General features: G+C 70.9%; 23 protein-coding genes and 1 pseudogene (2 of these 24 cut by a window edge). 2 read left to right on the top strand and 22 right to left on the bottom strand.

Going from position 1 to position 57671, the window contains the following annotated elements; genetic code table 11:
• From ACIRB1_RS26260 to ACIRB1_RS26180, 17 genes are all read right to left on the bottom strand, one after another.
• Positions 1-749 carry the 5' portion of an AAA family ATPase gene (locus ACIRB1_RS26260; protein ID WP_403467205.1) on the bottom strand. 1966 nt of this gene lie to the left of the window's left edge, so 749 of the gene's 2715 nt are visible here — the first part of the coding sequence; the start codon lies at positions 747-749; the stop codon falls past the left edge of the window.
• 276 nt (positions 750-1025) lie between these two features.
• Positions 1026-2027: a streptomycin biosynthesis protein gene (locus tag ACIRB1_RS26255; protein ID WP_403467204.1), complete on the bottom strand. Its 1002-nt coding sequence runs from the start codon at positions 2025-2027 to the stop codon at positions 1026-1028.
• 310 nt (positions 2028-2337) lie between these two features.
• Positions 2338-3354, bottom strand: a complete 1017-nt coding sequence (locus ACIRB1_RS26250) for a streptomycin biosynthesis protein (RefSeq protein ID WP_403467203.1) — start codon at positions 3352-3354, stop codon at positions 2338-2340.
• A gap of 356 nt (positions 3355-3710) precedes the next feature.
• The gene (locus ACIRB1_RS26245; RefSeq protein WP_403467202.1) at positions 3711-5822 is read right to left on the bottom strand and encodes an ABC transporter ATP-binding protein; all 2112 of its coding nucleotides are present in this window, start codon (positions 5820-5822) and stop codon (positions 3711-3713) included.
• A gap of 70 nt (positions 5823-5892) precedes the next feature.
• Entirely contained in the window at positions 5893-6117 is a 225-nt protein-coding gene (locus tag ACIRB1_RS26240; RefSeq protein ID WP_033280615.1) for an MbtH family protein, read from the bottom strand.
• 310 nt (positions 6118-6427) lie between these two features.
• Entirely contained in the window at positions 6428-7684 is a 1257-nt protein-coding gene (locus ACIRB1_RS26235) for an ABC transporter permease (RefSeq protein WP_352179376.1), read from the bottom strand.
• Positions 7681-8403, bottom strand: coding sequence for an ABC transporter ATP-binding protein (locus ACIRB1_RS26230; RefSeq protein WP_352179377.1), 723 nt, complete (start codon positions 8401-8403; stop codon positions 7681-7683). The genes ACIRB1_RS26235 and ACIRB1_RS26230 overlap by 4 nt, the downstream gene beginning before the upstream one ends.
• Positions 8400-9707, bottom strand: coding sequence for a peptidoglycan-binding protein (locus ACIRB1_RS26225; protein ID WP_403467201.1), 1308 nt, complete (start codon positions 9705-9707; stop codon positions 8400-8402). The genes ACIRB1_RS26230 and ACIRB1_RS26225 overlap by 4 nt, the downstream gene beginning before the upstream one ends.
• Positions 9704-10258: a hypothetical protein gene (locus ACIRB1_RS26220; RefSeq protein WP_033280613.1), complete on the bottom strand. Its 555-nt coding sequence runs from the start codon at positions 10256-10258 to the stop codon at positions 9704-9706. The genes ACIRB1_RS26225 and ACIRB1_RS26220 overlap by 4 nt, the downstream gene beginning before the upstream one ends.
• Before the next feature lie 86 nt (positions 10259-10344).
• Positions 10345-10587 carry a ferredoxin gene (locus ACIRB1_RS26215; protein ID WP_352179380.1) on the bottom strand — a complete coding sequence of 81 codons (243 nt, stop codon included), beginning with the start codon at positions 10585-10587 and terminating at the stop codon, positions 10345-10347.
• A gap of 26 nt (positions 10588-10613) precedes the next feature.
• Positions 10614-11780: a cytochrome P450 gene (locus ACIRB1_RS26210; RefSeq protein ID WP_403467200.1), complete on the bottom strand. Its 1167-nt coding sequence runs from the start codon at positions 11778-11780 to the stop codon at positions 10614-10616.
• Between the two features lie 7 nt (positions 11781-11787).
• The gene (locus ACIRB1_RS26205; protein WP_403467199.1) at positions 11788-21279 is read right to left on the bottom strand and encodes an amino acid adenylation domain-containing protein; all 9492 of its coding nucleotides are present in this window, start codon (positions 21277-21279) and stop codon (positions 11788-11790) included.
• Positions 21280-21417: 138 nt separating this feature from the next.
• Positions 21418-26037 (bottom strand): amino acid adenylation domain-containing protein, encoded by a 4620-nt coding sequence (locus ACIRB1_RS26200; protein ID WP_403467198.1) that lies wholly within the window; start codon positions 26035-26037, stop codon positions 21418-21420.
• Entirely contained in the window at positions 26034-48665 is a 22632-nt protein-coding gene (locus ACIRB1_RS26195) for a non-ribosomal peptide synthase/polyketide synthase (RefSeq protein WP_403467197.1), read from the bottom strand. Before ACIRB1_RS26195 ends, ACIRB1_RS26200 begins: the two co-directional genes overlap by 4 nt.
• A 220-nt stretch (positions 48666-48885) precedes the next feature.
• Positions 48886-50214 carry a HAMP domain-containing sensor histidine kinase gene (locus ACIRB1_RS26190; RefSeq protein WP_352179385.1) on the bottom strand — a complete coding sequence of 443 codons (1329 nt, stop codon included), beginning with the start codon at positions 50212-50214 and terminating at the stop codon, positions 48886-48888.
• 1 nt (position 50215) lies between these two features.
• Complete coding sequence (locus tag ACIRB1_RS26185; RefSeq protein WP_403467196.1) at positions 50216-50869, bottom strand: response regulator transcription factor; 654 nt, start codon at positions 50867-50869, stop codon at positions 50216-50218.
• Between the two features lie 132 nt (positions 50870-51001).
• Positions 51002-51655, bottom strand: coding sequence for a response regulator transcription factor (locus tag ACIRB1_RS26180; RefSeq protein ID WP_352179387.1), 654 nt, complete (start codon positions 51653-51655; stop codon positions 51002-51004).
• A 129-nt stretch (positions 51656-51784) separates the two neighbouring features.
• Here ACIRB1_RS26180 and ACIRB1_RS26175 point away from each other — a divergent pair.
• Positions 51785-52086: pseudogene (locus ACIRB1_RS26175) on the top strand (SMI1/KNR4 family protein); the annotation flags it as partial.
• A 389-nt stretch (positions 52087-52475) separates the two neighbouring features.
• Here ACIRB1_RS26175 and ACIRB1_RS26170 read toward each other — a convergent pair.
• Positions 52476-53372 (bottom strand): NAD-dependent protein deacetylase, encoded by an 897-nt coding sequence (locus ACIRB1_RS26170; RefSeq protein WP_403467195.1) that lies wholly within the window; start codon positions 53370-53372, stop codon positions 52476-52478.
• A gap of 191 nt (positions 53373-53563) precedes the next feature.
• On the opposite strand from ACIRB1_RS26170, the gene ACIRB1_RS26165 reads away from it, so the two are divergent.
• A complete protein-coding gene (locus ACIRB1_RS26165; RefSeq protein WP_352179389.1) occupies positions 53564-54154 on the top strand; it encodes an EF-hand domain-containing protein in 591 nt (196 codons plus the stop codon).
• A 229-nt stretch (positions 54155-54383) separates the two neighbouring features.
• On the opposite strand, the gene ACIRB1_RS26160 is transcribed toward ACIRB1_RS26165, so the two are convergent.
• The 4 genes in view from ACIRB1_RS26160 to ACIRB1_RS26145 are tightly spaced (at most 2 nt apart) and all read right to left on the bottom strand, a layout consistent with a single transcriptional unit that may run on beyond the window.
• Positions 54384-55655, bottom strand: coding sequence for a sulfate adenylyltransferase subunit 1 (locus tag ACIRB1_RS26160; protein ID WP_403467194.1), 1272 nt, complete (start codon positions 55653-55655; stop codon positions 54384-54386).
• A gap of 2 nt (positions 55656-55657) precedes the next feature.
• Positions 55658-56593 carry a sulfate adenylyltransferase subunit CysD gene (gene cysD / locus ACIRB1_RS26155; protein WP_352179391.1) on the bottom strand — a complete coding sequence of 312 codons (936 nt, stop codon included), beginning with the start codon at positions 56591-56593 and terminating at the stop codon, positions 55658-55660.
• Positions 56590-57171: an adenylyl-sulfate kinase gene (gene cysC, locus ACIRB1_RS26150; protein WP_403467193.1), complete on the bottom strand. Its 582-nt coding sequence runs from the start codon at positions 57169-57171 to the stop codon at positions 56590-56592. Before cysC ends, cysD begins: the two co-directional genes overlap by 4 nt.
• Positions 57168-57671, bottom strand: partial view of a M20/M25/M40 family metallo-hydrolase gene (locus ACIRB1_RS26145; protein WP_403467192.1) — the 3' end only. It continues 669 nt past the right edge of the window; the window shows 504 of its 1173 coding nt (coding positions 670-1173); its start codon lies off the right edge, out of view; it ends in the stop codon at positions 57168-57170. The genes cysC and ACIRB1_RS26145 overlap by 4 nt, the downstream gene beginning before the upstream one ends.

The raw sequence follows: 57671 nt of genomic DNA, 5'->3' as shown, positions 1-57671 counted from the left end.
TTCCCGAACGACTCGCACGGCGCCGGGGCACCCCGCCCCGCGGTCTGCGCCGTCCCCTGTCCGGCGAAGTCCTCGATCAGGGCGTCCAGCAGCAGCGGGTTCCCCCCGCTGGTCCGCGCCCACAGCTCGACGGTCTCGGGCTCCACCGAACGCGTCGCCGGATGATCCGTCAGGTATCGGGCGACCCCCTCGGCCGAGAGCGGACCGAGCCGGATCCGATGGCAGTGGGGCAGGTGGAGCGTCTCCGCGTGGAGCGTGGCGAGTGCCTGTTCATGGCTGGAACTCTCGGTCAGGACGACCAGGACGGCCAGCGAGTCGATGCGCCGTACGAGATACCTCAGGCACTGCAGCGATGCCTCGTCGGCGAAGTGCACGTCGTCGACATGGAGGACGAGCGGCTGTTTCCCGGCGAGTTCGGCGACGGCCCGGTAGACGCGCCGCATCAGCGCGCGCGGCACCCGTCCGCTCGCCTCCGCCGCTGTCGCGACCTCGGCGAGGTCCGCCGCACCCATCGCGGTGACCAGCTGGTCGATGAGTCCGAGTCTGTCGAGGCTCTCACTCGCGGAACCGGACACCGACAGGACGGCGCCCCCCTGCTCCGTCACCTGCCCGACGAATGTCTGGATCAACGCGGTCTTGCCGCACCCCACAGGTCCATTGGCAATGACCAAGGAACCCTTTCCGGCCACACAACCACTGTAGAGACGTCGTAACAGACCGAGTTCTCCGTCCCTTTCACTGAGCTTCACAGGCACCCCCGTACCTTCGCCGATCAGTCAGCGCAACTCAGGATAGCGTCTCATTCACGCCGACACGGGCTGACTTTCGGTCACTCGGCCAGGGAATTGGGGGTTATTTTCAGACATTGAACGCTCGGGAATTCATGGAAAATTAAAAAAGAAATGCGCAACCCCTCCCGGTGAGGAACGGAATGATTCATGCCACTTTCTACGGCCCCGCACATGGCCGGGGGCCGTCGCGAAAGCGGCACCTTTCGCGACGGCCCCCTCTGTCCGGGCGCGGGCTCAGCCGATCTGCGCGACGTCCTCCCCGACCCGCTCGGCGAACTCCGACCACAGGTCGGCGAACTGCCGGGCGAGGTCGGCCACGATGTCGCTGCAGTGCGGCGGCACGTTGCTGATGATCGCCTCCCACTCCTCCTTGCGCAGGGTGTGCAGGGCGAGCAGGCGCAGCAGATTGCGGCCGGTCTCGCTGAAGCGCAGTGCCGGGTCGGCCATGAGCCGCTTGATCAGCACGGCGTGGTCCGAGGCCGGCGCCACGACCTGCCGGGGCCGCTGCCCCGGCCGGGCCAGTCTCAGCGCCCCGAACTCCCCTTCCACGGCCTGCTCCTCGTCCGGTGCGGTCTCCCGTCTGCGGTGCCGGGGCAGCGGGCCCTCGCCGTTGCCCAGCCGGTTGCGGACGTCCCGGGCGGTCTCCGGGGAGATGCCCGCCGCCCGGGCTACCTGCCGCAGCGAGAGGTCCGGGTTCTCGGCGAGCAGCTCACCGGCGAGGATGCGGCCGTTGCTGCCGTCGACCGGCCGCATCCTGCCGTCCCTGCCGAGCCGGCGCCCCTCCGGACCCGGCGCCCGGACGACCCGCTTGCGGATGTCGCCGACGGTCCCCGGGGCGATGCCGGTGACCGAGGCCACCCTGCGGTCCGACCACTGGGGATGGGCGACGATGATGCGCTCGGCGGCACGCTTGCGGTCGGCGAGCGCCAGCGGCAGGCCGTGCGTGACGTTGAGCCGCACCGACAGGACGAAGGCCGCCGTTTCGTCCCCGTCGAAGAACCGGGCCGCGATCCTGCTCTCGCCGCGCAGCCGGACGGCTTTCAACCGGTGGTAGCCGTCGATGACCCGCATCGTCGGCCGGTGCACCGTGATCGGTGGCAGCGGGTTCCGCGCCGCCACGAGTACTTGTATGTGCTCCAGACTCTCTCCGGCCAGCCGCGGTGATCCGGACAGGCTCAACGAGCCGATCTCGACCTCCACGACGGGCTGTTCCCCTATGGCCCCCTCGGACTCCACCCCAGCTCCTCACATACCCCCGCCGCTGCGAGAGCGTCGCCGTCCACGAAGAAGAATTTCTCGTGCAAGCACGCTTTCTGCAGAAAATCCGCCGTCTGCCGCCGCAAGGAATGCGGGAGGTGGCGATTTCGACCCCCTCGACTCGCCCTGCCACCCCTGGACAGAGCATCCGTGCGCGGCATTCACATGCTTCGGATGTGACCGAAATTAACAGCCTGACATCCAGGCCGAAACCCCTGTGGACATTGGGGAGTACGGCCCCCTAGGCCCTAGGGGGAGCCTGAATGCGGGATTCCGCACAGTACGGCGGTCAGCCGGCCGAGGCCGTGACGTCACTCCGCACCCGGGTCGCGAAGTCGGCCCACATGTCGGCCAGTTGGACGGCGAGGTCGGCGACGACACCGCTGCAGTGCGGCGGGACGTTGCCGATGATCGCCTCCCACTCCTCCTCGCGGACCGCGTGGATCGCGAGGAGCCGCAGCAGACTGCGGCCGGTCTCGGAGAAACGCAGCGCCGGATCGGCGATCAGCCGCTTGACCAGGACGACACGGTCGGGCCCCGCGTCCGCGCGGACCTGCGCGACGGAGTGGACCGGCCGCCCGGCGGCGGGCCGACTGCGCGCCACCGGGACCGGCGCGGATCCGGGCCGGGTGTCCGTGCCGGTTCCGGTCTCGGGCGCGGGTGTGTGGCGTGGTTCGGCGTCGCTGTCGCGGCGGCGCGAGCGGGGCAGCAGGTCCTCCCCGTTCCGCAGCCGGTTGCGCACGTCGCGCACGGTCTCCGGGGAGATGCCGGCCGCGCGGGCGACCTGACGCAGCGACAGACCGGGTTCCTCGGTGAGCAGTTCACCGGCGCGGAGGCGGCCGGCGGTGCCGTCGAGCGGGCGCATCCGGCCGTCCTGGCCGAGCCGGCGCGCCTGCGGGTCGGCGGCGGAGCCCAGCCTGCGGCGGATCTCGCCGACGGTTCCGGGGGCGATGCCGGCGACCGTGGCCACTCTGCGGTCGGACCAGTGGGGGTGGGAGGCGATGATCCGTTCCGCGGCGCTCTGCCGGTCGGACAGGGCGAGCGGCAGCCCGTGGGTGACGTTCAGCTGTACCGCGAGGACGAAGGCGTCCGACTCGTCGCCGTCGAAGAAGCGGGCGACGATGGTGGTGTCCCCGCGCAGCCGGGCCGCGTGCAGCCGGTGGAAGCCGTCGATGACCCGCATCGTGGGACGGTGGACGATGATCGGCGGCAGTGGGGTCGGCACCGCTGCCAGCAGCTCGATGTGTTCTTGCCGTTCGCCGGCCAGCCGTGGTGATCCGGTCAGCCGTAAAGCGTCGATTTCCACTTCAACTATGGATTGTTGATCGATGACTCCCCCGGTTTCCACCCCTGCTCCTCACCGGTCCTCGCCGCCATCACGACGAGCGGCCGTTCTCGTTCTCGAAGAGGAATTCCCTTCCGTACCGTCCGCCGCGGGATCACTGCCGTGCGGTGCGGGCCACACCGACATGTTCCTTATTTAGGCGCCTAGCGCCATAAAAACCAACCGCATCGGACAAGATAGAACGTAACAGCCCCTCAATGCGTTCGAAACCCCTGTCGGCGGTGGGACGACGGCTGGGCATAGGGGGTTGACGACATGTCAAAAGCGGTGCCCGCGGCCGCCTTGGAGGCGTCGCGGGCACCGCTCGGTGGAGGGAGTCAGCGGGTTCGGGGGCCTCCCGGACCGCCCGGGCCCTCGGGGCCACCGGGACCGAACACGACCGGCTGGGGACCGGGCCCGCCCATCCCCGGTCCGCCGACCATCCCGGGACCGCCGACCACCCGCGGGCCGCCGGGACCGCCAGGGCCTCCAGGACCGCCGGGGCCGAAGACGACCGGTCCGCCGCCGGGGCCCACCGGTTCCGGGACCCGCTGCTCCGGCAGGCCCTCGACATCGCTCTCGTCCTCGAGCGCGGGCCGGGCGAACTGCGTGCGGTAGAGCTCGGCGTAGAGCCCGCCGAGGGCGAGCAGTTCGTCATGGGTGCCGCGCTCCACGATCCGCCCCTCGTCCAGGACGATGATCTGGTCGGCGTCCCGGACGGTGGACAGGCGGTGCGCGATGACCAGCGAGGTCCGGCCCGCGAGCGCGGTCTTGAGCGCCTGCTGGAGGGCGGCCTCGGACTCGGAGTCGAGATGCGCGGTCGCCTCGTCGAGCACGACCACCGGCGGGGCCTTGAGCAGCAGCCGGGCCATGGCGACGCGCTGCTTCTCGCCCCCGGAGAGCCGGTAGCCGCGGTCGCCGACCATGGTGTCCAGACCGTCGGGCAGCGAGGCGACGAGCCGCCAGATCTGCGCGGCCCGGCAGGCCGCGACCAGTTCCTCCTCGGTGGCGTCCGGGCGGGCGTAGAGCAGGTTCTCCCGGATGGTGGTGTGCAGCAGGTGCCCGTCCTGGGTGACCATCCCGACCGTGTCGCCGAGCGACTCCAGCGTCAGGTCGCGGACGTCGCGGCCGTCGATGAGGACCGTCCCCTCCTCCGGGTCGTACAGCCGCGGGACCAGGTGGGTGATGGTGGTCTTGCCCGCCCCGGACGGGCCGACCAGTGCGGTGAGTTTGCCGGCCGGGACGGTGAAGCTGAGGTCGCGCAGCGCCCAACTGTCGCCGTCGCGCTCGGCCACCGGCGTGGCGAAGTCCTCCAGGGAGGCCAACGAGACATCGGCGGGTTTCGGGTGGCGGAACGACACCCCGCGGAACTCGACGCCGGGGGCCGTGTCGCGGGTCGCGGCGGGCGGCAGCGCCACCGCGTCGGGCTTCTCCGTGACCAGCGGCTTCAGGTCGAGGATCTCGAAGAGCCGGTCGAAGCTGACGAGCGCCGTCATCGCGTCGGCCTGGGCGTTCGACAGCTGGCCCACCGGGGCCATCAGCCGGGTGAGCAGCGTGGTGAGGGCCACCAGGGTGCCGATCCGGAAGGCGCCGTGCACGGAGAGCACCCCGCCGACGCCGTAGACCACGGCGGTGGCGACCGAGCCGATGAACATGGTCGACAGGAAGAGCATCTTCATGGAGACCGAGTTGCGGACGCCGATGTCACGGCCGCGGGCGGCGAGCCGCGCGTAGCGGGCGGTCTCCCGGTCCGGGCGGCTGTAGAGCTTGGCGAGGAGCGCGCCGGCGACGTTGAACCGCTCGTGCATGAGCGAGCCCATCTCGGCGTTGACCTGCATGTGCCGGCGGGCCAGCCCTTGCAGGCGGCGGCCGATGAGGCGGCCGGGAAGGATGAAGAACGGGACCAGCACCAGGGAGATCAGGGTGATCTTCCAGGACAGGTAGAACATCGTGGCCAGCACGAAGACGACCGTCAGCCCGGACGACACCACGGTGGAGAGCATCTGGGTGACCGCCTGCTGGGCGCCGATCACGTCGGTGTTCAGCCGGCTCACCAGGGCGCCGGTCTGTGCCCGGGTGAAGAAGGCGAGCGACTGGCGCTGCACATGGTCGAAGACCTTCACCCGCAGGTCGTAGACCAGGCCCTCGCTGACCTGGGCGGAGAACCAGGTTTCTCCGAACCCCACCAGCGCGGCCAGTACGGAGACCGCGGCGACCGCGGCCGCGAGCCAGACCACGGTCCCGGTGTCCCGGGCCATGATGCCGTCGTCGATCAAGTATTTGAGGAGCAGGGGCGGGGCCACCGCGCAGAGGGCGTTCAGCGTGGTGCAGACCACGAGGAAGCCGATGGAGCGGCGGTGCCCGCGGGTGTACGGGATGATCCTTTTCGTCGTTCCGGGCTTCGCCCGCTGTCTGTCGTTCGAGGAATCCGGCCCGTCGGATCGGACCATGACCGGTCCGGGCCCGCCCATCATGGCCACAGGTACTCCCTGGGTCGCGTCGCCGCGGTCTGGCCGGCCATCAGTGGGCCGCCTCGGTCTTCCTCATCGCGTCGATGAGGCTCTGGGGACGGAGGTCCGTCCAGTTCTCCTCCACATAGGCGAGGCATTCCTTGCGCGTGGCCTCCCCGAAAGCGAGTCGCCAGCCATTCGGAATCTCCGCGAACGCAGGCCACAACGAGTGTTGATTCTCCCTGTTCACGAGCACCAGAAAGGTCCCGTTTTCGTCGTCGAACGGGTTCGCCATAATCTCCCCCACGAATCGTATTCCTCGATGGATGAGAAAACCTTAGCCGCCGCTAATGGGACGAACAAGGCTCACCAATTCGAGGAGCATTCCGAAGGGCGATCCGTGGATATAGGTATTGTTTAAATTGGGACGAGTGCAGTCGGGTCACCAGTGTCACGTGCCGGACGCCCGCGCGACAGGGGCGTCCAACCGACCGACCCGAGCACTTGGACACCGGACCCCGGGTGCGACGCCCCCGCCGCACGGGGGTGGACGGCAGGGGGCGCCGCGGTCCGGATGTCAACTGTCAAGGCACGGTCGCCGCCGGCTAGTTGGTCGCGAGGGCCTCCGTCGGGGGCAGCCGGGCCGCCCGGACCGCGGGGTAGAAGCCGGCCAGTCCGCCGATGGCGAGGGTGGCGGCCAGACCGCCGGCCATCGCCCACAGCGGCACCAGAGCGGCCCACCCCTGGTAGGCGGCGTAGCCGTCGGTCACACCGATGCCCAGCAGCACACCCCCCAGGCCGCCGAGCCCGGACAGCAGCAGCGCCTCGGCGAGGAACTGGATCCTGATCTGGCCCCGGGTGGCGCCCAGCGAGCGGCGCAGCCCGATCTCCGAGCGCCGCTCCAGCACCGAGATGACCATGGTGTTGGCCACCCCGACACCGCCGACCAGCAGGGCGACCCCGCCCAGGCCGAGCAGCAGCCCGCTCAGCGTCTTGTCCGTGGCGTTCTTGGCGGCCAGCGCGTCGGAGGGGCGGGAGACGTTGACCTCGTTGGGGTCCTCCGGGGACACCGTGGCGCCCAGGACGCCGTGCACCTTCTCGACGTCGGCGTCCTTCGCCCGTGTGTAGATCGTCGTCGGATGGCCGTCGAAGGCCAGTTCCTTCTCCGCCACCGGCCAGCCCACGAAGGCCTGGTTGTCAAGGACCGGCAGCAGCTCGTTGTGCGCCAGCAGACCCACCACGGTGAACCAGTGGTTGCCGAGCCACACCTGCACGTCGGGGCCGGCCCGGTGGATCCCGAGGCTGCGCGCCGTCTCCGAGCCCAGTACCACGGCCGGGTAGCGGCTGCTGGCGGCGTTGAGCCAGCGGCCGTCCACGATCTGCCCGCCGATGGACCGGAGCAGGTCGGTCCGCGCCGCGCTGACCGAGAGGCCGCCGGACTCCACCGACGGAATGCGGTCGTTGCGGTAGATCTTCGCGTCCGTGGTCCCCGCGGCGGAGGCCGAGATCACCTCCGGCCGGTTCGCGACCATCGCGACGGCGTCGTCGGACAGATGGGCGTTCGCGCCGGTCATGGTGGTGCCCGGGGAGACCGTGAGCAGATTGGTGCCGAGCGCGGCGAGCTGCTTGTTCAGGTCGTTCGTCGACGAGGTGGAGATGCCCACCACGCCGATCATCGCGGCGATGCCGATCGCGATGCCCAGGGCGGAGAGGAAGACCCGCATGGGCCGCGAGCGCAGCCCCCAGCCGCCCACCCGGGCCACGTCGGACAGACTCAGCCGGGCCGCCCGGGGCCGCGGCGGCGGGGGCAGTTCGGCCCAGGGCCGCTCCCGGCCGGCCGGCGGCGACTGCGTCGTACTCATCGCTCCACCCCCGTGTACGCCAGGGCCCGGGGCCCCGGTGCCCCCGAATCGTGCTCGATCCGGCCGTCCCGGACCCTGACCTCGCGCGGCAGGGACGCCGAGATGTCCCGGTCGTGGGTGATGACGACCACTGTCGTCCCGGCCTCGTGCAGCTCGTGGAGCAGTTCCATCACCACCGTCCCCGAGCGGGAGTCCAGCGCGCCGGTCGGCTCGTCGGCCAGTAGCAGCGGCGGATCGCCGACCACCGCGCGGGCGATCGCCACCCGCTGCTTCTCGCCGCCGGACAGCTGCTGCGGCTCGTGCAGGAGCCGGTGCCCCAGACCCACCCGGCGCAGGGCCGCCTCGGCGAGCCGGCGCCGCTCACGGCGCGGCCGTCCGCCGTACAGCAGACCGTCCGCCACGCTGTCGAGCGCGGGGACTCCGGCGGCGAGGTGGAACTGCTGGAAGACGAAGCCGATGGTGCCGGCCCGCAGTGCCGACAGCTCGCGGTCGTTGAGGGAGTCCACGGCGTGGCCGGCGATCGCCACCGTCCCCGAGGAGGGGCGGTCCAGCGTGCCCATGATGTTGAGCATGGTGGACTTGCCCGAACCGGACGGGCCGACGACCGCGAGCATCTCGCCGCGGTGGACCACCAGGTCCGTCTCGACCAGGGCGGCCACGTCGCCGTACGACTTGCTGACCCCGGCCAGCTCGATCACCGGGTGGGCTGCGACGGTCACTTCGGGACCCCCACGACCGTGCCCGCGGTGATGCCGGTGCCGGAGATCTCCACCATGCCGTTGCCGAACGTCCCGAGCTTCACATCGCGGTACTCCGTCTTCGCCCCGGTCACCACCTCGACGGCGTAGCCGCCGCCCGGTAGCGCGAACAGGGCGCTGATCGGCACGGCCAGCACGTTCGCACGTGTCTCGGACGCGAACTCGACACTGACGGAGGCGGCCTGGTAGGCGCCGATCTTCGCGGCGTCATTGACCTTCAGCTCCACCGGGACGGTGGCGTTCGCGGAGCCCGAGCCCGAGGAGCCTCCCGAACCGCCGGAGGGCGCGGAGCCCGAGGAGTTGTCGGAGGTGGTCGGTGTGCCGATGTCCGTCACCACGGCGGTCACCGTGGTGTTGTCCGGCAGCGTGACCGTCGTGGCGCCGCCCTTCTTCGCCAGGTCCGCGTACTGCACGGGCAGGTCGACGGAGATCACCCGGTCGGTGCCCGTCCAAGTGAGCACGTCCCCGGCGAGGGTGTCACCGACGGCGAGCTCCGCCTTGGCGACCCGCCGCGCGCCGGAGGCCACCAGCGCGTCACCGACCCGCACCTCCCCGGTCTGCGAACGGCCGAGCTTGTCCTGCCACTTCTCGACAGCGGCGGCCGTGGAGTAGTCGTAGGTGGTGTCCACCGTGAAGCCCCGGTAGCCGAGCGCCCGGAGGTTCTTCTCCAGCATCTTGACGTCGCTGCCGCTGCTGCCCGGCTTCAGCGTCCGGTACAGCGGCACCGAGCCGTAGAGCAGCGGCACCGACTGCTGGTCGACCTTGTAGACCGGCTCGCCGCGGGTGACGGTGTCGCCGTCCGAGGGCATCCAGGTGACGATCCCGGAGCCGGCCCCGCCACCGCCCTGCGCCGACCCGCCGGACTGCGCCGAGCCGGCCGACCCGGGGGCCTTGACCGCCGCGGTGTCGCCGTACCCGAGCTGTCCGTCCACGGTCTGGGAGCTGGTCAGCGTGGTGCGCTTCACCTGCGTCGTGGCGGGCGGGCCGGAGGGCGCCGTCGCCTCGGTCTTGTCGTCCCCGCCGCCGAACACACCCGAGGCGGCGCCGGCCGCGGCCACGGCGACGACCACGGCGCACGCGACGATCAGGGCGATGCGCATCCCGCGGCGGCGCGGGCGGCCGCCCTCGGGCGGCGGCTGCTCCACGGCGCCGCCGTTCCCGTCGAAGGAGGCGAGGGCCGCGGCCCGGGGCTCCAGTTCACCGCCCGGGACGTCCGCCGCACCCTCGGGGGCCGTCTCCACGGTCCCCTCCTCGCGACCGCTCACTGCCCCCCTCCTGTGACCATCAGGCTGCCGCCGGGCCGGATGCTGTAGCAAGCGGCCGTGGCCTTGGCGAAGTTGGGGTCGTCCTGCCCGGAGATACCGGCCGCGTCGGCGTCGATGATGATCGTGCTGCCGTCGACCTTGGGGTCCTGGAAGTTGGGCATGCCGTTCTTGCGGATGCACTTCGCCCACGCGGCGACCTTCGTCGCGTCGAAGGACCGGCTGTTGGCGGCGGCGCCGGTGTCGCCCTGCACCAGCTTGGACTGGCAGGCCGACTGGGCCGACTTGAAGGTCGGGGAGTTCTGGTCGATGTCCGCGGGGACCGTCAGCTGCACCCGGCCCTGACTGTCCTCCTTCGGGTCGGGATAATTCGAGACGCCGTTGTCGCGCATGCACTGCGAATAGGCCACGGCCGAATTGGAGGAGTCGCCCGAAGAATTCGACGAGCTCTGGCTGCCGTCGGACGCGTCGGTCGATTTCGAGTCCGACGAACAGCCCGCGAGCATTGTTCCGGCCGTCAGCACGGAAAGGACCGCCAGGACCGGTCCGGTCATACGCTTCTGAAATGTGTTCGGCATACCACCAGTTCTACGGGGCACCCGGTCACACGGAGGTTGCAACGGGCGCCCCACGCGACCGTTCAGTCAGCCCGGTCCCCGGCAGCGCTCTCCCGCGCGTCGGGCGCCACCAGCGTGATGGCGCCGGCAGGGCAGCGGGCCGCGGCCGCGCGCAGCCTCGGCAGCGCTTCAGGTGCCGCCTCGGGGACGCGCGGCAGCGCCAGGCCGTCCTCCTCGGACTGGTCGAAGTACCGGGGCTCGAACAGGGCGCACACCCCCGAGCCCGCGCAGCTGTCGCGGTCCACCCGGATCCCGACGCGCGTCACGCCCGCGCCTTCGCCGGCCCCCGGCGTCACCAGGCGACCGGAAGCGTCTCGACGCCGAACTGCGGGGCCAGCAGCCGGAACCGCAGCTCCTCCACCCCGGCGCCCAGGCGCAGGCCGGGGAACCGCTCCAGCAGCCCGGCGAAGGCGATCCGCATCTGCACACGCGCCAGCCCGGCGCCGAGGCAGAAGTGGTTGCCGTGGCCCAGGGCCAGGTGGTTGGCGGGCTCCTCCCGCGCGATGTCCAGCCCGTCCGCGACGCCGCCGCCGTGCGGGCAGCGGTTCGCGGCGAGCACCGAACACGACACCACCTCACCGGCCTTGATCACCTCGCCGGCGATCGCCACGTCCACCAGCGCCGTGCGCGGCGAGACGACGGCCACCACCGAGACGTACCGCAGCAGTTCCTCGACGGCCCGGTCCATCAACTCGGGCCGTTCCCGCAACAGGGCCAACTGCTCGGGATGGAGCAGCAGAGCCAGGGTGCCCAGGGCGATGGCCTCCGCGGTGTTCTCGATCGAGCCGTTGGCGATGCCCTCGCAGAGTCCGGCCAACTCCTCGTCCGTCACCCCGTCCCCGTGCTCCCGGATCAGCGAGCCGACCAGACCCTCGCCCGGGTTACGGCGCTGCTCGGCGACGAGTTGCTCGAAGTGCCTGAAGTACGTCGTCGCCGCCGGCTTCCGGCGGGCGCTGTGCCCGGCGGCCCGGTAGTCGCTCAGCCGGGACAGCTCGGGCAGGTCGTCGCGGGGCAGCCCGAGTATCTCGGCGAGGACCAGGCCGGACACGGGCCGGGCGAAGTGCCGCATCAGGTCGGCCGGTTGGCCCGCCCGCTCCAGTACGTCCAGGTGGTCCGCGACGATCCGCTCCATCATCGGCTCCAGCCGCCGCATCTGCCGCACCGTGAACAGCGGCGCCACCAGCCGCCGCAGCCGGCTGTGCTCCGGCGGGTCGATGTGCAGCAGACTGCCCTCGTGCTGGTCGAGTGTGCGGCCGCCGGGCTCCGGCGGCGGCACATTGGAGAACCGCTCGGAGTCACCGAGGATCTGCCGCACCACCTCACGTCCGGTCGCGATCCAGCCGGGCATTCCCCCGGGCGCCTTGGACAGCGGCGCCCGCGCACTGATCTCCAGGAGTTCCGGCACCGGGTCCAGCAGGCTCCGGCGCTTGTCGACCTGTAGCTCGAACGACTGCGTCATGCGCGTTCTACCTCTCTGACGTGTCCGATGTATCCGATGCATCCCATATGTCCGACGTGGACTGCTGCTCTACGAGCCGTTCCGTGACCGCGCGCCCTATGACCCCGGCGCTCTCGGCCCACAGCAGCCCTATGTGGTCGGCGGGGACCTCGATGCCGTCGACCCGGCCGGCGATGTACCGCGCCCAGGTCGTGCGCTTCTCGTCGAGGGACATCTGGGCCAGACCGCCCTCGGTGGCCAGGAACAGCAGCGCGTCACCGCCGAAGCGCCGGGGTGTGTGCCGCCGTTCCAGCCCGATCATGTGCTGCTTGGTCCTCTCCATGTCGCGGGTGAAGGCGTCGGCCAGTGGCGCCCCCACCTCCGGGCCGCTGAGCACGACGCGTCCCTCGCGGTCCACCCCGTCGCCGTCCTCCGCGTGCGTGGTCTCCGCCTCCCGGTGTCCGCCGGGGAAGCCGTCCAGCAGCGCCAGCAGCGAGACCCGTTGGCCCTGCTCCTCCAGCGCGGTGGCGACGGCCTGGGCGAGCACCGCGCCGAAGGACCAGCCGAGCAGTTGGTACGGCCCCTCGGGCTGCACCGCGCGGATGCGTTCGACGTGTCCGGCCACCATCGCGTCCATGCTGTCCGGCATCGCCCCGCGGCCGGCGAAGGCTGGTGTCTGGAGGCCGTAGACCGGAAGGTCCTCGGGAAGGTGCTGGAGGATGCCGGAGTAGCACCAGGCCAGGCCCGTGCTGTGGTGCAGGCAGAACAGCGGCGGTCGGGAAGTCCCGGACCGCAGTGCCAGCAGTACGTCGAGGTCGTCGCGTCGGCGTCCGGCGCGCCGAGGTGCCGACAGGTCGGCGCCGCCGTCGTCCGCGGCGCGCGGCTCCACCAGTCCGTCGGAGGTCCACGCGGCGCGCCGGCCGGTGCGCAGCATCAGATCGCCACCGCGTCCGAAGGGGTCGGGCACGAAACTGCCCGCGGTACGGGCGGGCGCGCCGGCGTAGGCGCGGGCCAGGGACGGACCCGCCACGTAGAGGTCGCCTGCGACCCCGGCCGGGACCGGCCGGAGCCAGGCGTCGAGGACGTAGGCGCGCGCGGTGCGGGGCAGCGGGACGGCGGCCCGCGCGGGCGCGCGTCCCGGCCGCTCCGCCGTGGGTACGACCTCGACAGTGCCGTTCCCACGCAGCGCGGCCAGTACCCCGACGAGCAGTTCGGCGACGGGCGCGCCCGCGTCCACACGGACCGCGCCGTCGGCCGGTCGCGCCGCCGGGGACGCGGCCTGACGGTCGATCACCCGGCCGAGCAGGGACCGGTGATCCAGCATCTCGCCCACGAGGGTGCCGTCCGGTGCCTCCACGGGGAGTACCACCGCCGGCTGGGACGGCGACGGCTCCCGGACCGCGGCGGTGCGGCGCAGCCGGCTGTTCCCGGCCCGGATCGCGTCCTCCACCCGCAGCACCGGCACCGTCCCCGGTACGGCGGTGTCGCCGGACCGGACGAACGCGGCCGGGCGTTCGCAGCCCAGCGCGGCGGCGGCCGCCAGCGGGCCCCCGGGGTCGTCCGGATCCGCGATCAGGCACGCGGCACCGGACCTGAGCACCCCGAGCACGGCGACCACCCAGCCGGTACCGGGCCGGGCCGCCACCACGACGACACCGCCCGCGCCCGCCCCGAGCCGGTCCAGCCGCGCGGCGAGCCAACCCGCCGCCCGGTCCAGGGAGTGCCGGGTGAGGTGGCCGTCCCGGTCGCGGACGGCCACGGCACGCGGGTCACGGAGCGCGGACTCGGTGAACGCCGGGAGCACGGTGCCGTCCGGGACGTGAGCCGCGCCGAGGTTCCACTCCTCGGTCAGCCGCCGGAACTCCGCCGTGCCGAGCAGGATGTCGATCCGGCTCAGGGTCAGTTCGGAATCGGCCGCCACCTGCTGGAGCACATGGACGAGCCGCTTCGCGAGGCGGGCCGCGGTGGCCCGGTCGAACAGTTCCTCGGCGTAGTCCAGCGTGCCGTCGAGGCCGCCCGGTCCGCCGTCGTCCCGGTAGCGGTCGGTCAGCCGGAGCGACAGATCGAACCCGGACGCCTGGGCGCCGAGGTCGACCGTCGAGGCGTTCAGCCCCGGGAACGCCGGGATGTCCCACTTCTCCGCGGTGTCCTCCCGCACGTCCAGGACGGTCTGGAAGAGCGGATGCGGGTCCCCGGGCGCCTCGCCCGCGACGCCCAGGATCTCGGCGATGCGCGCGAACGGGACGTCCCCGCGTACGTCGGCCTCCCCCGCGATCTCCCACACGCGGCCGAGCAGTTCCCGGAACGTCGGGTCGCCCGAGACGTCGGTGCGCAGCGGCAGCAATCCGGCGAACGGGCCCATGGCGGCCTCGAGTTCACCGCCGGCAGCCGGCCGCTGCGTCACGGCGCCGACCGTCAGATCGGTGCCCGCGCCCATCCGGGCGAGGAGCATCGCGAGACCCGCGTGGACGACGGCCGCCGAGGTCGCGCCGAGCGGCCGGGCCACGTCCATCAGGCGGGCGTGCGTCGCGGCCGGGACCCGCAGCGGCACCGAGCGGGCCCGGTGGTTGGGCCGTGCGGGCCGCGGCCGGTCCGTGGGGAGGACGGTGACGGTCGGCGCGTCCGCCAGCATCTCCTTCCAGTACGCGATCTGGTCGCCGGCCCCGCCCTCCTTCTCGCCCGCCTCCGCCTCCGTCTCCATGAGTTGCCTGTTCTGCCACACAGCGTAGTCCGCGAACTGCAGGGGCAGGGGCGCGCGTTCGGTGGCACGCCCCTCGCGGCGCGCGCCGTACGCCACGGCGACGTCGCGTACGAGAGTGTCCCTGGACACGTCGTCGGCACCGATCCGATGGAGGACGAGCAGGAGGACATGGTCGGTGTCGGAGAGCGCGAACAGGGTTGACGCCCAAGGCGTTTCGCCGCCGAGGTCGAACCGTCGGCCGGCACGGTCGTCGAGGACGGCGGGAAGCTCCTCCTCGGTCACCGCGACGAGCGGCAGGGCGGGAACGGCGGCGGGGTCGTCGGCGCCCAGGATCCGCTGGACCAGTCCGCCGTCCGGGGTCTCGGCGAAGACCGTCCGCAGGATGTCGTGCCGTGCCGCCACGTCCGCCAGCGCCGCCCGCAGCGCCTCGCGGTCGAGTTCTCCGCGCAGGCGCAGGGCGACGGACGACTGAAGGGCCCGCGTCCGGGGGTTGGCCGCGGCGCGCCGCCAGTCGAGCCGCTGCCCGGCCGTCGCCGGCGCAACACCGCCCTCGTGCTCGACCGCGACCACCGGGGGCCGTTCCTTGAGGGCCAGGATGCGCGCCGCGCCCATCGGCGTCGGCATGCTGAAGAACTGCTTCATGTCCAGGTCGACGCCGGCCTCCGACCGGATTCGGCCCGCGAGGTGCATCGCCAGCGCGGAGTTGCCGCCCAGGTCGAAGAAGTTGCCGTCGGCGGCCACCCGGTCGATGCCCAGCACCTCGGCGAACAGCGCACAGAGCAGCGCCTCCGTCTCGGTCCGGGGCCGGAGACCCGAGGCGCCGTCGTCCAACTCCGGGACGGGCAGCGCGGCATGGTCGACCTTGCCGTTGACGGTGAGGGGCAGGGCGTCGAGGACCACGAAGACGGAGGGGACCATGTAGTCCGGGAGGCGGGTCGCGGCGTACTCGCGCACGCTCCCGGTCGCCACACCCCGCCCGCCCTCCGGGTCGGCCGGCAGGACGTAGCCGACGAGGCGCGGGTTGCCCGGCCGGTCCTCACGCACCGTCGCGATGGCGGTCCTGACGTCCGGGTGAGCGGCCAACACGGCCTCGACCTCGCCGAGTTCCACCCGGAACCCGCGGATCTTCACCTGCGTGTCCGCCCGCCCCACGAACGCCAGATTGCCGTCGCCGTCGGGCAGCCACCGCACCAGGTCACCCGTGCGGTACATCCGCTCACCGATACCGAACGGACAGGCCACGAACCGCTCCGCGGTCAGCTCGGCCCGGTTGACATAGCCCCGGGCCAGACCCGAACCGGCGATGTACAACTCCCCGGTGACACCCGCGGGCACGGGCCGCAGATACGCGTCCAGCACATAGGTACGGACGTTGGGCAACGGCCGACCGACGGCCGGGGGCGCGTCCTCGCCGGTAATGCCCTCTTCCAGCAGGACGGCGGTGGTGATGACGGTCGCCTCGGTGGGCCCGTACGTGTTCCACACCCGGGCACCCGCACGCCACCGGGCCGCGAGCCCGGCCTCCAGCCGCTCCGCGCCCAACACCCAATTCCCCACCCCTGCCACCGACTTGGGCTCCAGGGCACGCAACAGGGAGGGCACCACGCTCGCCACCTCGACCCCGACCGCCTCGACCATGCGCGCGAGCGCCGCACCGTCCAGCCGCTCGTCGGGCGAGGCGATCGCCAGCGCGCCCCCGGCAGCGAGGGTCACGGCCACGTCCAGCACCGCCGCGTCGAAACTGAACGACGCGAACTGCAACGCGGTCAGGCCGGGTTCAACCCCGAGTACGGGACGCATGACCGACGCCAGGTGCGCCACGGAGGCGTGCGCGACCGCCACACCCTTCGGACGCCCGGTCGACCCCGACGTATAGATGACGTATGCCAGTTGATCCGAGGTGACGTCCGGCAGCTCACCGGAGTCGGTCCCCAACTCGCCCACCAGGACCGTCTCCACGTCAGCCGACAACCGGCCTACGGTCTCCTCCGCGACCAGCACCAACTCAGCGCCGCTGTCGGCCACCATGAACAACAGCCGGTCGGACGGATACTCCGGATCCAGCGGAACATACGCACCGCCCGCCTTCCACACCGCCAACATGGCCACGACCATCTCGGCCCCACGCGGCAGACACAGCCCCACCCGGGATTCCCGACCCACACCCCGCGCAATCAGCCCACGAGCCAACGCATCCGACCGCGCGTCCAACTCGCCGTAAGACAAGGCCTGTTGACGGAACCACAACGCGGGCGCATCCGGCGTCCGAGCCGCCCACCCACGGAACCGCTCCACCACCGTCGACGCGTCCACATCCCGCGCCGTGCCGTTCCACTCCTCGACGACCGCGGACCGCTCCGCCGCGTCCAGCAACTCCAGTTCGCCCAGCCGGACTTGGGGGTCGGCCGCGGCCTGCTCCAGCACCCGGGCCAGGCGTTCGGCGAGGCGACGTACGGTCCGCTCGTCGAAGAGATCCGCGGAGTAGAGGATCCCGCCGCCGAGTCCGGCCGGGGCTCCGCCGGCGGAGCGGCGCTCGTTCAGCGACAGGGAGAGATCGAAGCGGGCCGCGGGGGCCTGTGCCGGCGGAACCGCCTCGACGGTCAGGCCGTCGAGGTCCCATTGCGCCTCGGGGAGATTTTGCAGCGCCAACATCACCTGGAACAGCGGGTTTCGGGCCGCGGAGCGCGCCGGGTTCAGCTCGTCGACCAGGCGCTCGAACGGCACGTCCTGGTGCGCGTACGCCGACAGGTCCGACTCGCACACCCGCCGCAGGATCTCGGCGAACGATGGATCCCCCGCCAAGTCCGTGCGCAGCACGAGTGTGTTGACGAAGAACCCTGCCAGCTCCTCCAGTTGGGCGTCGGAGCGCCCGGCCACGGGTGTGCCGATGCAGACGTCCTCCCCGGCGCCCATCCGCGCCAGCAGGACCACCAGCGCGGCATGCACCACCATGAACATGGTCGCCCCGCTCCGGGCGGCCAGCTCCGCCAACCGGGCATGCGTCGCCGCGTCCACCCCGACCGGCACCGAACCGCTGCGGAACGACGGCGTCGCCGGGCGCGGGCGGTCGAAGGGCAGCGCCGTCTCCTGCGGCGCCCCGGCCAACGCCTGCCTCCAGTACGCGATCTGACCGGCCCCCGCGCTGTCCGGGTCGTCCAGTTCACCGAGCACCTCCCGCTGCCACAGCGCGTAGTCCGCGTACTGGACCGGCAGGGGCTCCCACTCCGGCGGGCGACCACCGTGCCGGGACCGGTACGCCGTCCTGAGGTCCCGCGCCAGGACGCCCATCGACCAGCCGTCGGAGGCGATGTGATGGGACACCAGCAGCAGCACCCACTCCTCCTCCGCGACCCTCAACAAGCTGGTCCGCCAGGGCAGTTCGACCCCGACGTCGAAGCCGCGCCCGGTCTCCTCCGCCATCACCTCCCGCCAGTGCTCGCCGGCCTCGATGACCCGAAGCCGGGGCCGGCCCTCGACCCCCTCGCGGATCTCCTGGTACGGCACGCCCTCCACATCCGGGAAGACCGTACGGAGGCTCTCGTGCCGGTCCGCCACATCACCGAGCGCCGCCTCCAGCGCCGCCACGTCCGGCCGGCCCGAGAGCCGCAGGGCGAATGGCTGGTTGTAGGCGGCGGCCCCCTCACCGTCGCCGTCGGCGCCTTCGATCCGGTTGAGGAACCACATCCGCTGCTGCGCGTACGACAGGGGCACCCGCTCCGGACGTTCCCGGCGGCGCAGCGGCGCGCCGTCGGATGCCCCGGCCCCGTCGACCAGGCGTGCCACCCCGGCCACCGTCGGAGCCGCGAACACCTCGCGGACCCCCACCGTCACGTCCAGCTCCGCCCGCATCCGCGCGATCAACCGCATCACCAGCAGCGAGTCGCCGCCCAGCGCGAAGAAGCTCTCCTCCGCCCCGACCTCCGCCAGCCCGAGCAACTCCGCGAACAAGGCGCACAGCGCCTCTTCCGTGGGCGTCTCCGGGCCCCGGGAACCGCCCGCTCCGCGTTCGGGGGCGGGCAGGGCGGAGCGGTCGATCTTGCCGTTGACGGTGAGTGGGAACGCGTCGAGCACGACGACCGCCGACGGGACCATGTACTCGGGGAGGCGGGTGGCGGCGAAGGCGCGTACGTCCTCGGCGTCCGCATCACCGACGACGTATCCGATCAGCCGTCCATCCCGCGCCAGCACCGCGGCCCGCTGCACCCGAGCGTGAGCGGCCAACACCGCCTCCACCTCGCCGAGTTCGACCCGGAACCCACGAATCTTCACCTGCGCATCCGCACGCCCCACGAACTCCAACTGCCCGTCCGACGTCCAACGGACCAGGTCACCGGTGCGATACATCCGCCCCGTGCCGTCACCGAAGGGACAAGCCACGAACCGTTCCGCCGTCAGATCGGAGCGGCCGATGTAGCCACGGGCCAACCCCTCCCCCGCGATGTACAACTCCCCCGCCACACCCACCGGAACAGGCCGCAGAAACGCATCCAACACGTAGGTACGGACATTGGGCAGCGGGCTGCCGATCGCAGGCGGCGCATCCTCACCCGTGATGCCTTCGTCCAAGAGAACGGCGGTGGTGATGACGGTGGCCTCGGTGGGCCCGTACGTGTTCCACACCCGGGCACCCGCACGCCACTTCGCCGCCAGACCGGCCTCCAACCTCTCCGCGCCCAGCACCCAATTCCGCACCCCGGCAACCGACTTGGGCTCCAAGGCTCCCAGCAATGACGGCACCACGCTCGCCGTGACCACACGGGCAGCCTCGACCATCGCGGCGAGAGCAGCACCGTCCTGCCGCTCCTCCGTCGTGGCGATCGCCAGCGTGCCTCCGGCAGCGAGGGTCACGGCCACGTCCAGCACCGCCGCGTCGAAGCTGAACGACGCGAACTGGAGAGTCGCGACACCGGACTTCACACCGAGTACGGGCCCCATCGACGAGGCAAGGTTCGCCACGGAGGCATGCGCCACCGCCACACCCTTCGGGCGACCGGTGGACCCTGATGTGTAGATGACGTAGGCCAGTTGGCCACCGACGACCTCCGGCAGCTCACCGGAATCGGTCCCCAACTCGCCCAGCAGCAACGTCTCGACGTCAGCCGACAACCGGTCTACGGTCTCCTCCGCCACCAGGACCAACTCGGCACCGCTGTCGGCCACCATGAACAACAGCCGGTCGGACGGATACTCCGGATCCAGCGGAACGTACGCACCACCGGCCTTCCACACCGCCAACATCGCGGTCACCATCTCGACCCCACGCGGCAAGCACAGCCCCACCCGGGATTCCCGACCCACCCCACGGGCAATCAGCCCACGGGCCAACGCATCCGACCGCGCATCCAACTCGCCGTAGGACAAGGCGTGTTGCCGAGACCGCAGCGCAGTGACGTCCGGCGTCCGGACCGCCCACCCACGGAACCGCTCCACCACCGTCGACGCGTCCACATCCCGTGCGGTGGCGTTCCACTCCTCGACGACTACGGCCCGTTCCGCCTCGTCCAGCAGATCGATGTCGCTCAGTCGAAGACTCGGGTCCGCCGCGAACCGCTCCAACACCCTTACCAGCGAGGCCAGCACGCTTTCGGCACGGGTCCGGTCGAACAGGTCGGGGCGGTAGTCGAGGTGGAGTTCCATCCGCTCGCCCGGGATGACGATCAGCCCCAACGGATAGTGACTGGCGTCCTGCGGTGCGCCGCCCGGCCCGATGACAAGGGTGTCCGGGTCATACGGTGCCGGAGCGGCGGAGTGCGGGTAGTTCTCGTAGACGACGAGCGTGTCGAACTCCGCTCCCGGTCCGGCGAGTTGCCTGATCTCGGCCAACCCGAGGTACTGATGGCCCATCAAGCCCACCTGCCGGGCCTGGAGTTCGGACAGCAGGCCGGCCACCGACAGATCACCGGCCAACTCAGCCCGCACCGGCAGGGTGTTGATGAACAACCCGATCAACGACTCCGCACCCGGCAGATCCGCCGGCCGACCGGCAACCGTCGTCCCGAACACCACATCCCGCCGCCCCGACAGACGCGCCAGCACGAGAGCCCACGCACCCTGCACCACCGTCGCCATCGTCACGCCGCCCTGACGGGCCAGGTCGTTCAGCGCCAGCGTCAACTCCGCGTCGCACTCGCCGAGTACGGTCTCGGGCCGCAGTGGCAGCCGGGCCGGGTTCGCGGGCACGACCAGGGTCGGTTCCTCCGCACCCGCCAACGCCTCCCGCCACGCAGCCCGCGCCGCCTCCCGGTCCTGACGACCCAGCCAGGCGAGGTAGTCGCGGTACGACCTGATCGCCGGGAGCGCCCGGGCATCCCCGCCCGCCCGGTAGACCACTTCCAGCTCGTTCACCAGGATCGGCAACGACCAGCCGTCCAGCACGATGTGATGAGTCGTCAGCACCAACCGGTGACGCCGTTCGCCCAGGCGGAGCAGCAGCAGCCTCAGCAACGGACCCCGCGCGACATCGAAGCCGACGGACAGTTCCGCCCCGGACAACCGGGCCGCCTCGGCCTCCGCATCGGCCTCGGGCAGGCCGCTCAGATCGACCTCACGCCACGGCAGTTCCACCTCCCGCGCGATGACCTGCACCGCCTCACCCGACTTGCGCCGGCGGAAGCTGGCCCGCAGGGTCCCGTGGCGGGCGATCAGGCCCTCCCAGGAACGGCGGAGACGGTCCACGTCGAGCGGTCCGTCGAGGGCCAGGGCCCGTTGGCCCGCGTACACGTCGGAGGCCTCGTCCCCGAGGGACGCGTGGAACAGCAGCCCCTCCTGAAGCGGCGACAGCGGCCATATGTCTTCGATGGCGGTCCGGGTCCGGGTCATCACGTACGTCTCCTCACAGCGGTTCGCAACTTCGGTTCGGCGGCGGGGACAGAGCGGTGCGGGCAGAGCTGTGGGGGGTCGGCAGTGAGCGGTGGTCACAGGTCGGGGGGACGAAGGCCGAGGGGCAGTGGCCCGGAATCAGAGCTGGTCGTCGGCGAACTCGGCCTCCAGATCGTCGACTTCGTCCTGGTCGAGATCGAGGAGGGAGAAGTCGGAGGGGGTGTGCCCACCGGCCGACGGGTCGGCGGTGTGTGCGGCGAGACCGTTCAGCAGCCCGAGCCAGGCCAGCCCCAACTCCTGTACGTCGGCCTCGTCCAGCAGCGCCTCGGGCCAGCTCAGGGTGAGCGTCAGCTCCGGGCCGCTCGCGGTGTCCGCCACCACGGCGCCCACATCGAGCACGTGCGGCACCGGCATGCCCGGATCGGCGGCACCACCGACGGCGGTGTCCCCGGCCGACTGCCACGGCTCGGCCGACCTCGCCCCGGCACCACCGGCGGTCGCGAACCGGCCCAGGTAGTTGAACCCGATCTGCGGCACCGGCAGGCCTTCCAACACCGACGCGGTCTCCGGGTTCAGGTGACGCAACAGGCCGTAGCCCAGCCCGTCCCCGGGCACCGCCTGCACCTGCTCCTTCACCCGCTTCACCAGCGCACCGGCCGCCGCACCTCCGGCCGCAGCCTCCGCCAGATCCACATCTGAGGCGTCCAGCCGTACCGGATAGGCCGCCGTGAACCAGCCCACCGTCCGCGACAGATCCATGCCCTCCGACAACGGCTCACGGCCGTGCCCCTCGACCTCCACCAGGAACCCACCCGGCTCAGCCCCGAAGCCCGTCCGCCACCCCGCCACCGCACCGGCCAGCGTCGCCAACAGCACCTCGTGCAACCCGCAGTGGAACACCCCCGGCACCTCACCGACGAGCACCGCGGCCTCACCCATCGGAACCGACCACGAAGAACGACGCAACGACGCAACCGTGTCGACGGCCGGGTCCAGCGCGCGACGGCCGATCAGCGGCTCATCGGCGGTTCGCACCACCTCGACCCAGTTCGCCAACTCCGCGACGCGCCGCGGGTCTTCCGCCGAGCGCTGCAACTCCCGTGCCCAGGTGCGGAAGGAGGTCGGCGCCGGTTCGAGGCTCGGCCGTCCGCCAACGGCCGCCGCCTCGCACGCGGTTCCCAGATCCCGCGCCAGAACGCGCCACGACACTCCGTCGACCGCCAGGTGATGAGCGGCCAGCACAATCCGACCGACCCGCTCCGGCCCGGCATCCACCCACACCACCTGCACCATCACCCCGGCCGCAGGATCCAACCGTGCGACCGCGGGCCGAGCGGCCTCGACCGCCAGCCGGTCCACCTCACCCTCAGCGAGGCCTACGGCATCCACCCGGACCACCAGCCCGGACGCGTCGATCCCGGCCGCCTCCGGAACCGTCAGCGTCCGAAGGTCACTCCCGGTCCGGGCCCGGAGTACCCCGTGCGCCCGCAACAGCGCGTCCACGCCTGACGCCAGGACGTCGACACCGAGCCCGGCCGGCGCACCGATCACCGTCCACTGCGCGAACTCGCCCCGCAGCGCGTGCGCACCCATCGACCGCATCGCCGGGGTCCACGGCACCTCCCCGACACCCGTGTCCGCCTTCTGCCCCGCCGCCCCACCGGACACCGCGACCGCCACCAGCGCCAACCGTTCCGGCGTCTTCTCCTCGAACACCTGCCGCGGCGAAACGGTCCACCCTGCGGCACGGGCCCGGGACGCGAGTTGCATCGACATGATCGAATCGCCGCCCAACTCGAAGAACCCGTCCCCGACCCCGACTACGTCCAGCCCCAACACCTCGGCGAACAGGGCGCAGAGCACCTTCTCGGCAGGAGTCTCCGGAGCCCGACCGACACTCACCGCGGCTTCCGGTGCCGGCAGGGCGGAGCGGTCGATCTTGCCGTTGACGGTGAGTGGGAACGCGTCGAGTACGACGACCGCCGACGGCACCATGTACTCCGGCAACCGGCCAGCGGCGAAGGCCCGCAGCGCCTCGCCGTCCGCATCACCGACGGCGTATCCGATCAGCCGTCCATCCCGTGCCAGCACCGCGGCCCGCTGCACCCGCGCGTGAGCGGCCAACACCGCCTCCACCTCGCCGAGTTCGACCCGGAACCCACGGATCTTCACCTGCGCATCCGCACGCCCCACGAACTCCAACTGCCCGCCCGACGTCCAACGGACCAGGTCACCGGTGCGATACATCCGCCCTGTGCCGTCACCGAAGGGACAGGCCACGAACCGTTCCGCCGTCAGATCCGCACGACCGATGTAGCCACGGGCCAGACCGTCCCCCGCGATGTACAACTCCCCCGCCACACCCACCGGAACAGGCCGCAGAAACGCATCCAGCACGTAGGTACGGACATTGGGCAGCGGGCTGCCGATCGCAGGCGGCGCATCCTCACCCGTGATGCCTTCGTCCAAGAGAACGGCGGTGGTGATGACGGTGGCCTCGGTGGGCCCGTACGTGTTCCACACCCGGGCACCCGCACGCCACTTCGCCGCCAGACCGGCCTCCAACCTCTCCGCGCCCAGCACCCAATTCCCCACCCCGGCAACCGACTTCGGCTCCAGAACCCCCAGCAACGACGGCACCACACTCGCGCTGTCGACGCCGTTGAAGTCGATCATCGCGGCGAGGGCAGCACCGTCCCGCCGCTCCTCGGACGAGGCGATGGCCAACGTGCCCCCGGCCGCCAACGTCACGGCCACATCCAGCACCGCCGCGTCGAAACTGAACGACGCGAACTGCATTGCCGTCAGCCCAGGTCCCACACCGAGTACGGGACCCATCGCCGCGGCAAGGTTTGCCACGGAGGCATGCGCCACCGCCACACCCTTCGGACGCCCCGTCGACCCCGACGTATAGATGACGTACGCCAGTTGATCCGAGGTGACGTCCGGCAGCTCACCGGAGTCGGTCCCCAACTCGCCCACCAGGACCGTCTCCACGTCAGCCGACAACCGGCCTACGGTCTCCTCAGCCACCAGCACCAACTCAGCGCCGCTGTCGGCCACCATGAACAACAGCCGGTCGGACGGATACTCCGGATCCAGCGGAACGTACGCACCGCCCGCCTTCCACACCGCCAACATGGCCACGACCATCTCGGCCCCACGCGGCAGACACAGCCCCACCCGGGATTCCCGACCCACCCCCCGCGCAATCAGCCCACGAGCCAACGCATCCGACCGCGCGTCCAACTCGCCGTAGGACAGCGGTCGGTCGCTGAACCACAACGCCGCGGTGTCCGGCGTCCGCACCGCCCACCCGCGGAACCGCTCCAACACCGTGGCGGGAGCCCCGTCCCGTGCCGTGGCGTTCCACTCGTCGACGACTACGGATCGCTCGGGCCCATCGACGAGATCGATCTCGGCCACGCGTAGCGTCGGCTCGGCCGCGATCTGTTCCAGCACCCGTATCAGCCATCCGGTGACGCGGGCCGCCGCCGCCTCGTCGAAGAGGTCCGGCCGATGGGTCATCACGATGCGGAGGCTGTGGTCGGGGACGACGCCGACGGTCAGCGGGAAGTTGGTGGCCTCGTGGGCATCCATGCGGGTGAAGGAGATCGCGCCGGGTGCGGGTGCCCCGTCGGGCGGGGTCGGGTAGTTCTCGTAGACCACGAGGGTGTCGAACGTCGCTCCCGGTCCGGCCAGCCCCTGCACCTCGCTCAGGCCCAGATGCTGATGCGACATCAGCGACGACTGCCGTGCCTGGAGGTCCGCGAGCATGTCCAGTACCGGCTGCGCGCCGGCCAGCGGTACCCGTACCGGCAGTGTGTTGATCATCAGGCCGACCATGGACTCGGCGCCCGGCAGATCCACCGGTCGACCCGACACCGTCGCGCCGAACACCACGTCGTTCCGTCCGGTCAGCCGGGACAGGACCAGCGCCCAGGCGCCCTGCACCACCGTGTTCAGCGTGAGGTTCCGGCCGCGGGCCAGCTCCGTCAGCCGCGTGCTGGTCTCCTCGGGAAGGTCCAGGACGAGGTCCCGCGGCAGTACGGAGACCTCGGCCCCGCCTGCCGCCTGGGGTGCGACCAGGGTCGGTTCCTCCGTCCCGGCCAGTTCCTCCCGCCACGCGGCGCGGGCCGCCTCCCGGTCCTGGCGGCCGAGCCACGACAGGTAGTCGCGGTAGGAGGTGACCGGGGGCAGTACCCGGATGTCTCCGCCCGCCGTGTACACCGCCTCCAGCTCGTCGAGGAGTACCGGCATCGACCAGCCGTCCAGGAGGATGTGATGGGTCGTCACTACGAGGCGGTGGCGGCCTCCCCCGAGCCGGGCCAGCACCAGCCGGAGCAGGGGCGGGGAGGCGGGGTTCATCCGCTCCTCCCGCTCTTCACGGGCCAGCCGCTCGAACCGGGCCAGGGCCTCGTCGTCGTCGAGGTCCGACAGGTCGACGTCTCGCCACGGGAGCACAACGCTCCGCGAGATCAGCTGCACCGCCTCGCCTGACCTGCGTCGCTGGAAACTGGCGCGCAGGACGGCATGGCGCTCGATCATCGCCTCCCAGCACGCCCGGAAGAGCTCGGTGTCCAGGGGTCCGTCCACGCCGAGGACGCACTGGAGTCCGTAGACGTCCGGCCCTTCGTCGTCGTACGAGGAGTGGAAGAGCATCCCCTGCTGGAGGGGCGAGAGCGGCCAGACCTCCGCGAGAGCGGCTCCCTTGGCGGGCGTCGAGGAGGGCGTCGAGGGGCGCGTCGAGGGCTTCACAGGAACCGTCCTTCGTCGAGTTCGGCAGCTATGGCTTCGAGGTCGTCGACTTCGTCCTGGTCGAGATCGAGGAGTGAGAAGTCGGAGGGGGTGTGTCCGCCGGCCTGGGGACCGGCGGAGTGCGCGGCGAGCCCGGAGAGCAACTCAAGCCAGGCCAGACCCAGTTCGTCTACGTCGGTCTCGTCCAGCAGCGCGCCGGGCCAGCTCAGGGTGAGCGTCAGCTCGGGCCCGCTCGCGGTGTCCGCGACCACCGCCCCGGCGGCGAGCGCGTGCAGCACCCGCATGCCCGGGTCCGCGGCGCCTCCTACGGCCGCGTCTCCCGCCGTCTGCCAGGGCTCGACCGGGCCCGGCTCGGCACCGGCGGTCGCGATCCGGCCCAGGTAGTTGAACCCGATCTGCGGTACCGGCAGGGCCTTCAACACCGGCCCCGTCTCCGGGTTCAGATGACGCAGCAGACCGTGACCGAGCCCGTCCCCGGGCACCGCCTGCACCTGCTCCTTCACGCGCTTGACCAGCGCACCGGCCGCCGCACCACCGGCGGCGGCTTCGGCAAGGTCGAGACCCGAGGCGTCCAGCCGTACCGGATAGGCCGCCGTGAACCAGCCCACCGTCCGCGACAGATCCATGCCCTCCGACAACGCCTCGCGACCATGGCCCTCCACCTCGACCAGGAACCCACCGCTCCCCGAACCCGGGAGCCGACGTGTCACCGCACCGGCCAGCGTGGCCAACAGCAGTTCATGCAGCCCGCAGTGGAAGACCCGCGGGGTCTCGCCGACGAGCACCGCTGCCTCGTCCGCCGGGAGCGACCAGGAGAGCAGGCGCAGGGTGGACGTCGTGTCGACGGCCGGGTCCAGCGGTCGGCGGCCGATCAACGGTTCCCCGTCACGGGCCGTCCCGGCGACCATGTCGACCCAGGCATCCAACTCACCCACCCGCGCGGGACCTTGCGCGGCCCGCCGCAGTCCCTCCGCCCAGCCACGGAACGAGGTCCCCGCCGGCTCCAGCTCCGGCGCCCCTCCCGCAGCCGCCGCCTCGCACGCGGCCCGCAGATCGGGCACGAGCACCCGCCACGACACTCCGTCGACAGCCAGGTGATGAGCGGCCAGCGCAATCCGCCCGACCCGGTCAGGCCCGGCATCGACCCACACCACCTGCACCATCACACCGGCCGCGGGATCGAGCCTTGTCACCGCCTGCCGAGCAGCATCCACCGCGAGCCGGTCCACCTCACCCTCAGCAGCTCCTACGGCGTCCACCCGGGCCACCAGCCCGGACGCGTCGAGCTCACCCGTCTCCGGAACCACCAACACCTGGTCGCTCCCGGCCCGGGCCCGCAACATCCCGTGCACTTCCACCAGCGCGCTCACACCCGTCTTGAGCACGTCCACGCCGAGGCCGGCCGGCGCACCGATCACCGTCCACTGGGCGAAAGCGGGCCGCAGCACGTCCGTACCCATCGACCTCATCAACGGCGTCCACGGAACCTCGCCAACACCCGTATCCCCGGCCCCCGCAGACGCGTCCACGGTCACGGCCGCGACCAAGGCCAGCCGCTCCGGGGTCTTCTCCTCGAAGATCTGCCGAGGCGTCACGACCCAACCGGTCCGACGAGCACGCGACGCGAGTTGCATCGACATGATCGAGTCGCCGCCCAACTCGAAGAAGCTGTCACCGACCCCGATCGCGCCCGCCTCCAGGCCCAACACCTCGGCGAACAGGCCACACAGCACCTCCTCGGCCGCGGTGCCAGGCCGCCGTGCCGAGCCCGAACCGCCGAACTCCGGGTCGGGAAGAGCGGCCCGGTCGACCTTGCCGTTCACCGTGAACGGGAACGCGTCGAGCACCACCACGGCCGCCGGCACCATGTACTCCGGCAGTCGCGAGGTGGCGAAGACCCGCAGAGCGTCGGCATCCACCTCGTGGCCGACGACGTAGCCGACCAACCGACCCTCACGGACCATCACGACCGCGTGGTCGACCTGGGGGTGGGCCTCCAACGCCCCTTCCACCTCGCCGAGTTCGATACGGAAGCCGCGGATCTTCACCTGCTCGTCCGCGCGCCCCACGAACTCCAGCTGACCCTCGGCGGTCCAGCGGATCAGGTCGCCGGTGCGGTACATCCGCTCGCCCTCACCGAAGGGGGCGGCGACGAACCGCTCGGCCGTCAGGTCCGGGCGCCCGGAGTAACCGCGTGCCAGACCGGGACCGGACACGTACAACTCGCCTGCCACACCGACCGGCACCGGCTGGAGGAACTCGTCGAGCACGAACGTCCGCGCGTTGCGCAGGGGACGGCCGATCGGAACGCTTCCCCCTGATCCGTCTCCGGGGTTCAGGGGCAGGCTCATCGCCGCGCAGACCGTCACCTCGGTCGGGCCATACGCATTGACCATCCGACGGCCCACCGACCACCGGTCCACCAACCCCGGCGGGCACGCCTCACCAGCCACCACCAACGTCTCCAACCAGGACGGCAGCGCCTCCTCCACCGCCAACACCCCCGGCGGAACCGTCACATGCGTCGCCCGCGCACGCTCGACGGCCTCTCCGAGTGACACCCTCGGCGGCAGCTCCTCACTCCCCGCGACCACCAGCACCGCGCCCGACACCAACGCCATGCACAGCTCCGACACCGCCGCATCGAAACTCAACGACGCGAACTGCAACACCCGCGCCTCCGCGTGCACCGCGAACCGGTCGATCTGCGCACGTGCCAGGTTCGCCAGCCCCGCATGCGAGACAACAACCCCCTTGGGCCGACCAGTTGAACCCGAGGTGTGGATCACATACGCCGCATTCGCCACCTCCAACGGCGCGATGCGCTCCGCGTCCACCACCCGACCCGGCGCACGACCCGCCGCATCCGCCACGGTCTCCGGATCGTCCAGGACGATCACCTGCCCGAGGGCACCTTCCGGCAGCGCCGACCAAGTGGCCTGCGTGCACAGCACCGCAACTGGATCGGCGTCCTCCAGCACCAGGGCGAGCCGGTCCGCGGGGTGCGCGGGGTCCAACGGTACAAAGGCTCCGCCCGCCATCGAGACCGCCAGCAGCGCCACCACCGTGCCCACCGACCGCTCGGCCACGACCGCGACCCGCCGCTCCGGACCCACACCCGCAGCAATCAGATACCGCGCCAGCCGACCCGCCTCAGCCTCCACCTCCCCATAACTCAGGACGTGTTCACCCGACTCCAAAGCCGACGCGTCCGGCGTCCGCCGCACCTGCGCGGCAAGCAACTCCGGCAACGTCGCGGAAGGCACCTCGGAGGACACGTCCTGCCAGTCCCGCGTCAGACGGTCCAACCGCTCCCCGTCCAGCAACCCGACACGCCCAACAGGCATCCCCGGGTCTTCCGCGAACTGCTCCAACACCCGCACCAGCGCGCCCAACACCTCATCCGCCCGCGCCCGATCGAACAGATCAGGCCGATGATCCAGCTGCAACTCCATCCGCTCACCCGGCGCGACGATCAACCCCAACGGATAGTGACTCGCGTCGTGGGGAATACCGCCCGGCCGGATGGTGAGGGCGTCGGGGCCGTCCGGCGCGGCCGAGGCCGAGTGCGGGTAGTTCTCGTAGACGACGAGCGTGTCGAACTCCGCGCCCGGTCCGGCGACCTGCTTGATCTCCGCCAGCCCGAGGTACTGATGATCCATCAAGCCCACCTGCCGGGCCTGGAGTTCGGACAGCAGGCCGGCCACCGACAGATCACCGGCCAACTCGGCCCGTACCGGCAGGGTGTTGATGAACAGCCCGATCAGCGATTCCGCACCCGGCAGATCCGCCGGCCGCCCGGCAACCGTCGTCCCGAACACCACATCCCGACGCCCCGCAAGCCGAGCCAACACCACAGCCCACGCACCCTGCACCACCGTCGCCATGGTGAACCCGCGCTCCCGCGTCAACTCCTCCAACGCCCGCGTCAGTTCGGCGCTGCACTCGGCGCGCACCGCCTCGGGCCGCAACGGCGCCCGCGCCGGATCCACCGCAGCGACCAGGGTCGGTTCCTCCGCACCCGCCAACTCCTCCCGCCACGCAGCCCGCGCCGCCTCCCGGTCCTGACGACCCAGCCAAGCGAGATAGTCCCGGTACGACCTGACCGCGGGCAGCGCCCCGGCGTCTCCGCCCGCGGCGTAGGCCGCCGACAGTTCGTCGATCAGCACGGACAACGACCAGCCGTCGACGACGCTGTGATGCGACGTCATCACCAGCCGGTGCCGCCGCTCGCCGAGTCGAAGCAGCAACAGCCGCAGCAGCGGACCCCGCCCGAGATCAAAGCCGACCGACAGCTCGTGCTCGGACAACCGAGCCGCCTCAGCCTCCGCATCAGCCTCGGGCAGGCCACTCAAGTCGGCGTCACGCCAGGGCAGTTCCACCTCCCGCGCGACGACCTGCACCGCCTCACCCGACGCCAACCGATGAAACCCCGCACGCAAAATCGCATGCCGCCCCACCACCACATCCCACGACGCCCGCAACCGACCAACATCCAAAAGCCCGTCCAGAGCAAGCGCACGCTGCCCCGCATACACATCCGCCCCGCTCTCGTCATCGAACGACGAGTGGAACAACAGCCCTTCCTGGAGCGGAGACAACGGCCACACATCCTCCAGCCCGGACACCGCCGACTCCAGTTCCCCGACACCCTCCTGAGAGAGGGAAACCAGCGCGAAGTCGGAGAGTGTGTGCCCACCGGCCGAGGGGTCTGCGGTGTGCGCGGCGAGCCCGGAAAGCAACCCGAGCCAGGCCAGGCCCAGTTCGTCTACGTCGGTCTCGTCCAGCAGCGCGGCGGGCCAGCTCAGGGTGAGGGTCAGCTCCGGGCCGCCGGCAGTGTCCGCGACCACGGCACCCGCATCCAGCGCATGCAGCACCGGCATGCCCGGATCAGCGGCACCTCCTACGGCCGTGTCCCCAGCCGTCTGCCAGGGCTCGACCGCGCCCGGCTCAGCGCCGGCGGCCGCGAACCGGCCCAGGTAGTTGAACCCGATCTGCGGCACCGGAAGGGCCTCCAACACCGGCCCCGTCTCCAGGTTCAGGTGGCGCAACAGGCCGTAGCCCAGCCCGTCCCCAGGCACCGCGTGCACCTGCTCCTTCACCCGCTTGAGCAGGTCACCGGCCGCCGCACCACCGGCCGCGGCCTCCGCCAGGTCCACACCTGAGGCGTCCAGCCGTACCGGATAGGCCGCCGTGAACCAGCCCACCGTCCGCGACAGATCCATGCTCTCCGACAACGGCTCACGGCCGTGCCCCTCGACCTCGACCAGGAACCCGCCGCTCCCCGAGCCCGAGCGCCGACGTGTCACCGCACCGGCAAACGTCGCCAGCAACACCTCGTGCAACCCGCAGTGGAAGACCCCCGGCACCTCACCCACGAGCGCCGCGGCCTCACCCACCGGAACCGACCAGGAACGGTGGCGCAATGTCGCGACCGTGTCGGCCACCGGGTCCAGCGCACGGTGACCCACCAGCGGATCCCCGGTACCGGCCTTCCCGGCGGCCATGTCGACCCAGGCCTCCAACTCGCCCACCCGCGCCGGACTCTGCGCGGCCCGCCGCAGCCCTTCCGCCCAAGCGCGGAAGGAGGTCGGCGCCGGTGCGAGTTCCGGCCGTCGCCCCGCGCCCGCTGCCTCGCATGCCGCTTGCAGATCGGGCACCAGGACGCGCCACGACACCCCGTCCACCGCCAGGTGATGAGCGGCCAGCACAACCCGACCGACCCGCTCCGGCCCGGCATCCACCCACACCACCTGCACCATCACACCGGCCGCAGGATCCAACCGCCCGACCGCCTGCCGAGCGGCATCCATCGCCGGCTGATCCAACTCGCCCTCAGCGAGGCCTACGGCGTCCACCCGGGCCACCAGCCCGGACGCGTCGATCTCACCCGCCTCCGGAACCACCAACACCTGGTCGTCCCCGGCCCGGGCCCGGGCCCGCAGCATCCCGTGCGTCCGCAGCAGGGCTTCCACGCCTGACGCCAGTACGTCCATGCCGAGGCCGGCCGGTGCTCCGATCACCGTCCACTGGGCGAAGCCGGGCCGCAGCGCGTCCGCGCCCATCGACTTCATCAACGGAGTCCACGGCACCTCGCCAACACCCTTGTCGCCAACGTTCGTAGACGCGTCCACGGTCACGGCCGCGACCAGTGCCAGCCGCTCCGGGGTCTTCTCCTCGAAGATCTGGCGAGGCGTCACGACCCAACCGGTCCGGCGAGCACGCGACGCGAGTTGCATCGACATGATCGAGTCGCCGCCCAACTCGAAGAAGCTGTCACCGACCCCGATCGCGCCCGCCTCCAGGCCCAGCACTTCCGAGAACAGTGCGCAGAGCGCCTCCTCGGCCGCCGTGCCCGGCTGCCGCTCCGACGCCGAACCCCCGAACTCCGGGGCGGGCAGGGCAGATCGGTCCACCTTGCCGCTCACCGTCAGCGGGAACGCGTCGAGCACCACCACGGCCGCCGGAACCATGTACTCCGGCAGGCGTGCAGCGACGAACTCCCGCAATGCGCCTGCCTCCGCTCCGCCCACGACATGGGCGACGAGCCTGCCGTCCCGCACCGTCACGACGGCCTGCGCGACTTCCGGATGGTCGTCGAGGACGGCTTCCACCTCGCCCAGTTCGATGCGGAAGCCGCGGATCTTCACCTGCTCGTCCGCACGCCCCACGAACGTCAGTTGGCCTTCAGGAAGCCAGCGCACGAGGTCGCCGGTGCGGTACATGCGCGCCCCGGCATCGAACGGATCGGCGACGAACCGCTCGGCCGTCAGGTCCGGGCGCCCGGAGTAACCGCGTGCAAGACCGGGCCCGGACACGTACAACTCGCCTGCCACACCAACCGGCACCGGCTGGAGGAACTGGTCGAGGACATAGGCCCGCATGTTCGCCGTCGGCCGCCCGATCGGCACACCGTCGGTGTCGCCCGCGCCCGTCCTGGACCCGTCTCCGGGGTTCAGGGGCAGGCTCATCGCCGCGCAGACCGTCACCTCGGTCGGGCCATACGCATTGACCATCCGACGGCCCACCGACCACCGGTCCACCAACCCCGGCGGGCACGCCTCACCAGCCACCACCAACGTCTCCAACCACGACGGCAGCACCTCCTCCACCGCCAACACCCCCGGCGGAACCGTCACATGCGTCGCCCACGCACGCTCGACCGCCTCGCCCAACGACACCCTCGGCGGCAACTCCTCAGCCCCAGCCACCACCAGCACCGCGCCCGACACCAACGCCATGCACAGCTCCGACACCGCCGCATCGAAACTCAACGACGCGAACTGCAACACCCGCGCCTGTGCGTGCACCGCGAACCGGTCGATCTGCGCACGTGCCAGGTTCGCCAACCCCGCATGCGAGACAACAACCCCCTTGGGCCGACCAGTTGAACCCGAGGTGTGGATCACATACGCCGCATTCGCCACCCTCAACGGCGCGATGCGCTCCGCGTCCACCACCCGACCCGGCGCACGACCGGCCACAGCGGCGGCCACCTCCGGATCGTCCAAGGCGATCGCCCGGCCCAAGTCGGCCTCAGGCAGCGCGGCACGGCCCGACTGCGTGCACAGCACCACGACCGGATCGGCGTCCTCCAGCACCAAGGCCAGACGCTCGGCGGGATGACCGGGGTCCAACGGTACGAAGGCTCCGCCCGCCATCGAGACCGCCAGCAGCGCCACCACCGTGCCCACCGAACGCTCCGCCACGACCGCGACCCGCCGCTCCGGACCCACACCCGCGGCAATCAGATATCGCGCCAGCCGACCGGCCTCAGCCTCCAACTCCCCATAGCTCAGCACATGTTCGCCCGACACCAAAGCCGACGCGTCCGGCGTCAGCCGCACCTGCGCGGCAAGCAGTTCCGGCAACGTCGCGGAAGGCACCTCGGAGGACACGTCCTGCCAGTCCCGCGTCAGACGGCCCAACCGCTCCCCGTCCAGCAACCCGACACGGCCCACAGGCATCCCCGGGTCCTCCGCGAACTGCTCCAACACCCGCACCAACGCGGCCAACACCTCATCCGCCCGCGCCCGATCGAACAGATCAGGCCGATGATCCAGCTGCAACTCCATCCGCTCACCCGGCGCGACGATCAACCCCAACGGATAGTGACTGGCGTCCCGCGTCCGGCCGCCCGGCCGAATGACAAGGGTGTCGGGGTCGTCCGGCAGCGCCTCGGCGGACCGCGGATAGTTCTCGTAGACGACGAGCGTGTCGAACTCCGCTCCCGGTCCGGCGACCTGCTTGATCTCCGCCAGCCCGAGATGCTGGTGACCCATCACGCCGAGTTGGCGGCGCTGGAGCCGGTCCAGCATCTCGAGTACGGACTCCCTGCCATCCGTCTCGACTCGCACCGGCAGCGTGTTGATGAACAGCCCGATCAGCGATTCCGCACCCGGCAGATCCGCCGGCCGCCCGGCAACCGTCGTCCCGAACACCACATCCCGACGCCCCGCAAGCCGAGCCAGCACCAGAGCCCAAGCACCCTGCACCACCGTCGCCATCGTCACGCCGCCTCGGCGGGCCACGTCGTTCAGCGCCTGGGTCAGTTCGGCGCCGCACTCGACACGAACGGCCTCGGGCCGCATCGGCAGTCGAGCCTGATCAACCGGAGCGACCAGCGTCGGTTCCTCCGCCCCCGCCAACTCCTCCCGCCAGGAAGCCCTCGCCGCATCCCGGTCCTGTCGGCCGAGCCACGACAGGTAATCCCGGTACGACCGCACCGCAGGCAGCGCCTGGGCACCCCCGAGCGCCCGGTACACCGTCTGAAGCTCGTTCAGCAGGATCGGCAACGACCAGCCGTCGAGGACGATGTGATGGGTCGTCAGTACCAGACGGTGACGCCGCTCGCCGAGTCGAAGCAGCAGCAACCGCAGCAGCGGACCCCGCCCGAGATCAAAGCCGGCGGACAACTCCTCCCCGGACAACCGAGCCGCCTCAGCCTCTGCATCGGCCTCCGGCAGACCGCCCAAGTCGGCCTCACGCCACGGCAGTTCCACCTCCCGCGCGACGACCTGCACCGCCTCACCCGACGCCAACCGATGGAACCCCGCACGCAAAATCGCATGCCGCCCCACCACCACATCCCACGACGCCCGCAACCGACCAACATCCAAGAGCCCGTCCAGAGCAAGGGCACGCTGACCGGCGTACACATCCGCCCCGCTCTCGTCATCGAACGACGAGTGGAAGAGCAGCCCCTCCTGAAGCGGAGACAACGGCCACACGTCCTCCAGCGCGGGCACCGCCGACTCCAGCTCCTGCACACCCCCTTGAGACAGGGAAACCAACGGGAAGTCGGAGGGGCTGTGGCCGCCGGCCCCGTCACGCACCTGCTCCACCAGTCGTGACAGCGCCTCCGCCCATGCCTCCAGCAGTGCGCGTGCCCGGCCGGTCTCCAACAAGCGTTCCGGGTACGCCAACCGCAGCTCCAGCACGGGGCCGTCCGACACCTCCCGTACGGATACCAGCAGTTCGATCGCATGCATCACCGCGGCCGCCGGCGCACCTCCCGCCCCGAAACCCTCGCCGGTCCCCACGCGCCCGAGGTAGTTGAAGCCGACCTGCGCCGACGGCAGCCCCGCCAACTCCCCAGCCGTCTCCGGGTTCAACCAGCGCAGCAGCCCGTAGCCGAGCCCGTCCCCGGGCACCGCCCGCACCTGTTCCTTCACGCCGAGCACCGACACACCACCATCGGCACCGACACCGCCGCCGGCGCTCAGCCGCACCGGACGCGAGGACGTGAACCACCCCACCGTCCGCGACAGATCAGGGACGCCCGACAACGGCTCACGGCCGTGCCCCTCGACATCCACCAAGAACTCGCCCACGCCCGCGACCCATTCACCAACTGCCCCCGCAAGACCGGCCAACAGCACCTCGTCCACCCCGGCATGGAATGCCGACGGCACCGCCGCCAAGAGCGCCGCCGTCACCTCCGCCGGGACGGTCACCGCCGCCTCGCGAACCGTCGCGCCCACATCCACCAGCGGATCCAGCGGCGCGTCCGTGAGCGACATCTGCGGACCGTCCACCACCGCCCGCCAAGCCGCCAGCTCCGCCACCCGCTCGGGACGACCCGCCTCCGCCGCCAACTCCCGCGCCCACGCCCGGAACGACACCGGAACCGCATCCAACTCCACGGCACGTCCCTCAACGAGCATCGTGAGGGCCCGCTCAAGATCGGGCAGCAGGATCTGCCACGAGACGGTGTCGACGACCAGGTGGTTGGCCACGACGACCAGTCGGCCGGGGACTTCCGGCCCCGCGTCCAGCCACACCACCTGCACCATCACCCCAGCCGCAGGATCCAACCGCCCCACCGCCGCCTCGACTTGCTCCCCCAACACCACAGCCGGATCAACCCCGGCCACATCCACCCGAGCCACCAGCCCGGACACATCCATCGCGTTCGCCTCGGGAACAAGCAACACCCTGGGCTCCAGGGCCAATTGAGCCCGCAACACCTCATGACACTCGATCACCGCACGCACGGAGGCGACAAGCACTTCAAGGTCCAGTCCCGCCGGCGCCGCCATGACCCCTGGCTGGACAATCTGCCCTACGGCCTCGGGGCCGACCCGGTCCAGCAGTTCGCGCATCACCGGGGTCAACGGCACCTCACCGACACCCGTATCCCCGGCCCCCGCAGCCGCGTCCTCGGTCACGGCCGCCACCAGTGCCAGCCGCTCCGGGGTCTTCTCCTCGAAGATCTGCCGGGGCGTCACCACCCAACCCGAACGTCGAGCCCGGGAGGCGAGTTGCATCGACATGATCGAATCGCCGCCCAACTCGAAGAACCCGTCCCCGACCCCGGCCTCCGCCAGGCCCAACACCTCGGCGAACAGGGCACAGAACGCCTCCTCGGCGGGCGTCGCGGGCACACGGGTGGCAACAGACACAAGGTCGGCCTCGGGCAGCGCGGACCGGTCGATCTTGCCGTTGACGGTGAGCGGGAACGTGTCGAGTACGACGACCGCCGACGGGACCATGTACTCCGGCAGCCGGGTAGCGGCGTAGGCCCGCAGCGTCTCGGCGTCCGCACCCCCGACGACGTACCCGATCAGCCGACCTTCATGTGCGACCACCACAGCGCGCTCAACCTGTGCGTGAGCGGCCAACACCGCCTCGACCTCGCCGAGTTCGACCCGGAACCCACGGATCTTCACTTGCGCGTCCGCACGCCCCACGAACTCCAACTGCCCGCCCGACGTCCAGCGGACCAGGTCACCGGTGCGGTACATCCGCCCGCTGCCGTCACCGAACGGGCACGCCACGAACCGCTCCGCCGTCAGATCCGCACGACCGATATAGCCGCGGGCCAGACCTGAACCGGCGATGTACAACTCCCCTGCCACACCCACCGGAACAGGCCGCAACAACGCGTCCAGCACATAGGTACGGATGTTGGGCAGCGGGCGGCCGATCGCCGGCGGCGCGTCCTCACCGGTGATGCCCTCCTCCAACAGGACGGCCATGGTGATGACGGTGGCCTCCGTCGGACCATAGGTGTTCCAAACCCGGGCACCCGCACGCCACTTCGCCGCGAGACCGGCCTCAAGCCGCTCCGCACCCAGCACCCAATTCCCCACCCCCGCAACCAAATCCGGCTCGAGCACCCCCAGCAACGACGGCACCACACTCGCGCTCTCGACGCCGCTGAACTCGACCATCGCGGCGAGGGCAGCCGGGTCCCGCCGCTCCTCGGACGAGGCGATCGCCAACGTGCCCCCAGCGGCCAACGTGACGGCGACGTCCAGCACGGCCGCGTCGAAGCTGAACGACGCGAACTGCAACGCCGTCACACCGGGCTCCACACCGAGAACGGGACGCATGGCCGACGCCAGATTCGCCACGGAGGCATGCGCCACCGCCACACCCTTCGGACGCCCCGTCGACCCCGACGTATAGATCACGTAGGCCAGTTGGCCCGGATCCACGGCGCTGTCCGATCCCTCGCCGAACTCGGTCTCCACTTCCGCCGGCAGGACGGTGTCCACCTCGGCCGACAGCCGGTCTGCTGTCTCCTCCGCGACCAGGACCAGTTCGGCGGCACTGTCCTCGACCATGAACTCCAGCCGCTCGGACGGGTATTCCGGGTCCAGCGGGACGTACGCGCCACCGGCCTTCCACACCGCCAGGACCGCGGTCACCATCTCGGTTCCGCGCGGCAGGCACAGCCCCACCCGGGACTCACACCCCACACCTCGCGCCACCAGACCCCGGGCGACAGCGTCTGAGCGCGCGTCCAACTCGGCGTAGGACAGCGACTGTTCGCCGGACCGCACCGCCGTCGCATGCGGAGTTTCCACGGCCCATCGTCGGAACCGCTCCAGGACCGTGCCGGGCTCCGTCGGCCGGGCGGTGGCGTTCCACTCCTCTACTACCGCGGCCCGCTCGGACTCGTCCAGCAGCTCAAGCTCGGCGAGCCGGGCCGCCGGGTCCGCCGCGATCCGTTCCAACGCGCGCACCACTCGATCGATCAGGGTCCGGGCCGCGCCGCCGTCGAAGGCGTCCGGGCGATAGTCCAGCCGTAGCGTCAGCCTTTCCTCGGGCCGGACGCCCAGCGCCAGCGCGAAGCTCGTCGACTCGCGCGACGCGACGCCTGAGATCGTCAAGCCCGCCGCTGCCGGCTGTGCCGCCGGGTCGCCCGGGTAGTTCTCGAATGCCAGCAAAGTGTCGAAGGTCGCGCCGGGACCGGCGGCCCGCTGCACCTCGCTCAGACCGACATGCTGGTGATCGAGCAACGCCGACTGCCGTACCTGGAGCGCCTCAAGCGCCTCGCCCACCGACCGGGCCCCGTCCAGATCGACGCGTACCGGCAAGGTGTTGATGAACAGGCCGAGCATCGCCTCCATCCCCGGAAGCTCCGCCGGACGACCCGCCACCGTCGCCCCGAACACGACCTCACGACGACCCGTCAACTGCCCCAGCACCAAACCCCAGGCCAGCTGCACCACAGTGTTGAGCGTCACGCCGGCACCACGGGCAACCCGCTCCAGGCCCTCGACCAGCCCCTCCCGTGCCTCAACCGTCAGCGACCAGGCCAACACGGCGTCCGTCCCGGCGACAGTGGGCGCGACGAGCGTCGGTTCCTCGACCGGCGCCAACTCGTCCCGCCAGGCCTCCAACGCCACCGCCGTATCCCGACCGGCCAACCACGCCCAGTACGGCCGCGACGACACAGGCGCACCGAGCCCACCCGCCCGACCACCGGCCGCGTACAGCGCCCACAACTCCCGCATCACCAACGGAAGCGACCAACCGTCGAGGAGAAGATGATGCAACGTCACCACCATCTGGTACTGGCAGTGGCCGACGCGCACCAACGCCACCCGCAGCAACGGAGGCGCGGCAAGATCGAACCGCGCCGACCGCTCCTCAACACCCACCCGATCCGCGGCATCGCCACCCAGACCCATCACGTCGACCTCGCGCCACGGCAGTTCAGCCCGGTCAACCACCACCTGAACGGGCCCCACCGCGCCCCCGACCTGCACGAACCCCGCCCTCAACGCCGCATGCCGATCAACCAACACCTGCCACGACGCCCGCAACCGACCCCCGTCCACCTCACCATCGAGCGCTAGAACGAACTGCTCGACATAGACATCCACACCCTCTTCGTCGAAGAGAGAGTGGAACAACAGCCCCTCCTGAAGCGGAGCAACCGGCAGCACCTCCACCAACCCCGGAACCGCCGCCTCGACCTCCTCCACCCCAACCTGGTCCAACACCACCAACGGGAAATCCGACGGCGAGTACCCGCCCGCCCCCGCCCGAACATCCGCGACCAGACCCGTCAGCGAATCAACCCATGCCTCGACCAACTCCCGCGCCCGGTCAGCGCTCAACAGCCGTTCCGGATACGCCAACCGCAGCTCCAGCACCGGGCCGTCCGCCAACTCGCGGACCGATCCCAGCAGTTCAACCGCGTGCATCACCGGGGCATCGAACGCACCCCCGGCACCGAAACCCTCAGCAGAACCCACACGCCCTAGGTAGTTGAAGCCGACCTGCGCCGACGACAGCCCCGCCAACTCCCCAGCCGTGTCCGGATTGACGTACCGCAGCAGGCCGTAGCCGAGCCCATCCCCGGGCACCGCCCGTACCCGCTCCTTCACTCCGAGCACCGACACACGACCATCGGCGCCGACGTCCGCGCTCAACCGCACCGGACGCGAAGACGTGAACCACCCCACCGTCCGCGACAGATCAGGGACACCCGACAACGGCTCACGGCCGTGCCCCTCGACATCCACCAGGAACCCGCCGCCCACACCGGCCCACTCACCAACCGCCCCAGCCAGACCAGCCAACAGCACCTCGTCCACACCGGCATGGAACGCCGACGGCACCACCGTCAACAGCGCCGCCGTCACCTCCGCCGGGACGGTCACCGCCGCCTCGCGAACCGTCGCGCCCACATCCACCAGCGGATCCAACGGCGCGTCCGTGAGCGACATCTGCGGACCGTCCACCACCGCCCGCCACGCCGCCAACTCGGCCACCCGCTCCGGACGACGGGCCTCCACCGCCAACTCCCGCGCCCACGCCCGGAACGACACCGGAACCGCATCCAACTCCACGGCACGTCCCTCAACGAGCATCGTGAGGGCCCGCTCAAGATCGGGCAGCAGGATCTGCCACGAGACGGTGTCGACGACCAGGTGGTTGGCCACGACGACCAGTCGGCCAGGGACCTCCGGCCCCGCGTCCAGCCACACCACCTGCACCATCACCCCGGCCGCAGGATCCAACCGGCCCACCGCCGCCTCGACTTGCTCCCCCAACACCACAGCCGGATCAACCCCGGCCACATCCACCCGAGCCACCAGTTCGTCAACCGGCACCGCGGGGTTTTCCGGCACCACCAACACCCCGGGCTCCGTCACCAGCCGCGCCCGCAAAACCTCATGACGGTCCATCACGGCCCGCACCGCATCGACAAGCGCTTGGCGATCCAGCCCCGGGGGCACCGTCAGCACGCCTGGCTGGACGATCCGGCCAACCCCCTCCGGGCCGACCCGATCCACCAGTTCCCGCATCACCGGGGTCAACGGCACCTCACCGACACCAGTGTCCGAGCGCGGTGCATTCCCCGTGCCGGAGGAGGCAACGGCCACCTGCGCCAGCCGCTCGGGCGTCTTCTCCTCGAAGATCTGGCGGGGCGACACGGTCCAGCCCGCGGCACGGGCCCGAGACGCGAGCTGCATCGACATGATCGAGTCGCCACCCAGCGCGAAGAAGCTGTCCCCGACCCCGACCTCCTCCAGCCCCAACACCTCGGCGAACAGGGCACAGAACGCCTCTTCGGCCTCGGTCGACGGGGCACGCGTATCGGCGGACGCAAGGTCGGGGGCAGACAGGGCGGCCCGGTCGATCTTCCCGTTGACGGTCAGCGGGAAAGCATCCAGGACGACGACCGCCGACGGAATCATGTACTCCGGCAGACGAGTGGCGGCGAACTCCCGCAGCTCCTCGGCCTCCGCGTCACCGAGGACATACCCGACCAGCCGACCACCAAGAGCCACCACCGCAGCCCGCTCAACATCCGGATGGGTGGCCAACACGGTCTCGACCTCGCCGAGTTCGACCCGGAAGCCACGGATCTTCACCTGCGCGTCCGCACGCCCCGCGAACTCCAACTGCCCGTCGGCGGTCCATCGAGCCAGATCCCCCGTCCGATACATCCGCTCGCCATCGCCAAAGGGGCAGGCCAGGAACCGCTCTGACGTCAGGTCGGGCCGGTTGATGTAACCGCGAGCCAGGCCGGACCCGGCAACGTAGAGGTCACCCGTGACGCCCTCGGGCACGGGCCGGAGGAACGCGTCCAGGACGTACGTACGCACATTGGGCAGCGGACGGCCGATCGCCGGCGGCGCGTCCTCACCGGTGATGCCCTCCTCCAACAGGACGGCCGTGGTGATGACGGTGGCCTCCGTCGGGCCGTAGGTGTTCCAAACCCGTGCGCCTGCACGCCACTTCGCCGCCAGACCGGCCTCAAGTCGCTCCGCACCCAGCACCCAATTCCCCACCCCCGCAACCGAATCCGGCTCCAGCACCCCCAGCAACGACGGCACCACACTCGCCACCTCGACGCCGGCCGCCTCGACCATGGCCGCCAACACGGACGCGTCCTGCCGCTCACTTGCCGAGGCAACCGCCAACGCGCCCCCGGCTGCCAACGTGACCGCCACGTCCAGCACCGCCGCGTCGAAGCTGAACGACGCGAACTGCAATGCCGTCACACCAGGTTCCGCACCGAGAACGGGACGCATGGCGGACGCCAGATTCGCCACGGAGGCATGCGCCACCGCCACACCCTTCGGACGCCCCGTCGACCCCGACGTATAGATCACGTAGGCCAGTTGGCCAGCGACAACCTCTGGCAGGTCGCCCGAGTCGCTCCCCAACTCACCCAGCAGCAGCGTCTCCACGTCCACAGACAACCGGTCTACGGTCTCCTCCGCGACCAGGACCAACTCCGCACCGCTGTCGGCCGCCATGAACCCCAGCCGCTCCGCCGGATACTCCGGATCCAACGGGACGTATGCGCCACCGGCCTTCCACACCGCCAGCAGCGCCACGACCATCTCGGCTCCACGCGGCAAGCACAGCCCCACCCGCGACTCCGGCCCCACACCACGGGCGACCAAGCCACGAGCCAGCGCATCCGATCGCGCATCCAACTCGCCGTAGGACACAGCCTGTTGCCGGAACCACAGCGCCGGCGCGGCCGGCGTCCGAACCGCCCACCCACGGAACCGCTCCACCACCGTCGACGCGTCCACATCCCGCGCGGTGGCGTTCCACACCTCCACCACCGCGGCCCGCTCGGACTCGTCCAACAACTCGATTTCGCCGAGCCGCAGTTGCGGATCGGCCGCCATCTGCTCCAGCACCCGAACCAGGCGGCGGGCCATCCGCAGGGCGCTCCGGCGCCGGAACACGTCGGTGCGGTAGTCGAGGCGGATCGCGAGGCCGTCGTCCGGGGTAACCCCCAGCGCCAGCGCGAAGTTGGTCGACTCGCGGAGCTCGGTGGCCGTGACCGTGAGGCCGTCGCCGAGGGGCTGGGCGTCCAGGTCACCCGGATAGTTCTCGAAGGCCAGCAGGGTGTCGAAGGTCGCGCCGGGACCGGCGGCGCGCTGCACCTCGCTCAGGCCGACATGCTGGTGGTCGAGCAGCGCAGACTGCCGTGCTTGAAGCGCCTGAAGGGCCTTGGGCACCGAAGGGGTCGCGTCCAGATCGACGCGTACCGGCAGGGTGTTGATGAACAGGCCGAGCATCGCCTCCATCCCCGGAAGCTCCGCCGGACGACCCGCCGCCGTCGCCCCGAACACCACCTCACGACGACCCGTCAACTGCCCCAGCACCAAACCCCAGGCCAGCTGCACCACGGTGTTGAGCGTCACGCTGGCACCCCGGGCGACTCGCTCCAGGTCACGCACCAGTTCGACACTCGCGCGGTCGGTCACCCGGTCCAGGACGACGGACGCCGTCGCACTCGGCTCGGTGGGCGCGACGAGTGTCGGTTCCTCGACCGGCGCCAGTTCGGCCTGCCAGGCCTCCAGCGCCGCCGACGTATCCCGACCGGCCAACCACGCCCAGTACGGCCGCGACGACACAGGCGCACCGAGCCCACCCGCCCGGCCACCGGCCGCGTACAGCGCCCACAACTCCCGCATCACCAACGGAAGCGACCAACCGTCGAGGAGAAGGTGATGCAGCGTCACCACCATCTGGTACTGGCAGTGGCCGACGCGCACCAACGCCACCCGCAGCAACGGAGGCGCGGCAAGGTCGAACCGCGCCGACCGCTCCTCAACACCCACCCGATCCGGGGCATCGTCACCCAGGCCCATCACGTCGACCTCGCGCCACGGCAGTTCAGCTCGGTCAACCACCACCTGAACGGGCCCCACCGCGCCCCCGACCTGGACGAACCCGGCCCGCAACGCCGCATGCCGATCAACCAACACCTGCCACGACGCCCGCAACCGGCCCCCGTCCACCTCACCGTCGAGCCTCAACACCAACTGCTCGACATAGACATCCCCACCGTCTTCGTCGAAGAGAGAGTGGAACAACAGCCCCTCCTGAAGCGGAGCAACCGGCAGCACCTCCGCCAACCCCGGAACCGCCGCCTCGACCTCCTCCACCCCAACCTGGTCCAGCACCACCAGCGGGAAATCCGACGGCGAGTGACCACCCGCCCCCGCCCGAACATCCGCGACCAGACCGGCGAGCCCGCTCGCCCACGCCTCCACCAGCCCTCGCGCCCGCTCGGCCTCCAACAACCGCTCCGGGTACGCCAAACGCAACTCCAGCACCGGACCGTCCGCCAACTCCCGTACCGAGCAGAGCAGTTCCAGGGCGTGCATCACGGGGGCATCGGGCGCGCCCGCGGCCCCGAAGCCGTCGCCGGTCCCTACGCGCCCGAGGTAGTTGAAGCCGACCTGCGCCGACGGCAGCCCCGCCAACTCCCCAGCCGTCTCCGGGTTCAACCAGCGCAGCAGCCCGTAGCCGAGCCCGTCCCGGGGCACCGCCCGCAACCGCTCCTTCGTCCCAAGCACCGACACACCACCATCGGCACCCGCGTCGGCAGCCAGCCGCACCGGATGTGAGGCGGTGAACCACCCCACCGTCCGCGACAGATCCGTCCCCTCGGACAGCGACACCCGGCCGTGCCCCTCGACATCCACCACGAACCCGCCGTGCACACCGGCCCACTCACCAACCGCCCCCGCCAGACCGGCCAACAGCACCTCGTCCACACCGGCATGGAACGCCGACGGCACCGCCGCCAAGAGCGCCGCCGTCACCTCCGCCGGGACGGTCACCGCCGCCTCGCGAACCGTCGCGCCCACATCCACTCGCGGATCCAACGGCGCGTCCGTGAGCGACATCTGCGGACCGTCCACCACCGCCCGCCACGCCGCCAGCTCGGCCACCCGCCCCGGACGACCCGCCTCCACCGCCAACTCCCGCGCCCACGCCCGGAACGACACCGGAACCGCATCCAACTCCACGGCGCGTCCCTCGACGCGCGCCTCATACGCGGACCACAGATCCGGCAGGAGCACCTGCCAGGACACCGCGTCGACGACCAGGTGGTTGGCCACCACGATCAGCCGGCCCGGCGCATCCGGCCCCGCGTCCAGCCACACCACCTGCACCATCACCCCGGCCGCAGGATCCAACCGCCCCACCGCCGCCCCGACTTGCTCACCCACCAAAGCGGCCGGATCAGTCCCCGCCACATCCACCCGAGCCACCAGCCCGGACACATCCACCGCACCCACCCCGGGCACCACCAACACCCCGGACTCGGCCACCAACCGCGCCCGCAAAGCGTCATGACGATCCATCAGAACCGCCACGGCGTCCCGCAGGGCCACCTCGTACAACCCCGCCGGCGCCTCCACCACCATCGACTGCACGACCGCGCGAACACCCTCGGCACCAACCCGCCCCAGCACCTCACGCATCACCGGCGTAAGCGGCACCTCACCGGCAGCGGAGTCCGCCGAGCGCGCGCCGTCCGCCGCGCCGTCAACCGACGTTGCCACCGCGGCCAGTTGCGCCGGTGTCCGCAACTCGTGCACCTGACGGGCGCCGACGACCAGACCCTCACGGCGGGACCGCGACACCAGCAGCATCGCCGTGATCGAGTCGCCGCCCAGCGCGAAGAAGCTGTCCCCGACCCCGACCTCCTCCAGCCCCAACACCTCGGCGAACAGGACGCAGAACGCCTCCTCGGCAGGAGTCTCCGGAGCCCGACCGGCACTCGGCGCAGCCTCCGGCACCGGCAGCGCGACCCGATCGACCTTGCCGTTGACGGTCAGCGGGAAAGCATCCAGGACTACGACGGCTGACGGCACCATGTACTCCGGCAGCCGGGTGGCCGCGAACTCCCGTACGCCCTCACCGTCCGCTTCCCCGACGACATACCCGACCAGCCGACCGTCCCGGACCACCACCACAGCCCGCTCGACCTGCGGGTGCGCGGCAAGAACAGCCTCGACCTCACCCAACTCCACCCGGAACCCACGGATCTTCACCTGCGCATCCGCACGCCCCACGAACTCCAACTGCCCGCCCGACGTCCACCGCGCCAGATCCCCGCTGCGATACATCCGCCCGCCATCACCGAACGGGCAGGCCACGAACCGCTCCGCCGTCAGATCCGCACGACCGATGTAGCCACGAGCCAGACCGTCCCCCGCGATGTACAACTCCCCCGCCACACCCACCGGAACAGGCCGCAGGAACGCATCCAGCACGTAGGTACGGACATTGGGCAACGGGCGGCCGATCGCAGGCGGCACGTCCTCACCCGCGATGCCCTCCTCCAAGAGAACAGCGGTGGTGATGACGGTGGCCTCGGTGGGCCCATACGTGTTCCACACCCGGGCACCCGCACGCCACTTCGCCGCCAGACCAGCCTCCAACCTCTCCGCGCCCAGCACCCAATTCCCCACCCCGGCAACCGACTTCGGCTCCAGAACCCCCAGCAACGACGGCACCACACTCGCGCTGTCGACGCCGTTGAAGTCGATCATCGCGGCGAGCGCAGCACCGTCCTGCCGCTCCTCCGTCGTGGCGATCGCCAGGGTGCCTCCCGCAGCGAGGGTCACGGCCACATCCAGCACCGCCGCGTCGAAACTGAACGACGCGAACTGCAACGCCGTCAGCCCAGGTCCCACACCGAGAACGGGACCCATCGCCGCGGCAAGGTTCGCCACGGAGGCATGCGTGACCGCCACACCCTTCGGACGTCCGGTGGACCCTGACGTGTAGATGACGTAGGCCAGTTGGCCACCGTCAACCTCCGGCAAGACACCGGAGCCAGTCCCCAACTCGCCCAGCAGCACCGACTCCACGTCCGCCGACAACCGGCCTACGGTCTCCTCCGCGACCAGCACCAACTCAGCGCCGCTGTCGGCCACCATGAACGCCAGCCGCTCCGCCGGATACTCCGGATCCAACGGGACGTACGCCCCACCGGCCTTCCACACCGCCAACATCGCGGTCACCATCTCGACCCCACGCGGCAAGCACAGCCCCACCCGCGACTCACGACCCACACCCCGCGCAATCAGCCCATGCGCCAACGCATCCGACCGCACATCCAACTCGGCATACGTCAGGGCCTGTTGCCGGAACCACAACGCCGCCGCCTCCGGCGTCCGCACCGCCCACCCACGGAACCGCTCCACCACCGTCGACGCGTCCACACCCCGCGTCGCACCGCCCCACCCACTGATCACCAGGGCACGTTCGTCGTCCCCCACCACTCCGATCCGCCGCAGCGGCGCCGTCGGGTCCCCGACCGCCCGTGCGACGAATCCGACCAGCGACCGCTGGACCGCCCGCGCCCATGCCCGGTCGTAGAGCGCCGCGTTCGCCTCGACGGTGATCTCGATGTTCGAGCCCGTCCGGTCGATCAGCACCCCGAAGTCCTCGACCAGCCGGGTCGACACGTCCCGTGTCACGCCTCGGCAGTCGCCGAAGGCCAACTCCCCTGTCCGCGGAAGGATGTTGAGGTACGGCCCGAAGTGCCAGCGGTCGCCCTCCGGCCAGCCGAGTTCCCGGCGCAGCCGTTCGCCGCGGTACCGCTGGTGCCGGAGAAGGTCGCCGACGGCACCGTCGGCGGTCCGGGCGAGGTCTAGGAGGCTCGCGCCGGCCGGGACCGGGAACCGTAGGGGCAGCATGTTCGCCCGGGTGACGCGGGCCCGCAGGTCCGTCTCGCTCACGCGCCCGGTCACGGGCAGGCTGAGGAGCGCCTGGGGTGAGCCGGCCATGCCGCTCACGAAGGCGCCGGTGGCGGCGGTGAGCAGCCGGGAAGTGCGCAGGCCGACGCTGTCCGCCGCGGCGCGCAGCGCGTCTGTCGCCGCGGGTGCGAGGCTGCCCGTCTCGCGCAGCACCGCTCCGGCATCGGTGTCCTGAAGAAAGCCGGATACTCCGGAAAGGCGCGGGACCTCGGCCAATTCCGGCCGGTCCGAGAATCGGTCGTGCAGATACCGTCGGTCGCCGGTGAATTCGGTCGAGTTCCGGTAACTCGCCTGCTCGGCAAGCGCCTTGCTCAACGAGACGAATTCGACCTGCGGCTGTGGTCCGCATCCGACGAGGGCCGAATACACCTCGGCGACCCGGCGCGCCATCAGTGTGCAGGCGTATCCGTCGAGCAGCAGGTGGTTATAGCCCTGGAACCAGCAGTACCGATGGGAATCCAGACGGAAGAGCACGAACGAGAAGAGTTGCTCTCCGCGCGGATCTTCGACCCCGGCGAGTTCCTCGCGCATCCGGGTTTCCATCCATGCACGCGGGTCGCCGGCGGCGTCCCCGGCCGGCTCCTCGATGCGGAGCGACCATCGCCGGGCGGCGTGCGGTACGGCGCGTACCCCGCCGTCCGTGTCCTCGGTGAATCGCACGCCCAGGATCTCGGTCTCCTCGGCCGTCCGGCGCAGCGCGGCCTCGAAGGCGGGCACGTCGAGGGCGCCCGTGATCTCGACGGCCTGCCCGACGGTGTAGAGCGCGTGAGGGCCTCCCAGGCACTGTGCGTGCCAGATTCCCTCCTGGCTGTCGGACAGGGTAAAGCTGCCACCGGTTCGTTCGCTCATATCTAGGACTAACCCCTATTCCCTCTCCATGGGCATGCAGCTGCCCAATGCGCCATTTCGCAGGAAACGCAAGGCAAAGAGCTTCCGCTCGGGAAGCTCCTGGGAATCCCCACCCGTGGACCGGAAAGCCCGGTGAAACGTCGTCGAAGCCCGTTCACGACCGGGGCCGGTCAATCAGAACAATACCTATCGGGAGGTGTCGTCCAACCCGCCGTTCTGGTCACTTGGACGCGGTCGCCGCGCGCGGCTGTGACCAACCTTCATATCGCTCCCCGGCCTTGACAAGGAGGGGGAAGGAGACCTCGACGACGAGTCCGCCGCCCGGCCTGGCGTGGGCGGTGAGGGTGGCGTCGTGGGCGGCGGCGATGGCGCGGACGATCGACAGGCCGAGGCCGTGGTGGCCGTCGCCGGCGGTGCGGCACATGCGTTGGAAGGGTTCGAAGAGCTGGTCGACCCCGTCCTTGGGGACTTCGGGGCCGGTGTTGGAGACCGTGAGGACGGCGCGCCGGTCGTGGCGCCGCACGGTGATGTCCACGGTCCCGTCGGGAACGTTGTAGTAGGCGGCGTTGTGGACGAGGTTGGCGACCAGGCGCTCCAGGAGCGCGGTGTCGCCGGCTACCGGCGCCGGTTCGGTGCGGTCCTCGATCCGTACGCCGTGCCGCAGGGTCTCCGGGAGCTGGGTGAGCAGCACGGACTCGTTGATCTCGGCCAGGTCGACGGGCTCGGTCCGCTCCACGCCCCGTTCGCTGACGGCCAGGGTGAGGAGGGATTCCAGCAGGGCGCCCTGGTGGGTACTGATCCGCAGCAGGCGCTCGAAGTTCTCGCGGAACGACTCGGCGGTGGCGTCGCGGTCGAGGAGGGACTCCTCCAGGAGGGCGCGTTCCACCGTGAGCGGGGTGCGCAGTTCGTGGGCGGCGTTGGCGACGAAGCGCTTGTGGGACTCCAGGGCGGCTTCGAGCCGGGCGAGGAGTCCGTCGATGCTGTCGGCGAGTTCGCTGATCTCGTCGCGGGGGCCCGCGACGGCGAGGCGCTCGTGCACGTTGCTGGCGGAGATCCGGGCGATGCCGGCGTTGAGGGTGCGCATGGGCCGGAGCACCCGCCGGGCCAGGAGCCAGCTGAGCACGATGGAGATCGCGGCCATGATGGCGAGGGCGGTGCCGGACTGCACGAGGAGGTCGTGCATCTGGGCGTCGTGCAGATGCTCGGTCTGCCTGCGCAGTTGGTCGTTGAGCCACACGGTGAGGTCCTGCGGGGATCCGGAGCCCGGGCCGGGCCGGATGACCGTCCCCGGTGCCGAACCGCCCCCCGGTACCCCTTCGTCGTGTACGGCGGTGACGACGTTGTGGGTGGGGCGGTTGACGAGCAGATAGGTGATGCCGAGCAGGACCGCGCCGGAGGCGATGAACAGCAGCCCGAAGAGCATGGCGAAGCGGACCCGGACCCGGCGGGGCGTGAGGAGGCGGACCAGGGCCCGTACTCGGGCGGCGCCGGGGCCGCTCAGCCAGGTGTGGGCGCGAACTCGGGCTCGGGACAAGAGGGGTGTCGCCATGTCAGATCCGGTAGCCCTCTCCGGGCACGGTCTGGATCACGGAGCGGTCGACGAGTTTGGTCCGGAGCCGGTTGACCGTGGCCTTGACGGTGGTGGTGCCGGGGTCGGCGACCTCGTCCCACACCTTGGCCAGCAGTTCGTCGGCCGGGACGGTCCGTCCCTCGGCGCCGAGCAGGTAGGCGAGCACGCCGAACTCCTTCGCGGTGAGGGGGAGTTGGGTGCCGGCGTGGCTGGCGGTGCGGCGGGCGGGGTCGAGGAGGAGGGAGCCGCGGGCGAAGACGGGCTCCCGTACGGGGTGGGCGCGGCGGCCGAGGGCGCGGGTGCGGGCGAGGAGTTCGGCCCAGGCGAAGGGCTTGGGGAGGTAGTCGTCGGCGCCGAGGCCGAGGCCCTCGACCCGGTCGGCGATGGAGGCGGAGGCGGTGAGCATGAGCACCTTGGTGCGGACGCTCTCGGCGGTGAGTTCGGCGCATACCTCGTCGCCGTGGACGTCGGGGAGGTCGCGGTCGAGGACGACCACGTCGTAGTCGACGTCGATGGCGAGGTCGAGCGCGGTCCTGCCGTCGTAGGCGGTGTCCACGGCGAGGCCCTCGCGGCGGAACACTCTGGTGATCGAGTCCGCGAGTTCCGTATGGTCCTCAACCACCAGTACCCTCATCGCTCCCCCTACGAGACACACGCGCCACGGACCCCAGGCTCCCCCGCCCCGGGTCACACCCGGGTTACTCCCCTCACAGGCTGGCGTACCGTCCCCCGCCTGGCAACAACGGCCGTCCCGCGGCCGCGCCCATCAGATCCGGTAACCGACGTGCGGGAGCGTCTCGATGACCGCCGGGTCGCCGAGCTTGCGGCGCAGTCGGCTCACGGTGACCTTGACGGTGTTGCTGAACGGATCGGCGTCGCGGTCCCAGGCCCGTTCCAGCAGTTCCTCGGCGGATACGACGGCACCGCCGGCGGCGAGCAGCACCTCCAGGACGGCCATCTCCTTCGGCGACAGGTCCAGCTTGCGTCCGCTGCGGAGCGCGGTACGGCGGGCGGGGTCGAGTTCGATGTCGCCGCGGACGAGGACGGGGGGCACGGCGGGCTGATCGCGTCTGTCCAACGCCTGGACGCGGGCGATGAGTTCGGCGAAGGAGAAGGGCTTGGCCAGGTAGTCGTCGGCGCCGAGGTCGAGGCCGTCGACGCGGTCGGCGAGGGTCCCGGCGGCGGTGAGCATCAGCACGCGGGACGGGCTGCCCTGCCGGACGAGCGCACGGCAGATCTCGTCACCGTGCACGAGCGGCAGGTCACGGTCCAGGACGACGACGTCGTAGGCCCCGCTCGACGCCCGGCTCAGCCCCTGCTCGCCGTCGTGCGCGAGCTCGACCTCCATGGCATGCCGACGCAGCCCCCTCGCGACGCTCTCCGCGAGATCCTTGTGGTCCTCCACGATCAGTACGCGCATACCCCAACTGTGGCAGCAGGAAGGTCACTTAGAGGTAACAGGGGTTTCCCGCAGTGACATCGAACCGCCGGCTTCCCCCGTCACGGCGGCAGCGGGGCGTTGTCAGTGACGGGTGGCAGCATCGGGCGTATGACGGATTCCAGGCATTCGACTGGCGGTCCTTCCTGCTCAAGTGGAGCGGGGAGTGGGCGGATTCCCTCCCGGACGGCGAGGCGCGGGGGCGAGGGCGAGGGCGACGAGGCCGCGCGGCGGAGGAGCGGATCGCGGCCATGGAGGAACGCCTCGGCCGGCAAATGCCTCCGTCGTAGCGGGAGTTCCTCAAGGTCAGCGACGGGTGGCGGCACGCGGGCGGGTTCGTACGGCTGCTGGCGGGGACCGAGGACGCGCACTGGCACAACAACGAGTCAGGTCTCGCGGACATCTTCGAGGAGTGATCACAGCCACGTCACCAATCCCGCAGACGCTATCGCGCCGCACGGCCCTGACCTGGACTTACGTGCTCGCCCTGGACTAACTGGACGCCTGTGGACGGTTTGTACGACATGTTTCCATGTCGTACCGCAGGACTCGCACGCCAGGTCCCCAGATCGCCGGACCAAGATCCGGACCATGTGCGGACCAACTCGACTCAGCAGCCGACGATTCAACCCTTTACCGCAGGTCAACGGCGGCGGTGAGCGTGTACCACCAGCAGACCAAAAACCTGTTGGTGAGCTACTCGCCGAAGAAGCTGGGCTTCTTCTCGGGCCACCAAGAAGGGTGCCTGACCTGGGAAACCTCCCGTCAGGCACCCTTCACTGCAATCCCCAGCCCGCCGCCCTCAGCCCGCCAACCCGTCCACCGGGATTCCGAGCCGCTCGGCGACGGCGGTCAGTGCTGTTCCCAGCGGCAGCGCCACCCGGGTGAAGGCGTGCGGGTCGCCTCGGGTGGGGTCGCGGTTGACGATCAGGACCGGCTTGCCCTCCTGCGAGGCCTGACGGACGAACCGCAGCCCGGACATCACCGTCAGCGACGAGCCGAGGACGAGCAGCGCGGACGACTCGCGGACCAGCCGTCGGCAGTCCTCGACGCGCTGCGGCGGAACCGCCTCCCCGAAGAAGACCACGTCCGGTTTGAGGACGCCCCCGCAGTCGGCGCACGGCACCACGCGGAAGTCGCCGACCTGCGCGTCGGTGAGGTCCGCGTCGCCGTCCGGGTTGATCCCGGCGGCGACCGGATCGAAGCCCGGGTTCTCGGCTTCCAGCCGCCGGGCGAGTTCGCGGCGCGGGCTCATCGCGCGGCAGGAGAGGCACACGACCCGGTCCAGGCTGCCGTGGAGTTCCACGACGCCCTCGCTGCCGGCGGCCTGGTGCAGGCCGTCGACGTTCTGGGTGATCACGCCCGAGACGCGGGCCTCCCGCGCGAAGGCGGCCACCGCGAGGTGTCCCGCGTTCGGGCGGGCCCGCCCGAAGGTGCGCCAGCCGAGGTGGCTGCGCGCCCAGTACCGGCGTCGGGCGTGCTCGCTCGCGGTGAAGTCCTGGTAGGTCATCGGGGTGTGCCGGCTCAGGCTTCCGCCCTCGCCCCGGTAGTCAGGGATGCCGGACTCCGTGGAGATGCCCGCCCCGCTGAGCACCAGCACACCGCCGGCACTCAGGGCGTCGACGACCGGCTCCAGGTCGGTGGTGCCCGGCGGCAGGTCCGCGGTCGGGGTCCAGCTCAGGGTGGGGCGCATGCGCATTCCGCAAGGGTACGAAATCGGCGGCGGATCGCGGCGGGCGTGACGGTTGCCGGGTACGGTCCTCCGTCCTCCCCCACCGTCCTCCGTCCACCGCGAGCAGACCGGCGCCCGGCGCACCGGCCGGGCGCGTGGGCGCGCGGGAGGCCGCCGTAGTGAGCGCGAGCGCTGTTGCGGGGCCGTCGGCCGCGGACATGCATGTCCTCAGCACCGCAGTACTGCGAGCGAGGAGACACGTGATGTCCAGCGAGTTCCAGCGGACCAAGCTCCGGGCCATGTTCGAGGCGTTCGACGCGGACGGCAACGGCTATCTGGAGGAGGCGGACTTCGTGGCCCTGGCGGACCGCTGGGGCCGGCTGCCGCGCGTGAGGAGAGAGGGATCGGAACTGGCGGCGCGCGTGGACGGCGTACTCAAGGGCTGGTGGCGGCATCTGTCGGAGACCGTGGACACGGACCGGGACGGCCGGATCGACATGGACGACATCCTCGCCATGGTGGACCACCTGCCGACCATCCCCGAGGCCGTCACCGCCACCGCCGACACCATCTTCGACGCGGTCGACGAGAACGCCGACGGCCGCATCTCACGCGGCGAGCACCAGCGGCTCGTCGACACCTGGCACGGGCGGCCCGTGGAGACCGGCGGTGTCTTCGACCGGCTCGACCAGGACGCCGACGGTTACCTCAGCCGCCCCGAGTTCGCCGTGCTCTGGACCCAGTTCTGGATCAGCGACGACCCCACCGAACCCGGCAACCTGATGTGCGGCCCGATCGGCGCCGGGTGAGACATCGGCGACGAGGATGGGGAGCACCCCGAGGATCGCGACCGATCCGGTCAGGTCCCGTCCGGTCGGTCAGGTCCGGTCCATCCGGTCAGGTCCGGTCCGCCGCGAGCACCGAGTTCGACCGGGACAGGACCATGCGGTGAAGCCGGACCCGGGCCTGGCTTCACCGCACACTCAGCGCACTCCGCACGCGCTCACCGCACACTCAGCACACGCACTCCGCGCACGCTCACCCCTCGCCTCCCCCCGCACACATCCCCGCCGCGAGAACCGCCCCATCAGCCGGGCTGATCAGCAGGAAGGACCCGGTGAGCCGGGAGTCGGCGTACGCGTCGAGCGGCAGCGGTTCGGCGGTGTGCAGCACCATCGAGCCGATGTCGTTGACGGCGAACTCGCCGGGGTCCGTGTCGCGGGCCAAGCCCTGGCTCAGGTCGATGCGGTGCGGGAGTTCGCGTACGACGGCCTTCACCGTACGGGTGCCGTGCTTGAGCAGGACACGTGAACTGACGTGCAGCGGGCGCTCGTTGAGATGGCAGACCGTGGCCCTGACGTCCTGCGTGGTGGCCGGTGCCTGCGCGCTGGGCGCGATGAGGTCGCCGCGCGAGATGTCGATGTCGTCCGCGAGGAGCAGCGTCACCGACTGCGGCGCCCAGGCCGCGTCGACCGGCGTACCGAGGGCGTCGATACCGGTGATCGTGCTGGTGAGCCCGGACGGCAGGACGGTGACCGGGTCGCCGACGCGCAGCACTCCGGAGGCGATCTGCCCCGCGTATCCCCGGTAGTCGGGGTGCTCGGCGCTCTGCGGACGGATGACGTACTGCACGGGGAAACGGGCCGCCGCGCTCGCGACGGCCGTGCCCACGGGGACGGTCTCCAGGTGTTCGAGGACGGTCGGCCCGCCGTACCAGTCCATGTGCGCGGACGGTTCTACGACGTTGTCGCCGGCCAGCGCCGAGATGGGGATCGCGGTGATCTCGGGGATGCCGAGTTCGCTCGCGCAGGCCGTGAACTCCTCGGCGATGGTGGCGAATACGGGCTCGCGGTAGTCGACAAGGTCCATCTTGTTGACGGCGAGGACGACATGCGGGACACGCAGCAGGGCGGCGATCGCCGCGTGGCGGCGGGTCTGCTCGACGACACCGTTGCGCGCGTCGACGAGGATCACCGTCAGCTCGGCGGTGGAGGCCCCCGTCACCATGTTGCGGGTGTACTGCACGTGCCCTGGAGTGTCGGCGAGGATGAACCGCCTGCGCGGGGTGGCGAAGTAGCGGTACGCGACGTCGATGGTGATGCCCTGCTCGCGTTCGGCGCGCAGGCCGTCCGTGAGGAGCGCGAGGTCGGGGCCGTCCTGCCCCCGGTTCGCCGACGCCCGTTCCACGGCCTGGAGTTGGTCGGTGAGGACCGACTTGGAGTCGTGCAGCAGCCGTCCCACGAGGGTGGACTTGCCGTCGTCGACGGAGCCCGCCGTGGCGAAGCGCAATGTGCCGATGGTCGAAGCCATGATCAGAAGTACCCCTCGCGCTTACGGTCCTCCATGGCGGCCTCGGACAGCTTGTCGTCGGCCCGGGTGGCGCCCCGCTCGGTCAGCCGGGACGCGGTGATCTCGTCGATGACCTGCTCGATGGTGACGGCGCTGGATTCGACCGCGCCGGTGCACGACATGTCGCCGACGGTCCGGTACCGCACCTGACGCTTCTCGACGGTCTCGCCCGCCTTCGGGCCGCCCCAACTCCCCGGCGCCAGCCACAGTTCGCCGCGTCGGAAGACCTCACGCTCATGGGCGTAGTAGATGTCGGGGAGGTCGATGCCCTCGCGGGCGATGTACTGCCAGACGTCCAGCTCGGTCCAGTTGGAGAGCGGGAAGACGCGGACGTGCTCGCCGGGCGCGTGCCTGCCGTTGTAGAGGTTCCAGAGTTCGGGCCGCTGCCGGCGCGGCTCCCACGCCCCGAACTCGTCCCGCAGCGAGAACACCCGCTCCTTGGCGCGGGCCTTCTCCTCGTCCCTACGACCGCCGCCGAAGACCGCGTCGAACTTCTCGCTCTGGATCTTCTCGGTCAGCGGGAGCGTCTGGAGCGGGTTGCGGGTCCCGTCGGGGCGTTCACGCAGCACACCGCGGTCGATGTAATCCTGTACGGACGCCACATGGAGCCGCAGCCCATGTGCGGCCACCACACGGTCCCGGTACTCAAGGACCTCGGAAAAGTTGTGTCCCGTGTCCACATGCAGCAGCGAGAACGGCACCGGCGCCGGCGCGAACGCCTTCAACGCCAGATGCAGCATCACGATCGAGTCCTTGCCACCGGAGAAGAGGATCACCGGCCGCTCGAACTCCCCCACCACTTCACGGAGGATATGGACCGCCTCCGACTCCAGGGCGTCCAGGTGCGGCAGCGCGTATGGGTTGTCCGTACCGGCCGCGTGCTTGGCGGCGACAGTCATGCCAACTCCTTTCGCACGAGCAACGCGTGCAGCGCGTCCACTGATTCGGCGACTCGCTCGGCGTGCGCGTCGATCCGCAGATCGGGGTGCGCGGGCTCCTCGTAGGGGTCGTCCGCGCCGGTCAGTCCGGTGATCCGGCCGGCCGCCTGCTGGGCGTACAGGCCCTTGACATCACGCTCCGAGCAGACGGACGCCGGGGTCGCGACATGCACCTCCAGGTACCTCGTCCCTGACCTCTCGTGGCGGCGGCGGACCGACGACCTGGAGTCCGCGTACGGCGCGATCACCGGCACCAGGACCATCACCCCGTTGCGTGCGAGCACTTCGGCGACCAGGCCGATGCGCTGGACGTTGAGGTGCCGGTCCTCGCGGGAGAAGCCGAGCCCGGCCGACAGGAACTTGCGGATCTCGTCGCCGTCGAGCACCTCCACCCGCCGCCGGTCCTGGCGCAGTCGCTCCGCGAGCGCGGCGGCGATGGTGGACTTGCCCGCGCTCGGCAGCCCGGTCAGCCATACCGTCGCGCCGGGGTAGCAGGTGCAGAACTCCGTCTTCGTCAGGGTGGATTGGCCAACGCTCATGACACGCCCCCGAGTTCACCGGCACGACCGCTGGAACCGGTCGGCAGGGTGGCCAACTCGCCGAGCGCGGTGGACAGTACGGCGACACCGCGCAGGTAGTCGTCGACGAGGATGTGCTCCTCGTCGGAGTGGTCCAGCGCGCTGTCCCCGGGGCCGTAGGTCGCCATGGGGATGTCCCAGACCTCGGCCAGGGTGTTCATGTCGGAGGTGGCGGTCTTCAGCGTCGGCCGGGGTGTCCCGCCGATGCTCCGGATGCCCGCGCTGAGGGCGCGCACCACCGGCCCGCGCCGCTCCGTCTCGACCGCCCGCACTCCGTTGACGACCGACAACCGGCCGTCCCTGCCTCGGACTTGGTCCCGTTCGCGCAGGGCGGCGACGAACCCGTCCTGGTCGAACCCGACGGGCGTACGGATGCTGACGTCCAGGTGCGCCTCGGTGATGTCCCCGCGCATCCCGACCAGGGTCGCCCCCGGTGTCGCGAACGAGGCGTGCCCCTGCTC

The sequence above is a fragment of the Streptomyces sp. NPDC096013 genome (genome assembly GCF_044763565.1).
In the GTDB taxonomy this organism is placed as follows: domain Bacteria; phylum Actinomycetota; class Actinomycetes; order Streptomycetales; family Streptomycetaceae; genus Streptomyces.
This window is presented reverse-complemented; position numbering and strand designations above follow the sequence as displayed.

Coding starts and splice junctions, on each gene's coding strand:
- ACIRB1_RS26220 (WP_033280613.1), bottom strand. CDS start 10,258: ATGACCGGACCGGTCCTGGCGGTCCTTTCCGTGCTGACGGCCGGAACA.
- ACIRB1_RS26205 (WP_403467199.1), bottom strand. CDS start 21,279: ATGACCCGGACCCGGACCGCCATCGAAGACATATGGCCGCTGTCGCCG.
- ACIRB1_RS26165 (WP_352179389.1), top strand. CDS start 53,564: ATGCATGTCCTCAGCACCGCAGTACTGCGAGCGAGGAGACACGTGATG.
- ACIRB1_RS26245 (WP_403467202.1), bottom strand. CDS start 5,822: ATGGTCCGATCCGACGGGCCGGATTCCTCGAACGACAGACAGCGGGCG.
- ACIRB1_RS26240 (WP_033280615.1), bottom strand. CDS start 6,117: ATGGCGAACCCGTTCGACGACGAAAACGGGACCTTTCTGGTGCTCGTG.
- ACIRB1_RS26210 (WP_403467200.1), bottom strand. CDS start 11,780: ATGACGCAGTCGTTCGAGCTACAGGTCGACAAGCGCCGGAGCCTGCTG.
- cysD (WP_352179391.1), bottom strand. CDS start 56,593: ATGACTGTCGCCGCCAAGCACGCGGCCGGTACGGACAACCCATACGCG.
- ACIRB1_RS26160 (WP_403467194.1), bottom strand. CDS start 55,655: ATGGCTTCGACCATCGGCACATTGCGCTTCGCCACGGCGGGCTCCGTC.
- ACIRB1_RS26185 (WP_403467196.1), bottom strand. CDS start 50,869: ATGAGGGTACTGGTGGTTGAGGACCATACGGAACTCGCGGACTCGATC.
- ACIRB1_RS26190 (WP_352179385.1), bottom strand. CDS start 50,214: ATGGCGACACCCCTCTTGTCCCGAGCCCGAGTTCGCGCCCACACCTGG.
- ACIRB1_RS26170 (WP_403467195.1), bottom strand. CDS start 53,372: ATGCGCATGCGCCCCACCCTGAGCTGGACCCCGACCGCGGACCTGCCG.
- cysC (WP_403467193.1), bottom strand. CDS start 57,171: ATGAGCGTTGGCCAATCCACCCTGACGAAGACGGAGTTCTGCACCTGC.
- ACIRB1_RS26235 (WP_352179376.1), bottom strand. CDS start 7,684: ATGAGTACGACGCAGTCGCCGCCGGCCGGCCGGGAGCGGCCCTGGGCC.
- ACIRB1_RS26195 (WP_403467197.1), bottom strand. CDS start 48,665: ATGAGCGAACGAACCGGTGGCAGCTTTACCCTGTCCGACAGCCAGGAG.
- ACIRB1_RS26180 (WP_352179387.1), bottom strand. CDS start 51,655: ATGCGCGTACTGATCGTGGAGGACCACAAGGATCTCGCGGAGAGCGTC.